The sequence below is a fragment of the Paenibacillus forsythiae T98 genome (genome assembly GCF_000520735.1).
GTDB lineage: Bacteria > Bacillota > Bacilli > Paenibacillales > Paenibacillaceae > Paenibacillus_AQ > Paenibacillus_AQ forsythiae.
In genome coordinates this window covers 1-47,069 of sequence record NZ_ASSC01000125.1, presented here as the reverse complement: position 1 = coordinate 47,069, position 47,069 = coordinate 1, and the positions used below count along the sequence as shown (strand labels likewise).

The following is a 47,069-nucleotide window of genomic DNA, read 5'->3' as shown; positions in this document are numbered from 1 at the left end:
AGCCGAAGCGAAGGGAGAGCCGCCGTTCCTTCTGCTGCTGGACGAAATCGAAGATCCGCATAACCTTGGCTCCATCCTCCGTACCGCCGACTGCACCGGGGTGCACGGCGTAGTTGTGCCCAAGCGGCGTTCCGCGCAAATCACGGCCACGGTATCGAGGACTTCCGCCGGCGCGGTTGAATATGTGCCGGTTGCGCGGGTAACCAACCTCGGACAGACGATCGACCGGCTGAAGGAGCTTGGAATTTGGGTTGTCGGGACGGATGTCGATACGGATCAGAATTTGTTCGGCTCCGACATCTTTACCGGCCCGGTGGCGGTAGTGATCGGGAACGAGAACAAGGGCATGGGCCGACTGATCCGCGAAAAATGCGATGTTCTGCTGAAGCTTCCGATGCTTGGCCGGATCAACTCGCTCAATGCTTCCGTAGCCGCGGGCGTCATTATGTACGAGGTGCTTCGGCGCCGTCGCGGGCTGGAATAGCGATGAAGGACCTGCGCGATGTGCTGCTGGTGGACGGATACAATATGATCGGCGGCTGGCCGGAGCTTGCCGCGCTCTCCCAAACCGGCATGCAGGAAGCGCGCGACCGGCTCTTGAATATGCTCGCCGATTATCAGGCTTATTCCGGCAGGCGTGTGATCGCCGTATTTGACGCCTACCGGGTGCCGGGTCTTGGACGTTCTTTTGTCCAGGGCAAAGTTCAAGTCTATTTCACGAAGGAAAAAGAAACGGCGGATGAGTGCATCGAGCGTCTGGTGGGAGAGTACAGCCACCGCCGACGGCAAATTTATGTGGCAACCAGCGATTCAACCGAGCAGCATGTCATCTTTGCGCAGGGAGCGCTGCGCGTTTCGGCCAGGGAGCTTCGACTGGAAGTGGAGGAGATGCAGCGGGAGGTCAAAAAGACCATCGAACCGCGCAATACCCGCTCCTCCCGGCATACCCTTGAGGACAAGCTGACGCCGGAAGTACGCAGCCGGCTTGAAGATTGGCGGAGACAATAATTCTTGGGATCATGTCAGAGAAGTTCCGTGAAACTGTAATTATTTGTTATTGATGATTGGTACTTGGTTAAACGATTGTTGACGGTGTAAGGTAACGTAATATATACTGTTCGTATATTTCACGAAGTAACGATGCGTCCTGCGTTGCAGCCGGGGGGATTCTTGGTGAGTGTCGACCTCAAGGAACTAATGCTTTCCGAGTATGAATTCATAAGCGACGAAGACATCGTCGAAGCTTTTCGGGGCGGAGACGGTGGCGCTTTGGAACATCTGATCAACAAATACCGCAATTTTGTGCGCGCCAAGGCCCGGTCTTATTTTCTGATCGGAGCGGACCGTGAGGACATTGTGCAGGAAGGCATGATCGGCCTTTACAAGGCGATTCGTGATTTCAAGGGCGACAAGTTGTCTTCGTTCAAGGCGTTCGCCGAGCTGTGCATTACCCGGCAGATTATTACTGCCATCAAGACGGCTACACGCCAGAAGCATATTCCGCTCAACTCTTACGTCTCTTTGGACAAGCCGATTTACGATGAGGATTCGGATCGTACCTTGATGGATGTCATTTGCGGCTCGCAGGTGCTGGACCCTGAAGAGCTGATTATCAATCAGGAGGAATTCATCGGACTTGAGGACAAGATGGCCGAAATTCTCAGTGATTTGGAGCGCAAGGTGCTGATGCTCTATCTCGACGGAAGATCCTATCAGGAGATCGCCGAGGATTTGAAGCGTCATGTGAAGTCGATTGACAACGCTTTGCAGCGGGTGAAGCGGAAACTCGAAAGATATCTGGAAGTGCGTGACAATGCGTGACAACTAGTGTTATAATATGAACCGGAAAGGCTCGTATACGAGTCTTTTTTTAATTGGCGAATTGTCGGATGGTTTAACTATAGCGGAAATATATCATACTGGATAGCAGACCGGCGGATGCAAGTGAAGGCTGGAGAATAAGGAATGCGGACACGCTTGGACAAGTTGTTTCAAAAATGCGGGGATTTTCGTTGACATTGGGCTTGACGTTGTGCTAAAGTGTTTTAGGTAGGCCCAAATTCGCGGCTTTTTTTGAATATAAACAAAGTCAAGGCTTTTGGCAGTGCCTTTGGTTATATTTTAAAAGAGATGCCATCCACGAAAAGAACGGTCAGCTGTTTTTTTCATGGGATCAATTTTTGCGTCTTTCGGTTCTGCGAATCGAGAGAACGTTTCGGGAGGTGCACAGCATGCGGGTAATTATCACTTTGGCTTGTACAAGTTGCAAACAAAGAAACTACGCGACGACCAAAAACAAGCGTAATCATCCCGACCGCATGGAGTTGAAGAAGTTTTGCAAGTTTTGCAACGCGCAAACTCCTCATCGCGAAACTAGATAGTTTGTTGGAGGTGTAGTCGGCGTGAAACGCAGTTTCAAGTCTTTGTTTTCCTTTTTCACTGAGAGCTGGACTGAACTTAAGAAGGTTCGATGGCCCAGTCGTAAAGAACTAACCAACTATACATTGATCGTTCTAGGTACAATTGTAGTTGTCGCGCTTTATTTCTGGGTTCTGGACATCGGTATTTCCTTTGTGATCGAATCGATTATTTAGAGAGGTCCTAGGTGGCTTGATATGGAAAAAAGATGGTACGTCGTTCATACCTACTCCGGGTATGAGAACAAGGTCAAAGCCAATTTGGAAAAGCGCGTTGAGTCCATGGGCATGGAAGACAAAATATTCCGGGTTCTTGTTCCGATGGAAGAAGAAGTGGTAAACAAGGACGGCAAGAAAAAGGCCGTCATGCGTAAAGTTTACCCCGGCTATGTTTTGGTCGAAATGATTCAGACGGATGATTCATGGTATGTTGTCCGCAACACGCCGGGCGTTACGGGATTCGTAGGTTCAACGGGTTCGGGTTCCAAGCCAACCGCATTGCTTCCGGAAGAGGTTGAACAAATTCTGAAGCATATGGGCATGGTTGAGCCGAAGCCGAAGATCGATTTCGAGATCAAGGAATCCGTACGCATTATGGTTGGTCCTTTTGCGAATTTTGTGGGCTCCGTGGAAGAAATTTTGGCTGACAAGAGTAAGATCAAGGTTCACGTGAACATGTTTGGAAGAGAAACCCCGCTGGAGTTGGATTTCACTCAAGTGGAGAAGATATAGCGCAAGGGTTTCTTGTGAATGGACGGCTTGCCGTTCGAAGTTAAGTAATTAAGGTCAAGGAGGTGTCACTCATGGCTAAAAAAGTTATCAAAATGGTGAAACTGCAGATTCCTGCAGGGAAAGCGAACCCTGCGCCTCCGGTAGGTCCGGCGCTTGGTCAAGCAGGTGTCAACATCATGGCATTCTGTAAGGAATTCAATGCCCGTACCGCCGACCAGGCCGGTCTGATTATCCCGGTTGAAATCACGGTATTCGAGGATCGTTCCTTTACGTTCATCACCAAAACTCCTCCGGCTGCCGTTCTGCTCCGCATCGCTGCGAAAGTAGAAAAAGGCTCCGGCGAACCGAACAAGAAAAAAGTTGCAAAGCTGAACCGCGCCGCAGTGCGTGAAATCGCCGAGCAAAAAATGCCCGACCTGAACGCGGCGTCCGTGGAAGCGGCTATGCGTATGGTTGAAGGAACTGCCCGCAGCATGGGCATCACGATCGAAGACTAATTTCGTCTTCGCAGAGGGTCTCCTGGAGACCTTACTATGTGGGAGGATATTCCGCTAATACCACAAAGGAGGAAGATTTTCATGGCTAAACACGGTAAGAAATACCTGGAAGCTGCCAAGCTGATTGACAGCGAAGCAACTTACGAGCCTTCGGAAGCCGTTGAGCTTGTGAAGAAGGCGGCAACTGCCAAATTCGACGAAACGGTTGAAGCGGCTGTGCGTCTGGGCGTAGACCCTCGTAAACAAGACCAAGCTGTTCGCGGTGTTGTTGTCCTGCCTCACGGCACAGGCAAAACCCAGCGCGTGCTTGTATTTGCGAAAGGTGACAAAGCGAAGGAAGCGGAAGCGGCCGGCGCCGATTTTGTTGGCGATCAAGATATGATCAACAAAATCCAACAAGGCTGGTTCGAGTTCGACGTCTGCGTAGCTACACCTGACATGATGAGTGAAGTCGGTAAACTGGGCCGTCTGCTCGGTGGTAAAGGCCTGATGCCTAACCCTAAAGCCGGCACGGTTACATTCGATGTTGCCAAGGCTGTTCAAGAAATCAAAGCCGGTAAAATCGAATACCGTCTGGACAAAGCGGGTCAAATTCACGCGCCAATCGGCAAAGTGTCCTTTGATGCTGCTCAACTGAACGAGAACCTTAAAGCTCTTATCGACGCGCTGAACCGTGCGAAACCGGCTGCGGCCAAAGGGGTATACCTCAAAGGCATCGCCGTATCTTCGACTATGGGACCGAGCGCTCGTGTGAGCACGGCTGCTTACAGATAATTCGGGATTGACTCTCGGAGCAATCTTTGTTAATCTATAACAGTTGTGATCAGTTAAGGTTGTCAACCTGACTTTGAATATGCTTGCCGTAGACAGTAGGTGCCGAAAGGCTTAATTTCCTACCGAGGTGTTATGATAGAAACAAAGGGAACGGTTTTGCCGTATGCCTATCGTTTTATCAAGCCTTCGTGAATCTGCGGAGGCTTTTCTAATGCCTGCGTAGGATCGGCGGAGCTTTCGTTATAAGCGCGCCGCATAAATTATCAGGAGGTGTAATCATTGGCAAATGCTAAAGTAATTGAAGCTAAACAGGAAGCGGTTAATGTCGTTACAGGCAAACTGCAAAACAGCATCACGACTGTTGTTGCGGACTACCGCGGATTGAACGTTTCCCAAGTAACCGAACTGCGCAAGCAGCTTCGCGAAGCGGGCATTGAATTCCAGGTTCTTAAGAACACGCTGCTTCGCCGCGCAACCGCTGCGGCTGAGCTGACCGAGCTGGACGAGGTTCTGACAGGCCCTACCGCTGTTGCCTTCAGTGCGAATGATGCGGTGGCTCCGGCCAAAATTTTGAACGATTTTGCCAAAAAGAACGACGCTTTGAAATTGAAAGGCGGCGTTGTGGAAGGTAAAGTCATCGGCGCGGATCAAATCAAAGCGTTGGCGGAACTTCCTTCCCGCGAAGGACTGCTGTCCATGCTGCTTAGCGTTCTTCAAGCGCCGGTGCGCAACTTCGCGCTGGCTGTCAAAGCTGTCGCTGAAAAAGAAGAGCAAAGCGCGTAACACAATCCGGAATTTCAACATAAAAATTTCAATATAATTGGAGGTTTAATCATGAGTAAAGAAACAATCTTGGAAGAAATCAAAGGCATGAGCGTACTGGAACTGAACGAACTGGTTAAAGCAATCGAAGAAGAATTCGGCGTAACTGCAGCAGCTCCTGTAGCAGTTGTTGGCGGCGGAGCAGTAGCTGCTGAAGCTGAACAATCCGAGTTCGACGTAATTCTGACAAGCGCTGGCGGTTCCAAGATCAACGTAATCAAAGTTGTTCGCGAAATCACTGGCCTGGGTCTGAAAGAAGCCAAGGATCTGGTAGACAACGCTCCGAAGCCGATCAAAGAAAAAGTAAGCAAAGAAGACGCCGACGCTGTAAAAGCGAAGCTGGAAGAAGCAGGCGCAGCTGTAGAAGTGAAGTAATTGTAAGCAGCATCCTCGGGAGCGACAGGATTCCTCCCATCCAATGCAGCCCCTTGAACATGTTCAAGGGGTTTGCTGTATGCTAAAGGAACTTGGGATAGTGTTGAGCGATTCAGGAAAGGGAGGAATGGGCATGTCCCAGCATTATTACTCGCAGCAGCCGGAAGCCCGGCATGACAGACGTGTGATTAGCGCGGTGCTCAGAGGCTTGGCTTTTCGATTTACAAGCGATGCCGGCGTGTTCTCCAAAGGAGATGTGGATTATGGCAGCCGGGCGTTGATTGAAGCCATGGAGATTCCGGACGGGTCCGCCGTGCTTGACGTGGGCTGCGGGTATGGGCCGATTGGTCTTGCAGCGGCGCGTCTGGCTCCGGAAGGATTCGTGACGATGCTGGATATTAACAGCCGGGCCATTGAACTGGCTCGCGAAAATGCGAAGCTGAATGGAATCTCAAATGTGAATATTATGGAGAGCGATGTGCTGGCTGCGGTAGCTGGACAGACCTTTGACATTGTTCTGACCAATCCTCCCATTCGTGCGGGAAAAGCGGTAGTCCACCGTATTTTTGAGGAAGCCTATGAACATTTGAATGAAAACGGGGCGCTCTGGGTCGTTATCCAGAAGAAGCAGGGGGCGCCTTCGGCTGCCGCCAAGTTGGAGAGTCTGTTCGGAGAAGTGCGGGAGATCGGGAAAGACAAAGGATACCGTATTTTAAAAGCTGAAAAAATTACAAAATAAAAAGGCTGACCATTATTGACACGTAATGCTGATAGTGTTATTATTGTATAATGTCAGTATTAAGATAGGCTTCATGTCTTTAGTTTGCTGAAATGTCAAGCGTCAACATTGTCAACGGCAGGCGCATGCCGGGTGGCAAGTCTGCGCGCAAAAGCCTGTAAACAGCCGTTTTCCTTATAAGGGGAGGGGTGGTGAGGGCCGGAACGCATAAACGCACGCTGGTCAACGTATAATATGTACGTTTTGGGCAAATCTACTGATTATGGAGTAATACCGCCCGTGAATAAATGCGCTCTTTTTTCGAAGATTTCGATAAGGGCTTTTCTTTATTTAGGGGATGAATCTCTGTTGTATGGTTCCATTATACGGTTACAAACAGGGGTTCGCAATCAATTTTTAAGTGAGTAGACATGAGGGGTGAGTAAAGTTGGCAGGACATCTTGTTCAGTATGGTCGACGCACTCGGCGAAGCTATGCGAGAATTAACGAGGTACTCGAGGTCCCGAACCTGATTGAGATCCAACAAAAATCATATGATTGGTTTTTGGAGGAAGGACTGCGTGAAATGTTCCAGGACATCTCGCCGATCCAGGATTTCACAGGCAATTTGGTGCTGGAGTTCATTGATTACAGCTTGGGCGAACCGAAATATACGGTGGACGACGCCAAAGAGCGTGACGTGACGTATGCGGCGCCTCTTCGGGTGAAGGTACGGCTCATCAACAAGGAGACCGGCGAGGTCAAGGAACAGGAAGTGTTCATGGGGGATTTCCCGCTGATGACGGAGACCGGTACGTTTATTATTAACGGTGCGGAACGGGTTATTGTCAGCCAGTTGGTTCGCTCTCCTAGCGTCTACTTTAGCACTAAAGTGGATAAGAACGGCAAAAAAACTTACACAGCCACAGTGATTCCGAACCGTGGAGCCTGGCTGGAGCTGGAGACCGACGCGAAGGACATCATGTATGTCCGGATCGACCGCACCCGCAAAATTCCGGTTACCGTGCTGCTGCGCGCTCTCGGATTCGGCAGCGATGCCGAAATTCTGGATCTGCTTGGCAATGATGAATATATTCGCAATACCCTGGATAAGGACAACACCGATTCCACGGAAAAAGCGCTTATCGAAATTTACGAACGCCTTCGTCCGGGCGAACCGCCGACGCTTGACAACGCTAAGAGCTTGCTCGTAGCGCGTTTCTTCGATCCGAAGCGTTACGACCTGGCGAATGTAGGCCGCTACAAAATCAACAAGAAGCTGCACATCAAGAACCGTCTGTTCAACCAGCGTCTGGCTCAGCCATTGGTGGACGAATCGACCGGGGAAATCCTGGCCGAAACGGGTCAGATGGTCGACCGCCGTCTGCTGGACGAATTGCTGCCTTATTTCGAGAAGAATATGGCTGCCAAGACCTACCGTGTAAGCGGCGGCGTTCTGGACAGTGAAGACATTCCTCTTCAAACGGTGGAGGTATTCTCTCCGATCGAAGAAGGACGGGTAATCAAGCTGATCGCCAACGGCAATATCGACAAATCGGTCAAGCATATCACCCAGGCTGATATTATTTCCTCGATCAGCTACTTTATTAATCTTCTGCACGGCATCGGCAACACCGACGATATCGACCACTTGGGCAACCGCCGCCTGCGTTCCGTGGGCGAGCTTCTGCAGAACCAATTCCGTATCGGTCTTTCCCGAATGGAACGGGTGGTGCGGGAGAGAATGTCCATTCAGGATGCGAATGCGATCACGCCGCAGGCGCTGATTAATATCCGTCCGGTTATCGCGTCGATCAAGGAGTTCTTCGGAAGCTCCCAGCTGTCGCAGTTTATGGACCAGACGAACCCGCTTGCGGAGCTGACGCACAAACGCCGTCTGTCCGCGCTCGGTCCGGGCGGCCTGACACGTGAACGCGCGGGCTTTGAGGTTCGCGACGTCCATCACAGTCACTACGGCCGGATGTGTCCGATCGAGACGCCGGAAGGTCCGAACATCGGTCTGATCAACTCCTTGTCGACGTTCGCCCGCATTAACGAATACGGCTTTATTGAAGCGCCGTACCGTTGGGTTGATCCGAAGACAGGCAAGGTCACGATGCAAATTGATTATCTTACAGCAGATGAAGAAGATAATTATGTGGTTGCGCAGGCCAACGCCGAGCTCACGGAAGATGGCTCGTTCAAGGACGAGATGGTTATCGTTCGTTACAACAAGCTGTCCGATAACATCACGACAATGCCGAGTAACCGTGTGGATTACATGGACGTTTCGCCGAAACAGGTTGTATCCGTAGCGACGGCGCTCATTCCGTTCCTTGAGAACGATGACTCCAACCGCGCGCTGATGGGTTCCAACATGCAGCGTCAGGCCGTTCCGCTGCTCATTCCGAAAGCGCCGCTGGTCGGCACGGGAATGGAGCATAAATCCGCTAAAGATTCGGGTGTATGTATCGTTTCCAAGTATGACGGCATCATCGAGCGCTCTTCGGCCAACGAAATCTGGCTTCGGCGTGTGGAGACTGTCGACGGCAAAGAAGTTAAAGGCGACATCGTTAAATATAAATTACACAAATTTATGCGTTCGAACCAAGGTACCTGCATTAACCAGCGCCCTCTTGCCAAGAGAGGCGATATCGTCAAGAAAGGTGATATCCTGGCGGACGGTCCTTCCACGGAAATGGGCGAACTGGCTCTTGGCCGCAACGTAGTCGTTGCGTTCATGACCTGGGAAGGCTACAACTACGAGGATGCCATCCTGCTGAGCGAGAAGCTGGTGAAGGAGGATGTGTACACTTCGATTCATATCGAGGAGTATGAATCCGAAGCGCGGGACACCAAGCTTGGTCCGGAAGAAATTACGCGCGACATTCCGAATGTGGGCGAAGAAGCCCTTCGCAATCTGGATGAACGCGGCATTATCCGGATCGGCGCGGAAATCAGCGCCGGCGATATCCTCGTTGGGAAAGTTACGCCTAAAGGCGTGACGGAGCTGACGGCGGAAGAACGCCTGTTGCACGCGATCTTCGGCGAGAAAGCCCGGGAAGTGCGCGATACTTCCCTGCGCGTGCCTCACGGAAGCGACGGCATCATCGTCGATGTCAAGGTGTTTACGCGGGAGAACGGCGACGAGCTGCCTCCTGGCGTTAATCAGTTGGTTCGTGTCTATATCGCCCAGAAGCGTAAAATCTCCGAGGGCGACAAAATGGCCGGACGTCACGGCAACAAGGGTGTCGTAGCCCGGATTCTGCCTGAGGAAGATATGCCGTTCCTGCCGGACGGAACACCGGTTCAGGTCGTACTGAACCCGCTGGGCGTTCCTTCGCGGATGAACATCGGGCAGGTGCTTGAGGTTCACCTCGGGTTCGCCGCCATGCGTCTCGGTATTCATGTTGCAACGCCGGTATTCGACGGCGCGCGAGAGTATGACGTGTTCGACACGATGGAAGAAGCCGGCATGCAGCGCAACGGTAAGACCATCCTGTATGACGGACGGACGGGCGAGCGTTTTGAACGCGAAGTTACGGTTGGCGTCATGCACATGATTAAGCTGGCGCATATGGTCGACGATAAAATCCATGCCCGTTCCACCGGACCATACTCGCTCGTTACGCAGCAGCCGCTCGGCGGTAAAGCCCAGTTCGGCGGACAGCGCTTCGGCGAGATGGAAGTGTGGGCGCTTGAAGCCTACGGCGCCGCCTATACGCTGCAAGAGATTCTGACGGTTAAATCCGATGACGTTGTCGGACGGGTGAAGACCTATGAATCCATTGTCAAAGGCGAGAATGTGCCGGAGCCTGGCGTTCCTGAGTCTTTCAAGGTATTGATCAAAGAGCTGCAGTCTCTCGGTATGGACGTCAAAATCCTGAGCGGCGATGAGCAGGAGATCGAAATGAAAGAGCTGGACGACGAGGATGAGACTTCAAGCGACAAGCTGAGCCTCAATCTGGAAGGTACGGAAGTCGGAGTAGATTAAATATGCCCTCAAAGCAAGTGAAGCGGTTCAAAGAATGAATTGCAAATGTTTTGTTTGCAGAGCCGGCGAACAGTTGAGGATAATCAAAGCGGCAGCGCCATCCTTTCCGGGGTGGCCTTCCGTTGTATGACCGCAGCTTCTCCTGTTGCAAGGAGTCGGGAGAGGATTGGCGGCACCAAATCAGGATCAGGTTAAGGAGGGTTGCTCCTTGTTGGACGTAAACAATTTTGAATTCATGAAAATCGGGCTGGCTTCCCCGGAGAAGATTCGTTCTTGGTCCCGCGGAGAGGTTAAGAAACCGGAAACCATCAACTATCGCACACTCAAGCCGGAGAAAGAGGGTCTTTTCTGCGAACGGATCTTCGGACCGCAAAAAGACTGGGAGTGTCATTGCGGCAAATACAAACGCGTCCGTTATAAAGGCGTAGTCTGCGACCGCTGTGGTGTTGAAGTTACACGCGCCAAAGTTCGCCGCGAGCGCATGGGTCACATTGAGCTTGCCGCTCCGGTTTCCCATATCTGGTATTTCAAAGGCATTCCGAGCCGCATGGGTCTCGCGCTTGACATGTCTCCGAGATCGCTGGAAGAGATTATCTATTTCGCATCTTATGTCGTGACTGATCCCGGCGATACGCCTCTGGAGAAGAAGCAGCTGCTGTCCGAGAAGGAATACCGCAGCTACCGCGAGAAATACGGTTACGGCTTCCAGGCGAGCATGGGCGCGGAAGCGGTCAAGAAGCTGCTTCAGGATCTGGATATCGAAAAAGAGCTGGAGTTCCTTAAGGAAGAGCTGCGCACGGCTCAAGGCCAGCGCCGCAACCGTGCGATCAAGCGTCTTGAAGTTATCGAAGCATTCCGCAACTCCGGCAACAAGCCCGACTGGATGATCATGGACGTTCTGCCGGTTATTCCGCCGGAACTGCGTCCGATGGTGCAGTTGGACGGCGGACGTTTTGCAACGTCTGATCTCAACGACCTGTACCGCCGCGTCATCAACCGCAACAACCGTCTGAAGAGACTGCTTGATCTTGGCGCTCCGGACATCATCGTGCAGAACGAAAAACGGATGCTTCAGGAAGCCGTCGACGCTCTGATCGACAACGGCCGTCGCGGCCGTCCGGTCACAGGTCCGGGCAACCGTCCGCTGAAATCGCTCAGCCATATGCTGAAAGGCAAGCAGGGACGTTTCCGTCAGAACCTGCTCGGTAAACGGGTTGACTATTCCGGCCGGTCCGTTATCGTCGTGGGTCCTTACCTGAAAATGTACCAATGCGGTCTGCCCAAGAAAATGGCGCTTGAGCTGTTTAAGCCGTTCGTGATGAAGGAACTGGTCAACAAAGGCCTTGCCCATAACATTAAGAGCGCTAAGCGCAAGGTCGAACGCGTTAGTCCGGAAGTATGGGATGTGCTTGAAGAAGTCATCAAGGAGCATCCGGTACTGCTGAACCGTGCCCCCACGCTTCACCGTCTCGGTATCCAAGCCTTTGAACCGATTCTGGTGGAAGGCCATGCCATTCGCCTTCACCCGCTCGTATGTACCGCGTATAACGCGGACTTTGACGGTGACCAAATGGCCGTGCACGTTCCGCTCTCTGCCGAAGCGCAAGCGGAAGCCCGCATCCTGATGCTGGCGTCCGGAAATATTTTGAACCCGAAGGACGGCAAGCCGGTCGTTACCCCTTCCCAGGATATGGTCCTTGGTTCCTTCTATCTGACGATGGACAACAAGGAAGAGAAGGGCAGCGGCATGATTCTCCGTACCGTGAACGAAGCGGTCTCCGCTTACCAGCGCGGCACTGCCGGTCTTCATGCGCGCGTAGCCATTCCGGTCAAGGCGCTTAATAAGACCAGCTTCACCGAGAAGCAGCAGAGCGCTATGCTGATCACAACGGTTGGGAAAATTATCTTTAACGAGATATTCCCGGAAAGCTTCCCGTACATCAACGAGGCGACCCGCGACAATCTGCTGCAGGGCACGCCGGAGAAATACTTCATTTACGAAAAGGGCGCCAATATCCATGAACTGATCGACGCGGTTCCGATTGCGGGCGCTGTCGGCAAGGAATATCTGGGTTCGATTATCGCCCGTTGTTTTGAAATTTACCATACGACCAAAACATCGGTCATTCTGGATAAAATCAAGCAGCTTGGCTTTACCTACTCTACACGCGCGGGTGTAACGATCGCTGTATCGGACGTAGTCGTTCCGGAAGAGAAGAAAGCCATTCTGAAGGAATCCGAAGAGAAGGTCGATGTCGTCGCCAAGCAGTACCGCCGCGGTCTCATCACCAATGAAGAGCGGTATGACCGCGTTATTGAAATCTGGTCCAAGACGAAGGACGATCTGACGAACGTGCTTATGAAGTCGATGGATCGCTTCAACTCCATCATGCTGATGGTAGACTCCAAAGCCCGGGGCAACAAATCGCAGATCACCCAGCTTGGCGGCATGCGCGGACTGATGGCCACGCCGTCCGGACGCATCTTTGAATTGCCGATCAAGGCGAACTTCCGTGAAGGCCTTACCGTCCTTGAGTACTTTATCTCTACCCACGGAGCGCGGAAAGGTCTTGCGGATACGGCGCTTCGTACCGCCGACTCCGGTTACCTGACACGCCGTCTCGTCGACGTGGCCCAGGACGTAATCGTCCGCGAGGAAGATTGCGGCACAGACAAAGGCTTTACGGTCAGCCGGATTCAGGACGGCAAAGAGGTTATCGAGGATCTGTACGACCGTATCGAAGGACGGTACAGCTTTGAGACTGTTCGCCATCCGGAGACAGGGGCGATCATCGTAAACCGTAATGATCTGATCGATTCCGACAAAGCGGAAGAGATCGTCAGAGCCGGCGTAGCCAAGCTGCAGATCCGCTCTGTACTGAGCTGCCGCGCCCGTCACGGCGTCTGCAAGAAGTGCTATGGACGCAACCTGGCGACAGGCAAGCACGTTGAGATCGGCGAAGCCGTCGGCATTATCGCCGCGCAGTCTATCGGTGAACCAGGGACGCAGCTTACCATGCGTACGTTCCATACCGGGGGTGTTGCGGGCGATGATATCACGCAAGGTCTTCCGCGTATCCAGGAGCTGTTCGAAGCGCGCAACCCTAAAGGTCAAGCGACGATCAGTGAAATTGACGGCGTCGTGAAGGAAATTCGCGAAGCGAAGGACCGCCGCGAAATCGAGGTTCAGGGCGAAGCGGAATCTAAAGTCTACTCCATCACTTACGGATCGCGCCTGCGCGTGAGCGAAGGGGATGAAGTGGAGGCCGGCGACGAGTTAACCGACGGTTCAATCGACCCGAAAGAGATGCTGCGCATCAAGGGTATTCGCGGCGTGCAGAACTATATCCTTCAGGAAGTACAGCGCGTATACCGGAATCAGGGCGTAGAGATCAACGACAAGCACGTTGAGGTCATGATCAGACAGATGCTGCGCAAAATCCGCATCATTGATGCCGGTGACACGAGCCTGCTGCCGGGCTCCTTTGCGGATATCCATGAATACGAAGCGGCGAACAAGGAAGTAATCCTGTCCGGCAAAGAACCGGCGGTTGCGAAGCCGGTGTTGCTCGGTATTACGAAGGCATCGCTGGAAACGGACTCCTTCCTTTCCGCGGCATCGTTCCAGGAGACGACGCGCGTGCTGACCGACGCCGCTATCAAAGGCAAGGTCGACCAGCTGCTCGGCCTCAAGGAGAACGTTATTATCGGTAAGCTGATTCCTGCCGGAACAGGTATGAACCGTTACCGCAATGTCAAATTGGTTAATCCGGAAGAAGAGCAAAGCGAAGAGGAAGCTTTGGAAACTGTTCCGGCTGAATAAAGCATGAAGCTCTGTCAGACTGTCCGCGCCGGCGCTTACTTTCGTTAGCCCGGCGCGGAAGCCTGCAGTGATTTTTTTTGAGATTTTCTTGACACCGTTTGATGGCAGTGATAATATGTTAAAGGTGCGTGAGTATCCTTGTTATCTTTGTTCATTGGAGGGTTTTGTAATGACTGATGATAGAGGACTACGGGACGCTCAGATCAAGATCGGCACCAAGCAAACCGTCAAAGCGGTGGAGATGGGCCAGGCCGCAGAAGTCTATGTGGCGGAAGACGGAGATCCCAGGCTTACTTCAAGAATCGTTAGTCTTTGCAATAAGCATGGCGTCAAGTTGACTTACGTCGATACGATGCAGCAATTGGGTAAGGCATGCGGAATCGAAGTGGGCGCTGCAATGGCAGCCGTCTTAAAATAATAGCGTGAAGAACTGTTTTTGTGTCGTGAGAGTAACTCCGGTAGCAAAGACTTTTCATTTGTTCTTTTATGAGCCGCCTGGGTCTGTGGGCTTAAGGGAATGGTTTGTAAGAGATCATTATTAGAGGAAGGGGGTGGCACGACAATGCCAACTATCAATCAATTGGTTCGTAAAGGCCGTCAAGCCAAGATCGAAAAATCGAAATCGCCTGCACTGCAAAAAGGATTCAATGCCCTGAAGCGTGAGGCTACGGATTTGAGCGCTCCGCAAAAACGCGGTGTGTGCACTCGCGTAGGTACGATGACTCCGAAGAAACCGAACTCTGCACTTCGTAAATATGCCCGTGTTCGCTTGACGAACCGCGTAGAGGTGACAGCTTACATTCCGGGTATCGGACATAACCTGCAAGAGCACAGCGTGGTGCTGATTCGCGGAGGCCGGGTTAAAGACCTTCCGGGTGTTCGTTACCACATCGTTCGCGGCGCGCTGGATACAGCAGGCGTGAATAACCGGATGCAATCCCGCTCCAAATACGGCGCGAAACGTCCAAAAGTTAAGAAATAATAAGTGAACCAATAAGAACAATCTAACGAAAGGGGGATATCCATGCCACGCAAAGGTCCAGTTTCCAAAAGAGACGTACTGCCGGATCCGGTGTATAACAGCAAACTGGTTACTCGCTTGATTAACCGTGTAATGCTGGATGGTAAAAGAGGTGTCGCTCAAAGCATTCTGTACAACGCGTTCAAGTTGATTGAAGAACGTACGGGGAAAGACCCGATGGAAGTGTTTGAAGCGGCCATCAAGAACATCATGCCGGTTCTCGAAGTTAAAGCCCGCCGTGTCGGCGGCGCGAACTATCAAGTGCCGATCGAAGTTAAACCGGAAAGACGTACTTCCCTGGGATTACGTTGGCTCGTAAACTACTCCCGTAACCGCGGTGAGAAGACGATGGAAGAGCGTTTGGCGGCTGAGATTATCGATGCTTCCAACAACACAGGCGCTTCCGTTAAAAAACGTGAAGACACACACAAAATGGCTGAAGCGAATAAAGCGTTCGCTCACTACCGCTGGTAGGATCAAAGTCAATCAAATAACTTCAATTTTGAAGGGAGATCCATTTCATGGCAAGAGAGTTCTCCTTGAAAAATACACGTAATATCGGGATCATGGCGCATATTGACGCCGGTAAGACGACTACCACGGAACGGATTCTTTTCTATACAGGCCGTACGCACAAAATCGGTGAAGTTCACGAAGGTGCGGCAACGATGGACTGGATGGAGCAAGAGCAGGAGCGCGGAATTACGATTACTTCCGCCGCTACCACTGCTGCGTGGAAGGGTCACCGGGTCAACATCATCGATACCCCGGGACACGTTGACTTCACCGTTGAAGTTGAACGTTCCCTCCGTGTATTGGACGGGGCAGTAGGCGTTTTCAGTGCGAAAGAGGGCGTTGAGCCTCAGTCTGAAACCGTTTGGAGACAAGCTGACCGCTATGGCGTTCCCCGGATCGCTTATGTGAATAAAATGGATATCATTGGCGCGGATTACCTTAACGTAGTTAAGGATATGCGTGAGCGTCTGCAAGCAAATGCGGTAGCCATTCAGCTGCCGATCGGTGCCGAGAACGACTTCATCGGTATCATCGACCTGGTTGAGCAAAAAGCCCATATGTACAAAGACGATCTTGGCCGTGATATTGAAGTGACGGATATTCCGTCCGAATTCCTGGATCAAGTCGAAGAGCTGCGCGGAGAGCTTATTGAGAAAGTTGCGGAACTCGACGAAGATCTGACCATGAAGTACCTGGAAGGCGAAGAGATTACCATTGACGAAATCAAGGCTGCACTGCGCAAGGGCGTAGTTGAAGTTAAGATTTTCCCGGTAATCTGCGGCTCTTCTTACCGTAATAAAGGGGTTCAGCTGATGCTGGACGCTGTTATCGATTACCTGCCGGCTCCGATCGACGTTCCGTCGATCAAAGGTCATCTTGAAGATGGCACGGAAGCCGAACGTCACTCTTCGGACGAAGAGCCGTTCTCCGCGCTGGCATTTAAAATCATGACTGACCCTTATGTTGGGAAGCTGACGTTCTTCCGCGTATATTCCGGTATTCTGGAGTCCGGTTCTTACGTTCTGAATGCCACAAAAGGCAAACGTGAGCGTATCGGACGCATCCTGCAAATGCACGCGAACAGCCGCCAGGAAATCTCTATTGTATATTCCGGCGACATCGCGGCTGCCGTAGGTTTGAAAGACACCGGTACAGGTGATACACTGTGTGATGAGAAGAATCCGGTTATTCTCGAGTCGATGAACTTCCCGGATCCGGTTATCGAAATCGCAGTTGAACCTAAGACGAAGGCCGACCAAGATAAAATGGGCGTTGCCCTCGGCAAGCTGACCGAAGAAGACCCAACGCTGCGCGCGCACACCGACGAAGAAACGGGACAAACGATTCTTGCCGGTATGGGCGAGCTTCACTTGGATATCATTATCGACCGTATGCGTCGTGAATTCAAAGTGGAAACCAATGTTGGTAAACCGCAGGTTGCTTACCGTGAGACATTCAGAGCTCCGGCTCGCGTCGAAGGCAAGTTCGTTCGTCAGTCCGGCGGTCGTGGTCAGTACGGTCACGTATGGGTTGAATTCGAGCCTCTCGAGGCAGGTACCGGAAGCCAGTTCGAAAGTAAGGTTGTCGGCGGTTCCGTACCGAGAGAATACATTGCCCCTGCGCTTGCAGGTATTGAAGAGCAAATGAAGAATGGCGTTATTGCCGGCTTCCCGCTCGTTGATGTCAAGGCAACCATCGTTGATGGTTCTTACCATGATGTCGACTCCAACGAAATGGCGTTCAAGATCGCCGGTTCGATGGCGCTTAAAGCAGCCAAAGACAAGTGTAAGCCTGTCCTGCTTGAGCCAATCATGAAAGTGGAAGTAACAGTGCCTGAGGAATATATGGGCGACGTTATGGGTATGCTGAACTCCCGCCGCGGACGGATCGAAGGTATGGATTCCCGCGCCGGAGCCCAAATTATCCGTGCAAAAGTGCCTCTTTCCGAAATGTTCGGTTATTCCACTACCCTGCGTTCCGGTACACAAGGCCGCGGCGTATTCTCGATGGAGCTTTCTCACTACGAAGAAGTTCCTAAATCCATTGCGGACGAGATCGTGGCTAAGAACAAAGGCGCAGAGTAATCCATGTTTAACTTGCCGTCCGGTTGTTTCCCGTCAGTCCTCTTAGAAGCAGCTTAAGATCGGGCGGCTCCAATAATAAGAACCCATATTAAGGAGGAACTGTTCAAATGGCAAAGGCTAAGTTTGAACGTACTAAACCGCACGTTAACATCGGTACTATCGGTCACGTCGACCATGGTAAAACGACTCTGACTGCTGCAATCACGACTGTATTGTCCAAAAAATACGGCGGTGCTGCTGTAGCATTCGACCAAATCGACAAAGCTCCGGAAGAGCGCGAACGTGGTATCACCATCTCCACAGCTCACGTTGAATATGAAACTCCTAACCGTCACTACGCACACGTAGACTGCCCTGGACACGCCGACTATGTTAAAAACATGATCACCGGCGCAGCGCAAATGGACGGCGCAATCCTGGTTGTATCCGCAGCTGACGGCCCAATGCCGCAAACTCGCGAGCACATCCTGCTGTCCCGCCAAGTAGGCGTTCCTTACATCGTCGTATTCCTGAACAAATGCGACATGGTTGAAGACGAAGAGCTTCTGGAACTGGTTGAAATGGAAGTTCGCGACCTGCTGAACGAATACGAATTCCCGGGCGACGACACTCCGATCACCCGCGGTTCCGCTCGTGAAGCTCTGCAAAACCCTGACGGCGAATGGGCTGCCAAGATCGTTGAAATGTTCGAAACGATTGACACTTACATTCCGCTGCCAGAGCGCGACACTGACAAGCCTTTCCTTATGCCTGTCGAGGACGTATTCTCCATCACTGGCCGCGGTACCGTGGCAACTGGCCGCGTAGAACGCGGAACGGTTAAAGTGGGCGACGAAATTGAAATCGTTGGTATCCAAGAAGAAACGAAGAAATCCGTCGTTACCGGCGTTGAAATGTTCCGCAAATTGCTTGACTCCGCTCAAGCTGGCGACAACATCGGCGCTCTGCTTCGTGGTGTTGACCGTAACCAAATCGAGCGTGGACAAGTATTGGCTAAGCCAGCTTCCGTTAAGCCGCACACTGAGTTCACTGCTCAAATCTACGTCCTGACTAAAGAAGAGGGTGGCCGTCACAAGCCCTTTTTCACAGGATACCGTCCTCAGTTCTACTTCCGTACAACTGACGTAACAGGTATCATCAACCTGCCTGAAGGCACTGAAATGGTAATGCCTGGCGACAACATCACAGTAACTGTTCAACTGATCTCCCCGATCGCTATCGAAGAAGGAACGAAGTTCTCCATTCGTGAAGGCGGCCGTACAGTTGGTGCCGGTACTGTAGCAACGATCCAAAAATAAGTTCGGATTCTTACTCTCATGAGAGCAAGATGAGGACTACACAGCAAGGGACTCTTCTTATGAAGGGTCCCTTCTTTTTTTACATAGAGATTTTGAATGCAATCAGACAATGTGGAACCGGGCGTTTCCCCTTATTGATGCGCGAATGAAGAAATAAAATAATTTTTAAATAATGTATTTTGTGTATTCAGCAATTCAAATGAAATGCCGAAGATATGATTACAACCATATTTCAACTAAATTCGACTTTAAACGACACAACGCTGCAAAATAGCAAGCCGCAATCAAACAATCTATCCGTAATATCAGATTATATGGGGGTATCAGTATGGGGAAATGTCCGTTTGCTTTTTTACATGGTTTATCTTGGCACAAGAAAAGAGTGGCGCCCCATGAATCTCTGTTCTTCCCGCGCGCCGCTGAGCAAGCTGCCGATCCGGATTCGCATCATTCCATACAAGGCGAGGAAGAACTGAATGAGCAGATGAGAATGATAGACCTGACGGATGATGACCTGGAGCTGCTGCGCAGAATGAAACCCGTAATGGAACGGAATATTGACGAGATTACAGACCGTTTTTATAATTCATTGATTAATGTGGTTAAGCTTGAACAGATTATCGTCAAACACAGCAGTATCGACAGGCTGAAGCAGACTCTGCGAGAACATATTGTCGAAATTTTTGATGGCAATGTGGACAATCGGTACATATCGAAACGGCTCGTTATCGCCAACATTCATAAGAAGGTTGGATTGGAACCGAAATGGTACTTATCCGCTTTTCAGAATCTGCAAAATGTATTTATCCGAGTTATCTATAATGAAGCTTTCAATGATACGGAGCGGCTTACAATGGTGCAAACGGTGACCAAGCTTCTGAATCTGGAGCAGCAGCTAGTTCTGGAAGCCTACGAAAAAGAGAATATTAGAGAAAAAGAAGAACAATACGAAACGGTGAAAAATGAGCTGAAGCAGAAAATAGCTGAATTCAGCGGGGAACTGGTCGATCTTAGTATCGATACGAATGCGGCGATTGAGCAGCTTGTTACAAGCAGCAATGAAGTTAATAATTCATTCCAACGCACCGCTTTTTCAGCTATTGAATCTCAAGAGAAGGCCAAAGACGGACGCGAGCTGCTGAGCAGGCTGAACGGACAGATAGGACATATTTTTGAGAGAACAAATGAGATGGAACAATCGGTTAGAGAGCTTAGTCATTTTTCAAAGCAAATTCACACGATTGTAGGCGCGGTTCAGGAGATTGCGGATCAGACTAAAATATTATCGCTTAACGCAACTATAGAGGCGGCAAGGGCCGGCGAGCATGGCAGAGGCTTCAGTGTGGTTGCCCAAGAGGTCAACCGGTTGGCGGAAGACACCAAAAGCACAGTTGTTCACATCGGAGAACTGACGGCCAAATCCGGTGTTTTGACTACCCGGATGGTGGAAGAAATCCGAAAGGTGCAGGAGCTGACGGAAAGCGGCAAGAACCAGGCGGATGAGACCAGTCAATTGTTCTCCGATATTCTGGATACGATGCAGAGCAGCACCCGTGAGATTGTGACCGTAGAGCGGGAGATTCAAACCCTGATCCATACTATAGAAGGAATAGGGTCAACAACTGCACAGACCGCCGAATCCGCGGAGTTTTTTCAGTCGGCGACAGCCAATTTATAATGTGAATAAGCTGGTACCATAAGCGCATGAATAAAATCATGCGTTATTTTATTTTTTTGCTTGCATTAGGCGAAAAGGTTCTATATAATAATAAATGTTGTTCTGCGACGTTGCGATGATGTGAGAGGTTACTGACACACCCGGCTCCTTTGCCATGAGGCCTGTGGTCAGAAAATTTTCACGGAGTATGTCCGATAATAAATTGGGCGATAGAAGGAGGGACTAAAATGGCAAAGCAAAAAATTCGTATCCGCTTGAAAGCATACGACCACAGAATTCTTGATCAATCCGCTGAGAAGATCGTTGAAACGGCAAAACGTTCCGGTGCAGGTGTATCCGGGCCGATTCCGCTGCCAACCGAGAAGCAAGTTATTACTATTCTCCGTGCGGTGCACAAGTACAAGGATTCCCGTGAGCAGTTCGAAATGCGTACTCACAAGCGTCTGATCGACATTGTGAATCCAACGCCTCAAACTGTGGATGCCTTGATGCGCTTGGACCTGCCGTCCGGTGTAGATATCGAAATTAAATTGTAATTCTTCTATTTAGAAACAGGAAAAGAAAAGAGGTGTCAACATGAAAGGTATCTTAGGAAAAAAACTCGGTATGACTCAAGTGTTTACTCCTGAAGGTAACGTAATCGCGGTTACGGTTATCGAAGCGGGTCCTTGTGTGGTACTGCAAAAGAAAGACCTCAATACCGACGGGTATGAAGCAGTGCAGTTGGGCTTTTCCGACAAGAAAAACACCAACAAGCCTGAACAAGGTCACGCCCAGAAGGCAAATGCAACACCTAAGCGCTACGTTCGCGAAATTCGCGGTGTTGACCTCGGGGTACTCGAGGTTGGACAAGAGCTGAAGGCTGACGTCTTCGCTGAAGGCGAATTTGTTGACGTAACCGGAATCTCCAAAGGCAAAGGCTTCCAAGGCGTTATCAAACGCTGGGGACAAAGCCGCGGACCAATGGCTCACGGTTCCCGCTACCACAGAAGACCGGGTTCGATGGGTTCCATTCAAGCCAACCGCGTTCCTAAAGGCAAACGGCTGCCAGGACACATGGGTCATGACACGGTCACGATTCAAAAGCTTGAAATCATCAAAGTAGACGTAGAACGAAATGTTCTGCTGGTGAAAGGCTCCATTCCGGGACCTAAGAACAGCTTCGTGAAGGTTAAAGAAACCGTTAAGAAATAACTTTTGAAGAAAGGAGGAACATGAAATGCCAAAAGTAACACTTTTCAATATCAGCGGCAACGAAGTTGGTGAAGTTGAACTGAGCGACGCGGTTTTCGGTATCGAGCCGAACACTCACGTGCTGAATGAAGCGGTTCTTCTGCAAAGAGCTTCCCTGCGCCGTGGTACGCACAAAGTTAAAGGACGTTCGGAAGTTCGTGGCGGCGGACGCAAGCCTTGGAAACAAAAAGGCACAGGCCGCGCTCGTCAAGGTTCGATTCGTTCTCCACAATGGAAAGGCGGCGGCGTTGTCTTCGGACCGACTCCTCGCAGCTATTCCTGGAAACTGCCTAAGAAGGTTCGTCGTCTGGCGATCAAATCTGCGTTGTCCTCGAAGGTAATTGAGAACGACATTATCGTTCTTGACAGCCTGACTCTGAATGCTCCGAAGACTAAGGAATTTGTAGCCATTCTGAACAACCTGAAGGTAGATCAAAAGGCTCTGATCGTAGCCCCTAGCTATGACGATAACGTGGCTCTCTCCGCTCGCAACATCCCTGGGGTGAAGTTCCTGGCGGCTGATGGCATTAACGTTCTTGACGTGCTGACGCACGACAAACTGATCATCACCAAAGATGCAGTTTCTAAGGTAGAGGAGGTGTTCGCGTAATGAAAGATCCTCGCGATATCATCAAACGTCCGGTGATTACGGAACGCACATCCGACTACATGAGCGATTTGAAATATGCTTTTGAAGTGGACATTCGTGCCAACAAGACCGAAATCAAGCAGGCTGTAGAGGCCATCTTTAAAGTGAAAGTCGTTGCTGTGAACACATTGCGTGTGCCTGGAAAGCTGAAACGGTACGGACGCTACTCCGGATACACTCCGGAATGGAAGAAAGCCATTGTTAAGCTCAGCCCGGACAGCAAGCCGCTCGAGTTCTTTGAAGCGGTAGAATAATATCCTGTAAAGCAAGGAGGGAAACATAGTGCCAATCAAAAAGTACAAACCGACTTCCCCGGCCAGACGCGCAATGTCCGTGTCTACGTTTGAAGAAATCACAACAAATCAGCCGGAGAAATCGCTGCTGGCGCCGCTGAGCAAAAAAGCGGGCCGCAACAACCAAGGTAAAATTACGGTTCGTCACCATGGCGGCGGACACAAACGTAAATACCGTATCATCGACTTCAAGCGGACGAAAGACGGCATACCAGGCAGCGTTGCTACGATCGAGTATGACCCGAACCGCACATCCAATATTGCCCTGATTCACTACGCTGACGGAGAGAAACGTTACATCATCGCTCCGAAGGGTCTGAAGGTTGGGGATAAGATCGAATCCGGTCCTGCAGCGGACATCAAAATCGGCAACTCGCTTCCGCTGTCCAACATTCCGGTGGGTACAGTTATCCACAACATTGAGCTGAAGCCTGGCAAGGGCGGCCAATTGGTTCGCGCAGCCGGTACGGAAGCGCAGTTGCTCGGTAAAGAAGACAAGTACGTTTCCGTGCGTCTCTCTTCCGGTGAAGTTCGCAGAATCCTGAGCGTATGCCGCGCTACAATCGGTTCGGTTGGCAACGAAGACCACGAACTGATTAAGATCGGTAAAGCCGGCCGTAGCCGTTGGCTGGGCCAACGTCCTGAAGTTCGCGGTGTTGTTATGAACCCGAACGATCACCCTCATGGCGGTGGTGAAGGTCGCGCTCCGATCGGACGCAAGTCTCCGTTGTCCCCTTGGGGCAAACCGACCCTTGGCTACAAAACGCGTAAGAAAAACAAAGCTTCTGATAAATATATCATTCGTCGCCGCACGAAATAAGACGCTTCAAGGTGAGCTTGAGTCCGCGAAGCGTCAAATCGCGGCTTGAACATTTGATGAAGGGAGGATTCATACATGAGTCGCAGTTTGAAGAAGGGGCCTTTTATTGATGGCTACCTGCTGAAAAAAGTTGAAGACTTGAACGTTTCGGGCAAAAAAGTAGTCATCAAAACTTGGTCCCGCCGCTCAACCATTTTCCCTCAATTTATCGGACATACGTTTGGTGTGTATGACGGCCGTAAACACGTGCCTGTATACGTAACGGAAGATATGGTAGGTCACAAGTTGGGCGAATTCGCGCCAACGCGTACTTACAAAGGCCACGCGGGTGACGATAAGAAGACGAGAAGATAATCACAGATTCTCTGCTTAGAGAGGAGGGAAAACAATGCAAGCAAAAGCGCATGCAAGATCGGTACGGATTTCCGCTCGTAAAGCGAAGCTGGTTGTTGACTTGATTCGCGGCAAGCAAGTGGGAGAGGCAATCGCCATTCTTCGCCACACTCCGAAATCCGCTTCCCCGGTAGTTGAAAAGCTGCTGAACTCGGCGATCGCCAATGCCGAGCACAACTATTCGATGGACGTAAACAGCCTCTTTATCAGCGAGGTTTTCGTAAACCAAGGTCCAACGATGAAACGGTTCCGCCCGCGCGCAATGGGTCGCGCCAGCCGGATCAACAAACGCACCAGCCACATTACTTTGGTGGTATCTGAGAAATAAGGAGGGATAACGTGTGGGTCAAAAGGTAAATCCAGTCGGACTCCGGATCGGGATTATCCGTGACTGGGAATCCAAATGGTATGCAGGCAAAGAGTTCGGAACACTTCTTCTGGAAGACGTCAAAATTCGGGAATACCTCAAAGGCAAGCTGAAAGATTCCGCTGTTTCCCGTATTGAAATTGAAAGAGCGGCTAGCCGCGTGAACGTTACAATTCATACTGCAAAGCCGGGTATGGTTATTGGTAAGGGCGGCGCTGAAGTCGAAGTGCTTCGCAGCGCGGTGACTCAAATCGCCGGCGGCAAAAAAGTGCACATCAACATTAATGAAATCAAACACCCTGAGCTGGACGCTATTCTCGTTGCCGAGAGCATCGCACAACAGCTGGAGCGTCGCGTATCGTTCCGCCGTGCGCTTAAGCAAGCGATCCAAAGAACAATGCGTTCCGGTGCAAAAGGGATTAAAACTTCGGTCAGCGGACGTCTTGGCGGCGCCGAGATCGCTCGTACGGAAGGCTATAGCGAAGGAACAGTTCCACTTCATACGCTTCGTGCCGATATCGACTACGGAACGGCTGAAGCTCATACGACTTATGGCCGTATCGGTGTAAAAGTATGGATCTATCGTGGAGAGATTCTTCCTACGGCTAAGAAACAAGCTGCTCAGGAAGGAGGCAACTAATCATGTTGGTACCAAAACGTGTTAAGCACCGCAAACAACAACGCGGTCACATGAGGGGTCTGGCAAAAGGCGGCACCGAGCTGAACTTCGGCGAATTCGGTCTGCAAGCTCTGGAGCCATCCTGGATCACTAACCGTCAGATCGAAGCGGCTCGTATCGCGATGACCCGTTACATCAAACGGGGCGGTAAAGTATGGATTAAGATTTTCCCTGACAAGCCGATTACTCAAAAGCCTCTCGAGGTTCGGATGGGTAGCGGTAAAGGTAACGTTGAAAAATGGGTAGCCGTAGTTAAACCGGGCAAAATTATGTTCGAACTCGGAGGCGTATCTGAAGAAATCGCTCGTGAAGCGATGCGTCTTGCCTCTCACAAGCTGCCAGTTAAGACAAAGTTTGTGAAACGTGAAGAATTGGGTGGTGAAGCAAATGAAAGCTAATGAACTTCGCAACTTGACCACTGCCGAGATTGAACAAAAGATTGCTGGCTTCAAAGAAGAGCTGTTTAATCTGCGTTTTCAACTGGCAACAGGCCAACTGGACAACCCGACTCGGATTCGTGATGTGCGTAGAGAAATAGCTCGTGCTAAAACCGTTATCCATGAGAGAGTTCTTGGGATCAGCTAATTGAAACGGATGGAATGATCCGTATCAGGAAGGAGGCTAATTATGAGCGAAGAACGTAACGCGCGCAAAGTGCAAATCGGTAAAGTTGTCAGCGACAAAATGGACAAAACAATCGTAGTTGCCGTTGAAACTTATAAAAAACATGATCTGTACCACAAACGCATTAAATACACCAAGAAATTCAAAGCGCATGATGAGAACAATACTGCCCAAATCGGCGATACTGTGAAAATCATGGAAACTCGTCCGCTCTCCAAGGACAAACGCTGGAGACTGGTTGAAGTGGTGGAAAAAGCGGTTATCATCTAATGCGTCACATGACAGTTTTTCCGAAAGGAGGAAATATCAATGATTCAACCATTTACACGCTTGCATGTAGCTGACAACTCCGGTGCGAAGGAACTGATGTGTATCCGCGTATTGGGCGGTACTGGACGTCGGACAGCAGCTATCGGCGATCTGATCGTTTGCTCGGTAAAACAAGCAACACCAGGCGGCGTTGTCAAAAAAGGTGATGTAGTAAAAGCGGTGGTTGTGCGCACGAAGCGCTCCGTACGCCGCAAGGACGGATCTTACATCGCATTTGACGAGAACGCAGCGGTTGTTGTAAAAGACGACAGAAGCCCGCGCGGAACGCGTATTTTCGGACCAGTTGCTCGCGAACTTCGCGACAAGGATTACATGAAGATCGTTTCCTTGGCACCGGAAGTTATCTAATACCGCTTAGGCGGCTCATATAGCGACTTGCAAAAGGCTTAGAACCAGGAGGTGTAACAAATGCCTAGAGTGAAAAAAGTTCTGGAATCCCATAACAACAAACTGCACGTGAAAAAAGACGATGTGGTTATGGTGATCAGCGGTAAAGACAAAGGCAAGAAGGGCCGCGTCATCGCTGCGTATCCGCGTAAAAACCGCGTACTGGTAGAAGGCGTGAACATGGTGAAGAAACACCAGAAGCCTAACCAGCAAAATCCGCAAGGCGGCATCATCGAGCAGGAAGCTGCAATTCATGTGTCCAACGTTATGCACATCGACCCGAAGAGCGGCAAAGTAACCCGTATCGGCTACAAAGTGCTCGACAACGGCAAGAAAGTTCGCGTAGCGAAAAGATCTGGAGAGATCATCGACTAATACAGCGTTTAAGAAAGGAGGTTAACTCTTCATGGCAGCAAGAATGAAAGAACGTTTTCTGAACGAGATTACGCCGGCTCTGATTCAGAAATTTAACTATAAAACGGTTATGCAAGTTCCGAAAATCGAGAAGGTTGTTATCAACATGGGCGTAGGCGACGCCGTGCAAAACTCGAAGGTGCTTGATTCCGCTGTGAACGATATGCAGCTGATCGCTGGTCAAAAACCGGTAATCACGAAAGCCAAGAAGTCTATCGCCGGTTTCAAACTGCGCGAGAACATGCCGATCGGCGTTAAGGTAACCCTTCGCGGTGAACGCATGTACTACTTCCTGGATAAATTGTTCAACGTAACGCTTCCGCGCGTTCGTGACTTCCACGGTGTATCGACCAAAGCTTTTGACGGCCGCGGCAACTATACACTCGGTCTGAAAGAGCAATTGATTTTCCCTGAGATCGAATATGACAAGGTGGACAAAGTCCGCGGTATGGATATCGTAATCGTAACGACGGCAAAGACGGATGAGGAATCCCGCGAGCTGTTGACTCAGCTGGGAATGCCTTTCGCGAAGTAAGATCGGTCGTCCAATTCTCCGAAACTGTTTAGGAGGTGTCAGGCTAAAGTGGCAAAAACTTCGATGAAAGTTAAGCAACAACGCGCGCCGAAATTCAAAGTTCGTGCATACACACGCTGCGAGCGTTGCGGTCGTCCACATTCGGTACTGCAAAAGTTCAAAATTTGCAGAATTTGTTTCCGTGAATTAGCTTATAAAGGCCAGATTCCTGGCGTCAAAAAAGCAAGCTGGTAAGAAGTTTATATACGGGAAGGAGGTTTACACCAAATGACTATGTCTGATCCTATTGCAGATATGCTTACTCGTATTCGTAACGCCAACATCGTGCGTCACGAAACTGTAGAGCTGCCTGCCTCGACATTGAAAAAACAAATCGCCGATATCCTGAAGCGTGAAGGCTTCATCCGTGATGCGGAATTTGTTGAAGATAGCAAACAAGGGCTTATCCGTATTTTCCTGAAGTACGGCCCGAACCAAGAACGTGTTATTTCCGGTCTGAAAAGAATCAGTAAGCCAGGCCTGCGTGTATATACGAAGAGCAACGAAGTTCCTCGTGTACTCGGCGGACTGGGCATCGCGATTATCTCCACTTCCAAGGGAGTTATGACCGACAAGGAAGCTCGTCAAGCAAAATCCGGCGGCGAAGTTCTCGCCTACGTTTGGTAATCACGTCAGAAGATAAGGAGGTGCAACACAAATGTCTCGTATTGGTCGCAAACCAATCGCAGTACCTAGCGGTGTAGACGTGACGGTGAACAACACTGTCATCACCGTAAAAGGTCCTAAAGGTACTTTGACTCGTGAACTTCATAAGGATATGAAGGTTACAGTTGAAAATAACGAAATTCTTGTTGTTCGTCCTTCGGACAACAAACTGCATCGCTCTCTTCACGGCACAACCCGCTCCGTTGTCAACAACATGGTAAGCGGCGTGACTGAAGGATTCTCCAAATCTCTGGAACTGGTTGGGGTCGGATATCGTGCAAACAAATCCGGAGATAAAATCGTTCTGAACGTCGGCTACTCCCATCCGGTTGAAATTACTCCGGAACCGGGAATCGAGTTCGAAGTTCCTGCCAACACGAAAATTATCGTAAAAGGCATTGACAAAGAACGTGTAGGCGCTTATGCCGCAAAGATTCGCTCTGTACGCGAGCCTGAGCCGTACAAAGGCAAAGGGATTAAATATGAGGGTGAACGCATTATCCGTAAGGAAGGTAAAGCCGGTAAGAAGAAATAAGCCGGCTCGCCTTGATTCCAGGATGCTTATTGCGTCTTGACGTGAAGCTGCCTTAAGGCAAACTGAAGGGAGTGAAAAGGAAGTCATGATTACCAAAGAGGATAAAAATAAAGCTCGTGTTAAAAGACACCTGCGTGTACGCAAGAAAATCCAAGGTACTACCGAACGCCCTCGCCTGAATGTGTTCCGTTCTTCCAAACACATTTATGCTCAACTGATCGATGATGTTAAAGGCGTAACGATCGTATCCGCGTCGACGCTTGATAAAGAACTGAAAGATTCTGTTGGCAATGGCGGCAGTGTTGAAGCTGCAAGCAAAGTTGGCCAACTGGTCGCAAAGCGCGCCAAAGAAAAAGGACATACCGCTGTGGTATTTGACCGCGGAGGCTACCTGTATCATGGACGGATTCAAGCGCTTGCTGATGCGGCTCGCGAAGCTGGACTTGAATTCTAGAAACATTCTTAAAAGGAGGTTAACGACTTGCGTGTAGATCCAAATACTTTAGAGCTGACAGAAAGAGTTGTTCACATTAACCGCGTTGCTAAAGTTGTAAAAGGCGGACGCCGTTTCAGCTTCAGCGCATTGGTTGTTGTCGGCGATGGCAAAGGCTGGGTCGGTGCGGGTATCGGTAAAGCCGGCGAAGTTCCGGATGCGATCCGCAAAGGCATCGAAGACGCCAAGAAAAACTTGATCCACGTTCCACTCGTAGGAACGACGATTCCTCACCTAGTTAACGGACATTTCGGCGCTGGACGCGTTCTGCTGAAGCCGGCATCGCAAGGTACCGGTGTTATTGCTGGCGGACCTGTTCGTGCGGTACTGGAGCTGGCTGGTGTAGGCGATATTTTGACAAAATCTTTAGGTTCTTCGAACTCCATGAATATGGTCAATGCAACTTTGGAGGGATTGTCCCGTCTGAAGCGTATTGAAGAGGTCGCGAAGCTTCGCGGCAAATCTATCGAAGAGCTTCGCGGTTAAGGAGGGGAACGTCAATGGCGAAATTGCAAATCACCCTCGTTCGCAGTTTGATCGGACGTCCGGAAACACAACGTGTGACGGTTAAGACGCTCGGCCTGCGCAAGCTCAATTCGTCTGTGGTTCACAATGATAATCCTGCGATTCGCGGAATGATCAATAAAGTGAGCCATCTCGTATCCGTGACTGAAATTGAAGGCTAAGTCGCCTTTTACCCATTAATTGATATAAGGAGGTGCAAACGATGAAGTTACATGAACTCGCTCCGGCTCCTGGTTCCCGCAAAGAACGCAATCGTGTAGGTCGCGGTACTTCCAGCGGTAACGGCAAAACATCCGGCCGTGGTCATAAAGGTCAAAACTCTCGTTCCGGCGGTGGTGTTCGTCCGGGCTTCGAGGGTGGCCAGAACCCACTCTATCGTCGTCTGCCTAAGCGTGGATTCGTCAATCCTACCCGTAAAGAGTATGCGATTGTGAACCTGGAGGAACTGAACAGCTTTGCAGAAGGAACGGAAGTTACGCCTCAACTGCTGCTCGAAACAGGCGTTGTAAAGAACGCGAAGAGCGGCATCAAAATCCTCGGCAACGGTGAAATCACTGTAAAACTTACGGTTCAAGCAAACAAGTTCTCTCAATCTGCGGTAGAGAAAATCGAAGCTGCCGGCGGTAAAACCGAGGTGATCTAATGTTTAAGACGCTTAAGAATATATGGCGTGTTGAAGATTTACGCAAAAAAATTCTGTTCACCCTGTTCGTATTTATCATCTACCGCATCGGTTCGTTCGTGCCGGTTCCCGGTGTGGACAAATCGGTGTTTGAATCAACAGGCAACGAGGCTGGAAATGCCTTGATGAATCTGTTCAACACCTTCTCGGGCGGAGCGCTTAAAAACTTCTCCATCTTTGCGATCAGCATTTACCCGTACATTACGGCATCCATTATCGTGCAGCTTTTGTCGATGGATGTAGTGCCGAAATTTGCCGAATGGGCAAAGCAGGGCGAGCACGGTAAAAAACAGCTGGCGCAAATTACCCGTTACGGTACGGTAGTGTTGGCTCTGATTCAGGGGTTCGCAACCTCTATCGGATTCAACCGGATCTATAATACGAACATGATGCCAAACGCAACGATTGCGGATTATCTGCTCGTTGCCATTATTTTGACGGCAGGCACTTCATTTCTGATGTGGCTTGGTGAACAAATTACCGAGAGAGGTATCGGAAACGGGATTTCGATTCTGATCTTTGCGGGAATCGTCGCAAACATTCCGGGATATTTCACTGCAACGGCGCAATCGAGCTTCATCCAGCCGGGGCAGACTTTCCTGAATATTCTTAAAGTCGTGGTCATAGCAATCGTGGTTGTGGCGATTATTGTAGGGGTTATTTTTGTACAGCAAGGCATTCGCAAGATTCCCGTTCAATATGCCAAACGCGTAGTCGGAAACAAGATGTATGGTGGACAGAATACGCATATTCCGCTTAAAATCAATGCGGCGGGTGTAATTCCTGTTATCTTTGCCGCATCGCTGCTTCAATTCCCGATTGTTATCACCACCTTCTGGTCGACTCATGCCTGGGCACAGTGGATTTCCCAGAACCTTTCGCTATCCAAACCGCTCGGCATGGTCCTCTACGTGATCATGATCATCGGATTTACGTTCTTCTACACGTTCGTCCAGATGAATCCGCAGCAAATGGCGGATAACATGAAGAAGAACGGCGGCTATATCCCGGGCATTCGCCCAGGTAAAGCGACGGAGAAGTATCTGACCCGGGTAATGTCCCGACTGACCATGTCAGGCGCGCTGTTCCTGGCCATCATCTCTGTGCTTCCGGTATTCTTCGGCACCGTGACCGGCTTACCTCATTCGGTACAGATCGGCGGCACCTCGCTGCTCATCGTGATCGGCGTCGCGCTGGATACCATGAAGCAGATCGAGAGCCAATTGATTAAACGCCATTACAAAGGCTTCATTAACAAATAGGCGATAGGTTCCGGTGAAGCGGCTCATTTACAGACTTCCCGGCGCCTATTGTGCTGTTTCTTGCCTGGTGGCGATCCAGCTAAAGGGGAGAGACGTAAGGTGAACATCCTTTTCATGGGCCCGCCTGGGGCAGGCAAGGGGACGCAAGCTGCGGTTATCGTAAAAGAACTGGAGATACCTCATATCTCGACGGGAGACGCTTTTCGTCTTGCGATCAAACAGGGAACTCCAGTCGGCCTGAAGGCCAAATCTTTTATAGATCAAGGCTTGCTTGTACCGGATGATGTAACGATTGGAATTGTGGAAGAGCGGCTGCAGCAGTCCGATTGCGAAAAAGGTTTTTTATTGGACGGCTTTCCAAGAACTCTTTCGCAAGCGGAAGCGCTGGATGAGCTTCTTGCCCGCATGAATACTTCTCTGGACCATGTTATCAATTTGAACGTGGACCGCGGACTGCTTATGGCCCGTCTGACCGGACGGCGGATTTGCAAGGTATGCGGTGCATCGTATCATTTGATTTTCAACCCGCCGAAACAAGAAGGTATCTGCGACATCGATGGCGGCGAGTTGTATCAGCGTCCTGATGATAACGAAGAAAGTGTTGGCAAGCGTTTGGATGAGTATGACAACAAGACGGCGCCGCTGCTTCACTTTTACGGGGATAAAGGTCTGTTGCGTCAGGTAAACGGGGAAAACGAAATCGACGTCGTTTCTGCCGAAATTGTATCTTTACTGCGAGGTTAGTGTAATGATCATATGTAAGTCCGAACAGGAACTTGCCTTTATGAGAGAAGCGGGACGAATTGTTGCCGAGACTCACCGCCTTATGGAACAGGCTATCGAGCCTGGGATTACGACAGGGGAGCTCGACAGAATCGCCGAACAATACATTCGCAGTCAAGGTGCTGTGCCGTCATTCAAAGGCTACAATGGTTTTCCTGCCAGCATTTGCGCTTCAGTCAACGATCAGTTGGTGCATGGATTTCCCGGCAAACGCAAACTGGTGGAAGGCGATATCATATCGCTGGACATTGGAGCGCAGTACAAGGGATATCACGGCGATTCCGCCTGGACCTATGGGGTAGGCAGCATATCTGAAGAAGCCCAGCGGCTCCTCAATGTGACGGAAGGCTCCCTGTACGCAGGCCTTGAGCTGATTAAGCCGGATGTGCGCCTGTTTACAATCTCCCACGCTATTCAAAAATATATCGAAGAAGCCGGATTCTCGGTGGTACGCGAGTATGTTGGGCATGGTGTTGGGGCAGAACTGCATGAAGAACCGCAAATTCCGAACTACGGCATTGCAGACCGCGGTCCGCGGCTTAAAGCGGGCATGGTACTCGCCATTGAGCCGATGGTCAATGCGGGCAAACGTTATGTCCGAACGCTGGAAGATAACTGGACGGTCGTGACGGTGGACGGTTCGCTGTGCGCTCACTTTGAGCATACGGTGGCGGTTACTCCGGACGGCATGGAAATTTTCACGAAACTGAATGCGTAGGTGATCTTTGTTGAATGCCGAGAGCAGCCCGCAAGTCGGTCAATTGGTGAAAATACTCAAAGGCAAGGAAGCCGGAGAGGTTGCCGTGGTCATCGCTGTTGTAGACAGCAGGTTTGTGTATATTGCGGACGGAGGCAAGCGCAAGTTTGACGGACCGAAGAAGAAGAACATTCTTCATCTGGAGTTCACTCCGATCATCAGCAGCGAGGTTGTGAACAGTCTGAAAGAAACCGGTCGGGTAACGAATGGAAAGCTGCGCTATGCAGTGATGAACTATGTGCGTTCCGCCGGAATAAGCGCTATGAAGAAAGGAGAATAGCTGTGGCCAAAGAAGATGTCATTGAAGTGGAAGGCACCGTCATTGAACCGTTGCCGAACGCAACGTTTAAGGTTGAGCTGGAGAACGGCCATCAGATCCTTGCTCACGTGTCGGGTAAGCTGCGGATGCACTTTATCCGTATTTTGACCGGCGATAAAGTGGTCGTGCAGTTATCGCCTTATGATTTAACCAAAGGTCGTATAACTTACCGTAAATAGATGGAAACTCCGATTGAAATTCTGCTCCATGGGGAGCATGAATGCACGCTTTTTTGAAGCCAGTTTTACTACCTGTAAAACTGAGCGGGCGATCATTTCTAAGCCAGTTTTACTGCGTAAAACTTTGAGGAGGTAATAAGCATGAAGGTAAGACCTTCTGTAAAGCCCATTTGCGAGAAATGCAAAGTCATCCGCCGCAAAGGGACTGTAATGGTAATTTGCGAAAATCCGAAACACAAACAAAAACAAGGTTAAAGAAGGGGGTGTAGCGTAAAATGGCTCGTATAGCTGGAGTGGATTTGCCACGTGACAAACGCGTTGAGATCGCCTTGACTTATATTTTCGGAATCGGTAGAACGACTTCCCAGAAAATTCTTAAAGAAACAGGGATCGACGTTAACACACGTGTCCGTGATTTGACGGAAGATGAAGTCAGCAAACTGCGTGAAACGATCGACAAATCGGTCAAAGTGGAAGGTGACCTGCGTCGTGAAATTTCCTTGAATATTAAACGTCTTACCGAGATTGGCTGCTATCGCGGTGTTCGCCACCGTCGCGGCTTGCCGGTTCGCGGTCAACGTACCAAGACGAATGCCCGTACCCGGAAAGGCCCGCGTCGTACAGTAGCAAACAAGAAGAAATAATAAGGGGGGATAAGAGACAATGGCTAAACCGAAAAAAGTCGTACGTACCAAACGTCGCGACCGTAAAAATATCGAATCCGGCGTGGCGCATATCCGTTCCACGTTCAACAATACCATCGTTACCATCACGGACCCTCACGGCAACGCTATTTCCTGGGCAAGCTCCGGCGGCCAAGGATTTAGGGGTTCCCGTAAGTCGACTCCGTTCGCAGCCCAAATGGCGGCAGAAGTTGCAGCCAAGGCAGCTATGGAGCACGGCATGAAGAGTGTCGAGGTTATGGTTAAAGGACCGGGCGCGGGCCGCGAGGCAGCCATCCGTTCCCTTCAGGCCGCGGGCCTTGAAGTTAACCTCATTAAAGACGTCACTCCGGTTCCGCACAATGGATGCCGTCCGCCGAAACGTCGCCGCGTATAGTGAATCAGCGATGTAAATGTGGTATAAATCCGGCACCATCTGCTAATAATGGTTGTTTAGGCATACTACATGATACACCTGATGGGGTGACCGTTTCATATAGGAGCGACGTTTTAAGGAGGGTACACTCGTGATAGAAATCGAAAAGCCGAAGATTGAGACCGTAGAAGCCAATGATGAAGGAACCTATGGGAAATTCGTAGTAGAACCGCTGGAACGTGGATATGGCACGACTCTGGGGAACTCGCTTCGCCGGATCCTGCTGTCCTCCCTTCCGGGAGCCGCAGTGACCTCGGTCCAAATTGACGGCGTTCTGCATGAGTTCTCCACCGTTCCCGGCGTAATGGAAGACGTGACCGAAATCATTTTGAACCTCAAAGCTCTTTCCCTGAAAATTCATTCAGATGAAGAGAAAGTGTTCGAGATTGATGCTGAAGGGGAAGGCGTCGTAACCGCAGGTGACATCCGTGCGGACAGCGATGTTGAGATCCTTAACCCGGACCTTCATATTGCAACGCTGGGACCTGGCGCGAGACTTCACATGCGTATTTTTGCAGGCCGGGGTCGCGGCTATGTCCAAGCGGATCGTAACAAGCGCGAAGACCAGCCGATCGGCGTCATCCCGGTAGATTCCATCTACACTCCGATTTCCCGTGTGAATTACACCATCGACAATACACGTGTCGGTCAAGTGACCAACTACGATAAGTTGACGATGGAAATCTGGACAGATGGCAGCATCCGACCGGAAGAGGCCGTCAGCCTCGGAGCCAAAATTTTGAATGAGCATCTTGTTTTGTTCGTGGGTCTCACGGATGAAGCGAAGGATGCCGAAATTATGGTTGAAAAAGAAGAAGACAAGAAAGAAAAAGTGCTTGAGATGACAATCGAGGAGCTGGATCTTTCGGTTCGTTCCTACAACTGTCTCAAACGCGCCGGCATCAATACGGTGCAGGAGCTTACCACGAAGACGGAAGAAGATATGATGAAGGTCCGCAACCTGGGCCGCAAATCTTTGGAAGAAGTTCAGGAGAAGCTCGAAGAGCTCGGTTTGGGTCTGCGTACCGAAGAATAAGCGACAAGATTGACGAAGTAGAGGAGGGAAAAACATGGCATACCAAAAGTTGGGCCGTGATTCCAGTGCGCGTAAAGCATTGTTCCGCGACCTGGTAACGGACCTGTTCTTATATGAGCGCATCCAGACGACGGAAGCGAAAGCGAAGGAAGTTCGTACCATCGCCGAGAAACTGATCACGAAAGCGAAGAAAGGCGATCTGCATGCCCGTCGTCAAGTAGCAGCGTTCGTACGCCGCGAAACTGTTGACGGAGAGCAGGATGCAATTCAAAAGCTGTTCGCTGAAATCGCACCGCGCTATACAGAACGTCCAGGCGGATACACTCGTATCCTGAAGCTCGGACCTCGCCGCGGCGACTCGGCGCCTATGGTTTACCTTGAACTGGTAGACCGCGCCTAGTAACAAGCAGCAAGCATTTTGATTTCCCGATTGCCCTGTTGTCCATCTCTTTAGGAGAAGGATTGGGGATGATCCGTTATTGTATCAGTGGAATATGGCCCGGCTCTTCTTGCGGAGAGGCGGCGTCATGTCCCGGCTCCTACCGACGGCGTGATCTACTGGATATCTGCATAGGTGTCCGCCAGTCGTGCAGTAAACCGCGGAAATCCGCTTGTTCAATGGAAGGAGCTCCCGAAGGGGCTTCTTTTTTTTGGAAGGAGAGCCGAATGCGCAATCTATTCATGAAAGTCACCTATGACGGTACGAGCTATGACGGCTTTCAGACCCAGCCGGAAGGCAATACGGTGCAGGATATGCTGGAGCGGGCCATAACCCATCTGACCGGCGAAGTGGTGAAAATCACCGCTTCCGGCCGCACGGACGCTGGAGTGCATGCCTACGGGCAGCCCTTTAATTTCGAGACGGCCTCGCTAATACCGCTTGAACGCTGGTGTTTGGCGCTGAACGCTCGTTTGCCGGAAGATATCGTCGTTACGGAAGCGCATGAAGTGCCGCTTTCTTTTCATTCCCGCCGGGCGGCCAAGCGGAAGACCTATCGCTACACGATCAATGGCAACCGGTTCCCTGATCCGTTTCAACGGCGTCTGCAGTTCCATCATCCTGTGACTCTGAATGTTCCCGCAATGGAACAGGGGCTGCCCTTTCTGATCGGCACTCATGACTTCACTTCCTTTGCATCGAGGAAATCGACGAAGGCATCGCATGTCCGTACGATTTACGAAGCGCATATGGAGGTAGACCGCAGCATGTGCCGGCCGGATTCGTCCGACCAGGGGGTCATTCATACTTACATTACCGGCAGCGGCTTTTTGCAGCATATGGTGAGAATTATAATGGGTACGCTGATTCAAGTGGGAGAAGGCAAGCGCAGACCGGAGAGTATGGCGGATATTCTGGCGGCATGTGACAGGGCGGCGGCCGGACCGACAGCGGTGGCCAAAGGGCTGGCTCTTTGGAGCGTCAATTACGGGGACGCCGGGGATTGATGACTATTTATTGACGAAAAAAGTTAATGGACGATTGAAAAATCCCTTGCACTCAGTATGTTTATCCTGTAAAATAAAAGTTGTGTTTTCTTGATGGCTATCCCACAGCCCCGATCAAGGGAACCCCAAAAATGCTTTACCCAACAACCAAAAATGTAATTTCGATGAGAAATCAGATATACGAGATTTTCGTACGAGAACAAGGAGGAACTATTCATGCGTACCACCTACATGGCGAAGCCGAACGAAGTTGAACGCAACTGGCATATTATTGATGCCGAAGGCAAAACACTCGGCCGTCTGGCAAGTGAAGCCGCCGCTTTGATCCGCGGTAAACACAAACCACAATTTACACCTCATGTGGATACTGGCGATTTCGTCATTGTCATCAACGCAGAGAAGATTCACTTGACTGGCAAGAAACTGCAAAACAAGAAATACTATCGTCACTCTTTGCATCCAGGCGGTCTTAAAGTAACCACAGCTGAAACCTTGCTGAACAGCAAACCTGAGCGTGTAATCGAATCCGCCGTTCACGGCATGATTCCGAAGACCCGTCAAGGCAATGCAATGAAGCTGAGATTGAAAGTATATGCCGGCGCCGAGCATCCACACGCAGCACAAAAACCTGAAGTTTACGAACTTCGCGGATAAGAATAAGGGAGGACAGTTTCATGGCACAAGTACAATACTATGGGACAGGTCGTCGTAAACATTCGGTAGCACGTGTTCGCCTCGTACCGGGTGAAGGACGCATTGTCATTAACAAACGCGACATCAACGAATATTTTGGTTTGGAAACACTCAAACTGATTGTTAAACAACCTTTGACTCTGACTGAAACGCTGGGCAGCTATGACGTTCTGGTTATCGCTCATGGCGGCGGAATCTCCGGCCAAGCCGGCGCAATCCGTCACGGCATTTCCCGCGCTCTGCTGAAAGCAGATCCGGAATACCGTTCTTCCTTGAAGAAAGCCGGATTCCTGACTCGCGACCCACGTATGAAGGAACGTAAGAAATACGGCCTCAAAGCCGCTCGCCGCGCTCCTCAGTTCTCGAAACGTTAATATTCCTTGTAATCAAGGAAATTCAGCCTCTGGCCCTCCAAGCCGGGGGCTTTTATCTATTGGGAATGTCATCTTACAATGTTTTAATGCTGAAATATCATTGACATCCCATGGGAAAGTTATATACTTATTTCATATTAACTTAGTTGGAATTTAAGCTAAAGTTTTAATTTGGGATGGAGGAATACGTAATGAATTTGCTTGAAAAAGAAGAGTTGATCAAAGTGAAGGCCGAAGAATTAGAGCATGCCACGCCGGAGGAAATTATTCGCTGGGCGGTGGAAACTTTTCCAAATATAACGTTTGCCTGCAGCTTTGGAGCCGAAGACGTTGTGCTGGTCGATATGGTGCAGAAGGTAAGCCCATCTACCGATATTTTCTACTTGGATACGGATTTTCACTTCCAGGAAACCTATGAAACCAGAGATAAGATGGAAGCCAAATATAATCTGGAATTTGTGCGGGTCTCCCCGCAAATCACGCCTGAGGAGCAAGCCAAGCAGTACGGAGAAGAGCTCTGGAAGACTGAGCCGAACCAATGCTGCAATATCCGCAAAGTAGAGCCTCTGACACGGATTCTTTCCAAGTATGATGCATGGATTACCGGCATTCGCCGCGATCAGGCTCCGACCCGCGCCAATGCGAAGAAGATCGAATATGATTACAAATTTGGTCTGGTCAAATTCAACCCGATTGCGGATTGGACAACCGAAGATGTATGGAACTACATCCGCGCCAACGATATCATCTACAATCCGCTGCATGACCGCCATTTCCCAAGCATCGGCTGTGAACATTGCACACGAGCCGTTATGCCTGGCGAAGATCCGCGTGCGGGCCGGTGGTCCGGCTCTGACAAGACGGAATGTGGACTGCACAAGTAAGACCTATTAATCGTTACAACAGAGAAGGGAAGAAGATAGATGACTGCAATTCTTCCGCATGGCGGAACGTTGATCAATCGGATAGCTGAGGGCAAGGAGAGAGAACGGCTGCTTCAGGAAGCGGCAGAATTCAAGCGGATCGCTATTAATACATGGACGATTTCGGATCTGGATTTGATCGGTGTCGGCGCATTTTCACCGCTGACCGGTTTTCTGAACGAAGAGGACTATCATTCCGTAGTCAAGAATATGCGTCTTGCGAGCGGAACGGTATGGAGCATTCCCGTTACGTTGTCTCTTGGGGATGAGGAAGCCGCTGCTTTGGCGATCGGCGAGAAAGTGGCTTTGGTCGGTGAAGAGGACAGCGTAATCTACGGAGTTCTGGATGTCGAGAGCATTTACAGTGTCGATCAGCAGGTCGAAGCGCAGAATGTATTTAAGACAACCGATCCGGAGCATCCGGGCGTAAGCAAACTGCTTGCCCGTAATGCAACTTATGTCGGCGGTCCGATCACGGTTCTGAACCGTCCGCAGCCGGAGAAATTCGGAGAGTTCTACTTTGATCCGGCCAAGACCCGCGAAATTTTTGCGGAAAAAGGCTGGAGAACGGTTGTCGGCTTTCAGACCCGCAATCCCGTTCACCGCGCCCATGAATACATTCAAAAGTCTGCCATGGAGATTGTAGACGGGTTGTTCCTGAACCCGCTGGTAGGCGAGACGAAATCAGATGATGTTCCGGCGAATGTCCGCATGAAGAGTTACCTCGCTCTGCTCGAAAATTACTATCCGCAGAACCGGACGTTCCTTGGCGTATTCCCGGCAGCCATGCGCTATGCGGGTCCGCGTGAAGCCATTTTCCATGCCATGGTCCGCAAAAATTACGGCTGCACCCATTTTATCGTAGGCCGCGACCATGCCGGTGTTGGCGACTACTACGGCACGTATGAAGCGCAGGAGATTTTCTCCAACTTCACTGCCGATGAACTCGATATTACACCGCTGTTCTTCGAGCACAGCTTCTTCTGCAAGAAATGCGGCAACATGGCTTCGAGCAAGACATGCCCTCATACCAAGGAAGACCATGTGGCTCTGTCAGGCACCAAAGTGCGTGCCATGCTGCGTGAAGGCGTATGCCCGCCGCCGGAATTCTCCCGGCCGGAGGTTGCGCAAATTCTCATTGAAGGCATGAAGGAAGTCACGATCTCATAAGGCTATCGATTTAAGGTACTATTTGACCCTCTTGTCCCATATAGATGAGTAGAATCTATCGGGACGAGGGGGTTTTTGTTATGTCCGGCCGTAAAGGTAACAAAGTCTCGGTCTGGATCTCTTGGAGCGGCATGAAAAAGGGGATTGGGGGCATCGCCCTTATAGCCCTGCTGCTGGGCATTATTTCGTATGATATGCCTACCGCGAGAACGTGGAACTACTGGAGCCTGCCGCTGTCCGGCAAGGTCATTGCGATTGATGCGGGACATGGCGGTCCCGACGGGGGAGCGGTCAGCCGGGGAGGTCTGATTGAAAAAGACATCAATTTGGCCGTCTCGCTCTATTTGCGCGATTATCTGCAGCAGGCGGGGGCCGTCGTCGTCATGACGCGTGAAGCCGATTACGATCTGGCCGGATCAGATACGAGGGGCTATGCCAAGCGTAAGACAGAGGATCTTAAACAGCGGGTCCGGACGATTGAGAACGAGAACGCCGATCTTTTCATAAGCATACACATGAACAGCATGCCTTCCAACCGCTGGAGCGGCGCCCAAGTCTTCTACTATCCGAACCATTCGGATAATGAAGCTCTGGCCAGACTTGTGCAGGAAGAGATCCGGATAGCGCTTGCGAATACCGACCGAATTGCGAAAACAGTTAAGACTGTATATCTGCTCCAGGTGCTGCGGATGCCATCCATTCTGGTCGAGGTGGGATTTCTGTCCCATCCGCAAGAATCGGTTCTGCTTGGCGATGACCTGTACCAACGGAAAGTGGCGACTAGCATTTACAGAGGCATTCTACGCTATGAAGCCGGCGAACACGCGAAGGACTACTCATCCCCTCAACGGTAATGCTATAATAGACAGAAATCAGATCCGGTCAATAAACTGCCGGCTACAGAACAGGGGTGTTTTCCAATGCTGTCCAGGGAACAAATACAAGAATTACTGCAGCCAGTTACCGACCCGGAAACTGGAAAAAGCCTGGTAGAACTGCAGTTGATCCGCGATATTATGATTAAGGAAGATCGTATCTCCTTATCGCTGATATGTCCGGAAACGGATGAAACGAAGCGGATGAAGCTCGAACAGGAAGTAAGGGATCGTCTGCGGGAAGGCGGCGCAGAGAATGTTCATATCCGGTTGCGGGATATAACAGATCATGAACGGTCCAAGCTAAGGCGCGAAGCGGCCCCCGAAGAAGAGAAGCTGCAAGGGCATGCGGCCGGTCTTGAGGGCCTCGGGCTGTTAAACAAGAATTCCGGTATTCATTTCATTGCCATAGCAAGCGGAAAGGGCGGAGTCGGCAAATCGACCGTTACCGTGAACTTGGCTGCCGCGCTTGCGCGTAAGGGCAAAAGAGTCGGTTTGATTGATGCCGATATATACGGCTTCAGCGTTCCGGACATGATGGGAATTGAGGAAGCGCCCGTCGTCGAAGACGGAACGATTATTCCTGTTGAGCGATTCGGTGTAAAAGTGATGTCTATGGGCTTTTTTATCCGCGAGAATAACCCGGTGATTTGGCGCGGTCCAATGCTGGGCAAAATGCTGCGTCAATTCTTCAGCGACGTCGGTTGGGGAGAGCTTGACTACATGCTGCTGGACCTGCCTCCGGGAACGGGCGATGTGGCACTTGACGTCCATCAGATGCTGCCGCAGAGCAAAGAGGTTATCGTGACCACCCCCCATGCGACAGCGGCTTTTGTAGCGGCGAGAGCGGGCACTATGGCGCTGCAGACGGATCATGAGATTCTCGGGGTTATTGAAAATATGGCTTATTATCAATGCTCTGCCTGCGGTCAAAAGGATTACATCTTCGGTCGCGGCGGGGGAGCAAGATTGGCCGAGAGCCTGCACACGGATCTGATCGGGCAAATTCCGCTTGGAGCGCCGGACAACACTGTTTCCGATCCCGATTTCTCCCCATCCGTCTACAAAGCGGGCACGGGCACGGCGGAGTTGTTTGACGAAATTGCAGCTCGGCTTATTTTGAAATGTGAATAAATAACAAGAAGCCAGGCTCTATGATTGGAGTTCCTGGCTTTTTAATACCCCAAAGTCCGCTACGCCTCTTGCTCAAGTTTCGTGCCCGAGCGATCTTATTGCTGTTGCCCATCTCCGCCGCCGCTGTCTCCACCGCTATCTCCGCCTGAGCTTTCCTGGCCGCCTCCTCCTTTTTTCTCAACCTTTGGCTGGAGCTCTTCCTGAACTACCGTTTTAAGCAAGGCCAGCACTTCCATACGGAACAGGGGATTCTGCATCGTCTCCTGCATAACGGTCATAGTCTGCTTCCGATAATCCGGCGTTTTGGTAAGATCAAGGAACATTTTCATCATTTCGGGAGATTTCATGATTGCGGCAACCGATTTCTGATAGCTTGGGTCTTTGATCAGTTGAAGATGCAACTGCTTGCTCTGCGAACTGATGGCTTTGGCAAAATCCCCGGCAAACTGCGGGTCCGTCATAATTTTTTCGATTTCCTTCTGATACTCCGGAGCCGTAATCGTATCCTTTACAGCGAGACGAATTTGTTCATTGGTCTGAAGCGGCATCATCTTCATGCTCATTGTGCCGCTTCCGCCGCCCCCCCCGCCAGGTGAGGAGATGGCTTCCTCCACCGCCTTTTTGCCTTCCTCGCTTTTTAATATATCGACGACCATGGTCTTCATTTCCTTGTAACTGAACTGCTGGGACGAAGAGCTGCTCTGTTCGCTTCCGCAGGCCGTTAAGACCAGAATCAGGCCGAGCGCAATCCCGCTGTTCCGTAATACCGCCCGTCTCATGAATGCCGTCCTCCTTTAACTTGGGGATACTGCAATGTAGTATGCCGTGGAGCAGACTCATTTATGTTCTGGCGGCAATGGTTTTTTGTCGGCAACCTTGGTAAAATAAATCTGTCAGGAGGTGGGCGGCCTGAATATAAGGAAATGGTTTCATCTGTTCTGGACAACGCTGCTGGTTGGTTCCGGAGGAGCTGTCGCAGCAGGCATGGCGCTTCAGGGGATAAGCGGCGCCGTTCCATTCAAAGGCTTAACGGACTTCTTCCTTTATGCGCTTATTTTATTTGGCTATGGAATGCTTGTAAGCGTCTACGCTCAGCTCGGCTTCTTTGCTTACCTGATTCTCAACTACATGGGCTTCGGCGTATTTCCGCGAAAAATATGGCAATACATCCAGCTTGCGCTGGCAGTTATCGCTTTGTTTGATTTGTTTTTTCTGCGTTCGTTCGTGGGGGGAGAGCGCAGCCTCGCATCCGATTCGGCGCTTGGTCTGACTCTACTGCTTGCGGCTCTTGCCGTCGCTTATTTCAAAGTGCGGGATACCAACGCTTCGGCCTGGATTCCGACCTTCTTCTTCATGACCGGCGTCACCATTGTCGAAATGATCGGCGTGCTGAGGCTTGGCGTGGATAATGCCACGATGTTTATCGTCGTTCCGTTAATCGCTTGCAATGCATTCCAGATTTTGAGACTTCATCGCATTTTGCGGCCAGCCGCCGGATGGTCCGAGTGATTTGCCCAACTCTATTTTCGAGGGATCGGAAGCGGGGTTATTGGCGCAAGGGGCGATCGCGATTAAGTTTCGGAGGGAGGGGTATATATGAACATCGAGCGATATATGATAAAAGATACAGACGGCCAAATACTTCCCAAGCTTGATCCAGACGAAACGGGAGGCTTCAAAAAAGCGGAGGCCGAGGCGAAAATGGCTTCGCTCAAGGAACGGCTTGGCAAGCTCCAGGACATTTTTTTCGCCCAAAAGAAATATGCGCTGCTGATCGTCCTTCAAGGAATGGATTCGAGCGGTAAGGACGGCACGGTAAAGCATGTTTTTTCCGGCATCAATCCGCAGGGCTTTACCGTCACCAGCTTTAAAAAGCCGACCCTGGATGAGTCGGCCCATGATTTTTTATGGAGAGTGCATAAACAGACCCCGGCAAAAGGATATATATCCGCCTTCAACCGCTCCCATTACGAGGATGTTCTTGTGCCCCGTGTCCATGGTGACCAGGCTAAGGATGAGACCAAACGGCGCTTCCGCCATATCCGGCACTTTGAAGAGATGCTGACGGAGGAGAACACGCTCATCATCAAGCTGTTTCTGCATATATCGGAGGACAGACAGCTGGAAAAAATCCGGGAACGGCTTCAGGACCCGACCAAGCATTGGAAGTTTGATGTGAGCGATCTGGAAGAACGGAAATATTGGGACGACTACCAGAAGGCTTACGAAGATATTTTTAAAGAGACGTCTACAGATCACGCGCCATGGTACTGGATTCCGGCCAATCATCGCTGGTTCCGCAACTATTTGGCATTGAACATCGTAGTTAAGACATTGGAAAAGCTAAAGCTCTCGTATCCTGAATTGAACACGCCGACTCCGGATATTTCCGAATTGATCTCCCCGCGGCATTAAGCAAATTGAAATTCCCGCGCCATAATGATTACAGACCTGCGGCATCCTCCAACCGATCGCTAAGCCACGCTGAATCTCTTACCTCTTTGCCCTCGGTGCTTCCCTGGCTGATTAATTCGGAGACCGTCACAAATTCATAGCCTTGACTGCGCAGTGCATCAATGATATGAGGCAGCGCTTCGTGGGTTTGTTTGCAGGAGTCGCTGGCATGGAGCAGCACGATATCACCGGGATGAGCTTTGCCGGTCACGCGCTTCACGATATTTTCGACGCCGATATTTTTCCAATCCAGCGAATCGGTATCCCATTGGATGACTTTATAGCCGAGATCGTTTGCCACCTGTAGAACTCTTTTGTCAAAATCTCCGTTGGGCATGCGGATCAGCTTCGGTTCTTTCCCGGTTAATTCACTCAAAATCGTGCCTGCTGTCGTAATCTGATTTCGGATTTCCTCACTGCTCAGCGTGCTGTAATTGACATGCTTGTGGCCGTGGCTGCCGATCTCATACCCGGCATTTTTAATATTTGCCACGATGTCCTGATGCGTCTTGCTCCATGGAGAAGACAGAAAGAATGTCGCCTTGTCTACCTTCTTGTCCTCAAGCACCTTCAGGATAGGCCCCGGGCGTTTTTCACCCCAACTGATGTCAAAGGTCAAGGCAATGAGCTTTTTCTCCGTAGGCACGCTGTAAACGGCGGAAGGGGGAGATTCGGAAAAGACGGTAATATTGCCGCGCTCTACATAAACGACTCCGGCAGCAAGCAGAGCAGCGGCGCAAATATAGAAGAAACGTTTTATTTTTTTGCCGCTGAATACATAAAAGGAATTCATTAACTCAAGGCTCCTCTCCCATACGAAAGCTTGTTTGTTCTAAATGTATGCTCGTACGGGAAGGTTATGACTTGGTGTAAAACGAAACCCCTAAGGAGGTAAGACATGTTCTCCATATTTACTTTTGGCCGCGATCTTTACGAAATACGCAAAGCGCTTATCCTCTCATGTCTGATCTTCATAGTCGGCATTGCAGCCGGATGGATTGGAACGGGAAGCCTGGAACGGCTTCTAGTGCAGCAGCTTGAAGGCCTGGGCAGCATTAGCGAAAAATTGAGGGAATCTTCCAATCCGCAGTTAAGCCTTTTTGTATTTATCTTTTTGAACAATAGCATTAAAGGGGTGCTGATTATTTTCTTGGGGGCCTTGTTCGGTATTCTTCCGGCTGTCTTTCTCCTGGTCAACGGGGCCGTCATCGGTTACTTGGTGCACTCATTCGCTCTTCAGGGAAGGGATGTATTCGAGCTGATTGTCAAGGGGCTGCTGCCGCACGGGATTATTGAAATCCCCGCCATCATTATTGCCTGTGCGTTCGGCCTCCAGTTTGGCGCCAGGGCGGCGGCAAGTATGCTGAGAAGAACCCGGACCGGGGGAGATTGGCCATCTTTTATGCGTCAGACGCTGACGGCTTCCATCTGGGTCGTAATATTGCTGCTCATTGCGGCGGTTATCGAGAGTACCGTTACTTTCGCCCTCTTGTCATAAAATTGCGAATTATGGCACATACCAGTTAAACGCAACCCAAATCCAGGGTAATGAACAGTGTTAGTTAAATATCAGCATGAACAGGTAAAAAAATATAATTATGGTTATTATTCGGGGTCTTAGGTTAATCTAGTGTAAGCGGCAGCGCAACATTCGAACCGAACCCCGGTTTTAATAAAAATAAATGAAGGAGGCCAAGCATATGTTGGGTATGTTATTCAACGAAAAAGAATGCAAAGAACTGGACTATGTTTTGCGTAAAGAGCTGGACGAAATGCTGCTGGACCTCAGTGATCAACGACTGGATCAAAATATCAGGCATGCCATTGCCAACAGATACAAGACGGTCTTTCGGATGTACGCCCGTTTTGCACCCCAAAAGGAACTCTCCAAATACGCTTGGGGCGGCCGCTCTTCCCAGATCAAACATTAAATAAAAAGCAGGATGATTCATAAATAAAAGGGTTGACTAAGAAGGAAGCGCCGTGATATATTATATCTCGCGCTCCTTTTTGTTGTATTGAGGAGACGCCGGCAAGAAGAAAGAATGAAAAAGAGTTTTAAAAAAAGCTTGCCAAACAGATAGACAGTGTGATATATTATAAAGGTCGCTGCTGATGAGAAGTTGAGCGGCGGCAAAGAAGTTTGATCTTTG

General features: G+C 50.4%; 63 protein-coding genes and 1 other annotated feature. Of the genes, 61 read left to right on the top strand and 2 right to left on the bottom strand.

The genetic code is table 11. The annotated features are described in order from the left end of the window. The 57 genes from rlmB to L692_RS0104335 all read left to right on the top strand — a co-directional run. Positions 1-484 (top strand): 23S rRNA (guanosine(2251)-2'-O)-methyltransferase RlmB (gene rlmB, locus L692_RS0104605; protein ID WP_025697610.1); only part of this gene is annotated, 484 nt, incomplete at its 5' end. A 2-nt stretch (positions 485-486) separates the two neighbouring features. Beyond that, positions 487-1,008, top strand: a complete 522-nt coding sequence (locus L692_RS0104600; RefSeq protein ID WP_025697608.1) for an NYN domain-containing protein — start codon at positions 487-489, stop codon at positions 1,006-1,008. A 165-nt stretch (positions 1,009-1,173) separates the two neighbouring features. Next, positions 1,174-1,821 (top strand): RNA polymerase sporulation sigma factor SigH, encoded by a 648-nt coding sequence (sigH, locus tag L692_RS0104595; RefSeq protein WP_025697606.1) that lies wholly within the window; start codon positions 1,174-1,176, stop codon positions 1,819-1,821. 410 nt (positions 1,822-2,231) lie between these two features. Then, on the top strand, positions 2,232-2,381 hold the full coding sequence (rpmG, locus tag L692_RS31030) for a 50S ribosomal protein L33 (RefSeq protein ID WP_081755001.1): 150 nt from the start codon (positions 2,232-2,234) through the stop codon (positions 2,379-2,381). 21 nt (positions 2,382-2,402) lie between these two features. Continuing rightward, positions 2,403-2,594 (top strand): preprotein translocase subunit SecE, encoded by a 192-nt coding sequence (gene secE / locus L692_RS0104590; RefSeq protein WP_025697604.1) that lies wholly within the window; start codon positions 2,403-2,405, stop codon positions 2,592-2,594. Between the two features lie 21 nt (positions 2,595-2,615). Next, positions 2,616-3,149, top strand: coding sequence for a transcription termination/antitermination protein NusG (gene nusG / locus L692_RS0104585; protein ID WP_025336689.1), 534 nt, complete (start codon positions 2,616-2,618; stop codon positions 3,147-3,149). Positions 3,150-3,220: 71 nt separating this feature from the next. Then, complete coding sequence (gene rplK / locus L692_RS0104580) at positions 3,221-3,646, top strand: 50S ribosomal protein L11 (protein WP_025691673.1); 426 nt, start codon at positions 3,221-3,223, stop codon at positions 3,644-3,646. Between the two features lie 81 nt (positions 3,647-3,727). Then, positions 3,728-4,420, top strand: coding sequence for a 50S ribosomal protein L1 (gene rplA, locus L692_RS0104575; protein ID WP_025691672.1), 693 nt, complete (start codon positions 3,728-3,730; stop codon positions 4,418-4,420). Positions 4,421-4,488: 68 nt separating this feature from the next. Further along, positions 4,489-4,639, top strand: a sequence feature (ribosomal protein L10 leader region). A gap of 60 nt (positions 4,640-4,699) precedes the next feature. Then, the gene (gene rplJ, locus L692_RS0104570) at positions 4,700-5,203 is read left to right on the top strand and encodes a 50S ribosomal protein L10 (protein ID WP_025697601.1); all 504 of its coding nucleotides are present in this window, start codon (positions 4,700-4,702) and stop codon (positions 5,201-5,203) included. Between the two features lie 51 nt (positions 5,204-5,254). Further along, on the top strand, positions 5,255-5,617 hold the full coding sequence (gene rplL / locus L692_RS0104565) for a 50S ribosomal protein L7/L12 (RefSeq protein WP_025697600.1): 363 nt from the start codon (positions 5,255-5,257) through the stop codon (positions 5,615-5,617). 133 nt (positions 5,618-5,750) lie between these two features. Beyond that, positions 5,751-6,356: a class I SAM-dependent methyltransferase gene (locus L692_RS0104560; RefSeq protein WP_025697598.1), complete on the top strand. Its 606-nt coding sequence runs from the start codon at positions 5,751-5,753 to the stop codon at positions 6,354-6,356. Between the two features lie 427 nt (positions 6,357-6,783). Next, positions 6,784-10,329 (top strand): DNA-directed RNA polymerase subunit beta, encoded by a 3,546-nt coding sequence (gene rpoB, locus L692_RS0104555; RefSeq protein ID WP_025697596.1) that lies wholly within the window; start codon positions 6,784-6,786, stop codon positions 10,327-10,329. A gap of 208 nt (positions 10,330-10,537) precedes the next feature. Beyond that, positions 10,538-14,152, top strand: a complete 3,615-nt coding sequence (gene rpoC, locus L692_RS0104550) for a DNA-directed RNA polymerase subunit beta' (RefSeq protein WP_025697594.1) — start codon at positions 10,538-10,540, stop codon at positions 14,150-14,152. A 169-nt stretch (positions 14,153-14,321) separates the two neighbouring features. After that, positions 14,322-14,570 (top strand): ribosomal L7Ae/L30e/S12e/Gadd45 family protein, encoded by a 249-nt coding sequence (locus L692_RS0104545; RefSeq protein WP_025697592.1) that lies wholly within the window; start codon positions 14,322-14,324, stop codon positions 14,568-14,570. A 144-nt stretch (positions 14,571-14,714) separates the two neighbouring features. Beyond that, on the top strand, positions 14,715-15,134 hold the full coding sequence (gene rpsL / locus L692_RS0104540; RefSeq protein ID WP_025697590.1) for a 30S ribosomal protein S12: 420 nt from the start codon (positions 14,715-14,717) through the stop codon (positions 15,132-15,134). Between the two features lie 42 nt (positions 15,135-15,176). Beyond that, complete coding sequence (gene rpsG, locus L692_RS0104535; RefSeq protein WP_025336679.1) at positions 15,177-15,647, top strand: 30S ribosomal protein S7; 471 nt, start codon at positions 15,177-15,179, stop codon at positions 15,645-15,647. 47 nt (positions 15,648-15,694) lie between these two features. Further along, on the top strand, positions 15,695-17,773 hold the full coding sequence (gene fusA / locus L692_RS0104530) for an elongation factor G (protein WP_025697588.1): 2,079 nt from the start codon (positions 15,695-15,697) through the stop codon (positions 17,771-17,773). A gap of 107 nt (positions 17,774-17,880) precedes the next feature. Next, a complete protein-coding gene (gene tuf / locus L692_RS0104525; protein ID WP_025697586.1) occupies positions 17,881-19,071 on the top strand; it encodes an elongation factor Tu in 1,191 nt (396 codons plus the stop codon). Between the two features lie 328 nt (positions 19,072-19,399). Beyond that, complete coding sequence (locus L692_RS0104520) at positions 19,400-20,749, top strand: globin-coupled sensor protein (protein ID WP_025697584.1); 1,350 nt, start codon at positions 19,400-19,402, stop codon at positions 20,747-20,749. A gap of 227 nt (positions 20,750-20,976) precedes the next feature. Further along, entirely contained in the window at positions 20,977-21,285 is a 309-nt protein-coding gene (rpsJ, locus tag L692_RS0104515) for a 30S ribosomal protein S10 (RefSeq protein WP_006676490.1), read from the top strand. 40 nt (positions 21,286-21,325) lie between these two features. Continuing rightward, a complete protein-coding gene (gene rplC, locus L692_RS0104510) occupies positions 21,326-21,943 on the top strand; it encodes a 50S ribosomal protein L3 (protein ID WP_025697582.1) in 618 nt (205 codons plus the stop codon). 25 nt (positions 21,944-21,968) lie between these two features. Beyond that, complete coding sequence (gene rplD / locus L692_RS0104505; protein ID WP_025697580.1) at positions 21,969-22,592, top strand: 50S ribosomal protein L4; 624 nt, start codon at positions 21,969-21,971, stop codon at positions 22,590-22,592. Next, positions 22,592-22,885, top strand: coding sequence for a 50S ribosomal protein L23 (gene rplW, locus L692_RS0104500; protein ID WP_025336673.1), 294 nt, complete (start codon positions 22,592-22,594; stop codon positions 22,883-22,885). Before rplD ends, rplW begins: the two co-directional genes overlap by 1 nt. A 28-nt stretch (positions 22,886-22,913) precedes the next feature. After that, positions 22,914-23,744, top strand: a complete 831-nt coding sequence (gene rplB / locus L692_RS0104495; RefSeq protein WP_025697578.1) for a 50S ribosomal protein L2 — start codon at positions 22,914-22,916, stop codon at positions 23,742-23,744. A 75-nt stretch (positions 23,745-23,819) separates the two neighbouring features. Next, a complete protein-coding gene (gene rpsS, locus L692_RS0104490) occupies positions 23,820-24,098 on the top strand; it encodes a 30S ribosomal protein S19 (RefSeq protein ID WP_025336671.1) in 279 nt (92 codons plus the stop codon). 34 nt (positions 24,099-24,132) lie between these two features. Continuing rightward, positions 24,133-24,465 (top strand): 50S ribosomal protein L22, encoded by a 333-nt coding sequence (rplV, locus tag L692_RS0104485; RefSeq protein WP_025697576.1) that lies wholly within the window; start codon positions 24,133-24,135, stop codon positions 24,463-24,465. Between the two features lie 13 nt (positions 24,466-24,478). Beyond that, positions 24,479-25,144 (top strand): 30S ribosomal protein S3, encoded by a 666-nt coding sequence (rpsC, locus tag L692_RS0104480; protein WP_025697574.1) that lies wholly within the window; start codon positions 24,479-24,481, stop codon positions 25,142-25,144. Positions 25,145-25,146: 2 nt separating this feature from the next. Further along, positions 25,147-25,581, top strand: a complete 435-nt coding sequence (gene rplP, locus L692_RS0104475) for a 50S ribosomal protein L16 (protein ID WP_025697572.1) — start codon at positions 25,147-25,149, stop codon at positions 25,579-25,581. Next, positions 25,571-25,768, top strand: a complete 198-nt coding sequence (rpmC, locus tag L692_RS0104470) for a 50S ribosomal protein L29 (protein ID WP_025693031.1) — start codon at positions 25,571-25,573, stop codon at positions 25,766-25,768. The genes rplP and rpmC overlap by 11 nt, the downstream gene beginning before the upstream one ends. 42 nt (positions 25,769-25,810) lie before the next feature. Next, positions 25,811-26,077 (top strand): 30S ribosomal protein S17, encoded by a 267-nt coding sequence (rpsQ, locus tag L692_RS0104465; RefSeq protein WP_025336666.1) that lies wholly within the window; start codon positions 25,811-25,813, stop codon positions 26,075-26,077. Between the two features lie 39 nt (positions 26,078-26,116). Continuing rightward, positions 26,117-26,485 (top strand): 50S ribosomal protein L14, encoded by a 369-nt coding sequence (rplN, locus tag L692_RS0104460; protein WP_019908234.1) that lies wholly within the window; start codon positions 26,117-26,119, stop codon positions 26,483-26,485. 60 nt (positions 26,486-26,545) lie between these two features. Continuing rightward, positions 26,546-26,899: a 50S ribosomal protein L24 gene (gene rplX, locus L692_RS0104455; RefSeq protein ID WP_084463070.1), complete on the top strand. Its 354-nt coding sequence runs from the start codon at positions 26,546-26,548 to the stop codon at positions 26,897-26,899. A 31-nt stretch (positions 26,900-26,930) separates the two neighbouring features. Then, positions 26,931-27,473 (top strand): 50S ribosomal protein L5, encoded by a 543-nt coding sequence (gene rplE / locus L692_RS0104450; protein WP_025694126.1) that lies wholly within the window; start codon positions 26,931-26,933, stop codon positions 27,471-27,473. Between the two features lie 48 nt (positions 27,474-27,521). Then, positions 27,522-27,707, top strand: a complete 186-nt coding sequence (locus L692_RS31025; protein ID WP_010348808.1) for a type Z 30S ribosomal protein S14 — start codon at positions 27,522-27,524, stop codon at positions 27,705-27,707. A gap of 33 nt (positions 27,708-27,740) precedes the next feature. Continuing rightward, a complete protein-coding gene (gene rpsH / locus L692_RS0104445) occupies positions 27,741-28,139 on the top strand; it encodes a 30S ribosomal protein S8 (RefSeq protein WP_025697567.1) in 399 nt (132 codons plus the stop codon). 31 nt (positions 28,140-28,170) lie between these two features. Continuing rightward, positions 28,171-28,713, top strand: a complete 543-nt coding sequence (gene rplF, locus L692_RS0104440) for a 50S ribosomal protein L6 (RefSeq protein ID WP_025697566.1) — start codon at positions 28,171-28,173, stop codon at positions 28,711-28,713. Between the two features lie 85 nt (positions 28,714-28,798). Next, a complete protein-coding gene (gene rplR, locus L692_RS0104435; protein WP_025697565.1) occupies positions 28,799-29,167 on the top strand; it encodes a 50S ribosomal protein L18 in 369 nt (122 codons plus the stop codon). A 27-nt stretch (positions 29,168-29,194) separates the two neighbouring features. Next, the gene (gene rpsE, locus L692_RS0104430; protein WP_025693034.1) at positions 29,195-29,692 is read left to right on the top strand and encodes a 30S ribosomal protein S5; all 498 of its coding nucleotides are present in this window, start codon (positions 29,195-29,197) and stop codon (positions 29,690-29,692) included. 14 nt (positions 29,693-29,706) lie between these two features. Beyond that, positions 29,707-29,892, top strand: a complete 186-nt coding sequence (gene rpmD / locus L692_RS0104425) for a 50S ribosomal protein L30 (protein WP_025697563.1) — start codon at positions 29,707-29,709, stop codon at positions 29,890-29,892. Positions 29,893-29,933: 41 nt separating this feature from the next. Then, complete coding sequence (gene rplO, locus L692_RS0104420; protein WP_025693036.1) at positions 29,934-30,374, top strand: 50S ribosomal protein L15; 441 nt, start codon at positions 29,934-29,936, stop codon at positions 30,372-30,374. Further along, positions 30,374-31,675: a preprotein translocase subunit SecY gene (gene secY / locus L692_RS0104415; RefSeq protein ID WP_025697562.1), complete on the top strand. Its 1,302-nt coding sequence runs from the start codon at positions 30,374-30,376 to the stop codon at positions 31,673-31,675. Before rplO ends, secY begins: the two co-directional genes overlap by 1 nt. 99 nt (positions 31,676-31,774) lie before the next feature. Continuing rightward, positions 31,775-32,419, top strand: coding sequence for an adenylate kinase (locus tag L692_RS0104410; RefSeq protein WP_025697560.1), 645 nt, complete (start codon positions 31,775-31,777; stop codon positions 32,417-32,419). A gap of 4 nt (positions 32,420-32,423) precedes the next feature. After that, positions 32,424-33,176, top strand: coding sequence for a type I methionyl aminopeptidase (gene map / locus L692_RS0104405; protein ID WP_025697558.1), 753 nt, complete (start codon positions 32,424-32,426; stop codon positions 33,174-33,176). A 10-nt stretch (positions 33,177-33,186) separates the two neighbouring features. Beyond that, positions 33,187-33,495 carry a KOW domain-containing RNA-binding protein gene (locus tag L692_RS0104400; RefSeq protein WP_025697556.1) on the top strand — a complete coding sequence of 103 codons (309 nt, stop codon included), beginning with the start codon at positions 33,187-33,189 and terminating at the stop codon, positions 33,493-33,495. A 2-nt stretch (positions 33,496-33,497) separates the two neighbouring features. Next, complete coding sequence (gene infA, locus L692_RS0104395; protein ID WP_006212898.1) at positions 33,498-33,713, top strand: translation initiation factor IF-1; 216 nt, start codon at positions 33,498-33,500, stop codon at positions 33,711-33,713. A 141-nt stretch (positions 33,714-33,854) separates the two neighbouring features. Continuing rightward, positions 33,855-33,968, top strand: a complete 114-nt coding sequence (gene rpmJ, locus L692_RS0104390) for a 50S ribosomal protein L36 (RefSeq protein WP_003322638.1) — start codon at positions 33,855-33,857, stop codon at positions 33,966-33,968. A gap of 20 nt (positions 33,969-33,988) precedes the next feature. Next, the gene (gene rpsM, locus L692_RS0104385; RefSeq protein WP_025693041.1) at positions 33,989-34,357 is read left to right on the top strand and encodes a 30S ribosomal protein S13; all 369 of its coding nucleotides are present in this window, start codon (positions 33,989-33,991) and stop codon (positions 34,355-34,357) included. 19 nt (positions 34,358-34,376) lie between these two features. Further along, positions 34,377-34,772, top strand: a complete 396-nt coding sequence (rpsK, locus tag L692_RS0104380) for a 30S ribosomal protein S11 (RefSeq protein ID WP_025336652.1) — start codon at positions 34,377-34,379, stop codon at positions 34,770-34,772. A gap of 130 nt (positions 34,773-34,902) precedes the next feature. Further along, the gene (locus L692_RS0104375; RefSeq protein ID WP_025693043.1) at positions 34,903-35,847 is read left to right on the top strand and encodes a DNA-directed RNA polymerase subunit alpha; all 945 of its coding nucleotides are present in this window, start codon (positions 34,903-34,905) and stop codon (positions 35,845-35,847) included. 34 nt (positions 35,848-35,881) lie between these two features. Next, a complete protein-coding gene (gene rplQ / locus L692_RS0104370; RefSeq protein ID WP_025697554.1) occupies positions 35,882-36,247 on the top strand; it encodes a 50S ribosomal protein L17 in 366 nt (121 codons plus the stop codon). Between the two features lie 266 nt (positions 36,248-36,513). Next, positions 36,514-37,293 (top strand): tRNA pseudouridine(38-40) synthase TruA, encoded by a 780-nt coding sequence (gene truA / locus L692_RS0104365; protein WP_025697553.1) that lies wholly within the window; start codon positions 36,514-36,516, stop codon positions 37,291-37,293. Between the two features lie 216 nt (positions 37,294-37,509). Beyond that, entirely contained in the window at positions 37,510-37,947 is a 438-nt protein-coding gene (gene rplM, locus L692_RS0104360; RefSeq protein ID WP_025693046.1) for a 50S ribosomal protein L13, read from the top strand. Between the two features lie 20 nt (positions 37,948-37,967). Continuing rightward, the gene (gene rpsI, locus L692_RS0104355) at positions 37,968-38,360 is read left to right on the top strand and encodes a 30S ribosomal protein S9 (protein WP_025693047.1); all 393 of its coding nucleotides are present in this window, start codon (positions 37,968-37,970) and stop codon (positions 38,358-38,360) included. 191 nt (positions 38,361-38,551) lie between these two features. Next, positions 38,552-39,244 (top strand): phosphoadenylyl-sulfate reductase, encoded by a 693-nt coding sequence (locus tag L692_RS0104350; protein WP_025697551.1) that lies wholly within the window; start codon positions 38,552-38,554, stop codon positions 39,242-39,244. A 39-nt stretch (positions 39,245-39,283) separates the two neighbouring features. Continuing rightward, the gene (gene sat, locus L692_RS0104345; RefSeq protein ID WP_025697549.1) at positions 39,284-40,453 is read left to right on the top strand and encodes a sulfate adenylyltransferase; all 1,170 of its coding nucleotides are present in this window, start codon (positions 39,284-39,286) and stop codon (positions 40,451-40,453) included. A gap of 80 nt (positions 40,454-40,533) precedes the next feature. Next, positions 40,534-41,307: an N-acetylmuramoyl-L-alanine amidase CwlD gene (cwlD, locus tag L692_RS0104340; RefSeq protein WP_025697547.1), complete on the top strand. Its 774-nt coding sequence runs from the start codon at positions 40,534-40,536 to the stop codon at positions 41,305-41,307. A 66-nt stretch (positions 41,308-41,373) separates the two neighbouring features. Beyond that, positions 41,374-42,462, top strand: a complete 1,089-nt coding sequence (locus L692_RS0104335; protein ID WP_025697545.1) for an Mrp/NBP35 family ATP-binding protein — start codon at positions 41,374-41,376, stop codon at positions 42,460-42,462. Positions 42,463-42,557: 95 nt separating this feature from the next. On the opposite strand, the gene gerD is transcribed toward L692_RS0104335, so the two are convergent. After that, positions 42,558-43,241: a spore germination lipoprotein GerD gene (gene gerD / locus L692_RS0104330; protein ID WP_025697544.1), complete on the bottom strand. Its 684-nt coding sequence runs from the start codon at positions 43,239-43,241 to the stop codon at positions 42,558-42,560. A gap of 121 nt (positions 43,242-43,362) precedes the next feature. Here gerD and L692_RS0104325 point away from each other — a divergent pair, with 121 nt between their 5' ends. Together L692_RS0104325 and L692_RS0104320 are read left to right on the top strand one after the other, a co-directional pair. After that, the gene (locus tag L692_RS0104325; protein WP_312001353.1) at positions 43,363-43,971 is read left to right on the top strand and encodes a KinB-signaling pathway activation protein; all 609 of its coding nucleotides are present in this window, start codon (positions 43,363-43,365) and stop codon (positions 43,969-43,971) included. An 87-nt stretch (positions 43,972-44,058) separates the two neighbouring features. After that, positions 44,059-44,877, top strand: coding sequence for a PPK2 family polyphosphate kinase (locus L692_RS0104320; RefSeq protein ID WP_025697541.1), 819 nt, complete (start codon positions 44,059-44,061; stop codon positions 44,875-44,877). 28 nt (positions 44,878-44,905) lie between these two features. On the opposite strand, the gene pdaB is transcribed toward L692_RS0104320, so the two are convergent. Continuing rightward, positions 44,906-45,709, bottom strand: a complete 804-nt coding sequence (gene pdaB / locus L692_RS0104315; protein WP_025697540.1) for a polysaccharide deacetylase family sporulation protein PdaB — start codon at positions 45,707-45,709, stop codon at positions 44,906-44,908. A gap of 105 nt (positions 45,710-45,814) precedes the next feature. Between pdaB and L692_RS0104310 the strand changes: the two genes are divergently transcribed. Together L692_RS0104310 and L692_RS0104305 are read left to right on the top strand one after the other, a co-directional pair. Then, on the top strand, positions 45,815-46,414 hold the full coding sequence (locus tag L692_RS0104310) for a stage II sporulation protein M (protein WP_025697538.1): 600 nt from the start codon (positions 45,815-45,817) through the stop codon (positions 46,412-46,414). 202 nt (positions 46,415-46,616) lie between these two features. Next, a complete protein-coding gene (locus L692_RS0104305) occupies positions 46,617-46,847 on the top strand; it encodes a hypothetical protein (RefSeq protein ID WP_025690203.1) in 231 nt (76 codons plus the stop codon). The last annotated feature ends 222 nt before the right edge of the window (positions 46,848-47,069 follow it).

Bases quoted from the DNA above. Each gene is read 5' to 3' on its own strand.
- L692_RS0104600 (WP_025697608.1), top strand. From the start codon at position 487: ATGAAGGACCTGCGCGATGTGCTGCTGGTGGACGGATACAATATGATC.
- rpmG (WP_081755001.1), top strand. From the start codon at position 2,232: ATGCGGGTAATTATCACTTTGGCTTGTACAAGTTGCAAACAAAGAAAC.
- nusG (WP_025336689.1), top strand. From the start codon at position 2,616: ATGGAAAAAAGATGGTACGTCGTTCATACCTACTCCGGGTATGAGAAC.
- rplK (WP_025691673.1), top strand. From the start codon at position 3,221: ATGGCTAAAAAAGTTATCAAAATGGTGAAACTGCAGATTCCTGCAGGG.
- rplA (WP_025691672.1), top strand. From the start codon at position 3,728: ATGGCTAAACACGGTAAGAAATACCTGGAAGCTGCCAAGCTGATTGAC.
- rplL (WP_025697600.1), top strand. From the start codon at position 5,255: ATGAGTAAAGAAACAATCTTGGAAGAAATCAAAGGCATGAGCGTACTG.
- L692_RS0104560 (WP_025697598.1), top strand. From the start codon at position 5,751: ATGTCCCAGCATTATTACTCGCAGCAGCCGGAAGCCCGGCATGACAGA.
- L692_RS0104545 (WP_025697592.1), top strand. From the start codon at position 14,322: ATGACTGATGATAGAGGACTACGGGACGCTCAGATCAAGATCGGCACC.
- rpsL (WP_025697590.1), top strand. From the start codon at position 14,715: ATGCCAACTATCAATCAATTGGTTCGTAAAGGCCGTCAAGCCAAGATC.
- rpsG (WP_025336679.1), top strand. From the start codon at position 15,177: ATGCCACGCAAAGGTCCAGTTTCCAAAAGAGACGTACTGCCGGATCCG.
- fusA (WP_025697588.1), top strand. From the start codon at position 15,695: ATGGCAAGAGAGTTCTCCTTGAAAAATACACGTAATATCGGGATCATG.
- tuf (WP_025697586.1), top strand. From the start codon at position 17,881: ATGGCAAAGGCTAAGTTTGAACGTACTAAACCGCACGTTAACATCGGT.
- L692_RS0104520 (WP_025697584.1), top strand. From the start codon at position 19,400: ATGGGGAAATGTCCGTTTGCTTTTTTACATGGTTTATCTTGGCACAAG.
- rpsJ (WP_006676490.1), top strand. From the start codon at position 20,977: ATGGCAAAGCAAAAAATTCGTATCCGCTTGAAAGCATACGACCACAGA.
- rplC (WP_025697582.1), top strand. From the start codon at position 21,326: ATGAAAGGTATCTTAGGAAAAAAACTCGGTATGACTCAAGTGTTTACT.
- rplD (WP_025697580.1), top strand. From the start codon at position 21,969: ATGCCAAAAGTAACACTTTTCAATATCAGCGGCAACGAAGTTGGTGAA.
- rplW (WP_025336673.1), top strand. From the start codon at position 22,592: ATGAAAGATCCTCGCGATATCATCAAACGTCCGGTGATTACGGAACGC.
- rpsS (WP_025336671.1), top strand. From the start codon at position 23,820: ATGAGTCGCAGTTTGAAGAAGGGGCCTTTTATTGATGGCTACCTGCTG.
- rplV (WP_025697576.1), top strand. From the start codon at position 24,133: ATGCAAGCAAAAGCGCATGCAAGATCGGTACGGATTTCCGCTCGTAAA.
- rplP (WP_025697572.1), top strand. From the start codon at position 25,147: ATGTTGGTACCAAAACGTGTTAAGCACCGCAAACAACAACGCGGTCAC.
- rpmC (WP_025693031.1), top strand. From the start codon at position 25,571: ATGAAAGCTAATGAACTTCGCAACTTGACCACTGCCGAGATTGAACAA.
- rpsQ (WP_025336666.1), top strand. From the start codon at position 25,811: ATGAGCGAAGAACGTAACGCGCGCAAAGTGCAAATCGGTAAAGTTGTC.
- rplN (WP_019908234.1), top strand. From the start codon at position 26,117: ATGATTCAACCATTTACACGCTTGCATGTAGCTGACAACTCCGGTGCG.
- rplX (WP_084463070.1), top strand. From the start codon at position 26,546: ATGCCTAGAGTGAAAAAAGTTCTGGAATCCCATAACAACAAACTGCAC.
- rplE (WP_025694126.1), top strand. From the start codon at position 26,931: ATGGCAGCAAGAATGAAAGAACGTTTTCTGAACGAGATTACGCCGGCT.
- rpsH (WP_025697567.1), top strand. From the start codon at position 27,741: ATGACTATGTCTGATCCTATTGCAGATATGCTTACTCGTATTCGTAAC.
- rplF (WP_025697566.1), top strand. From the start codon at position 28,171: ATGTCTCGTATTGGTCGCAAACCAATCGCAGTACCTAGCGGTGTAGAC.
- rplR (WP_025697565.1), top strand. From the start codon at position 28,799: ATGATTACCAAAGAGGATAAAAATAAAGCTCGTGTTAAAAGACACCTG.
- rpmD (WP_025697563.1), top strand. From the start codon at position 29,707: ATGGCGAAATTGCAAATCACCCTCGTTCGCAGTTTGATCGGACGTCCG.
- rplO (WP_025693036.1), top strand. From the start codon at position 29,934: ATGAAGTTACATGAACTCGCTCCGGCTCCTGGTTCCCGCAAAGAACGC.
- secY (WP_025697562.1), top strand. From the start codon at position 30,374: ATGTTTAAGACGCTTAAGAATATATGGCGTGTTGAAGATTTACGCAAA.
- map (WP_025697558.1), top strand. From the start codon at position 32,424: ATGATCATATGTAAGTCCGAACAGGAACTTGCCTTTATGAGAGAAGCG.
- rpmJ (WP_003322638.1), top strand. From the start codon at position 33,855: ATGAAGGTAAGACCTTCTGTAAAGCCCATTTGCGAGAAATGCAAAGTC.
- rpsM (WP_025693041.1), top strand. From the start codon at position 33,989: ATGGCTCGTATAGCTGGAGTGGATTTGCCACGTGACAAACGCGTTGAG.
- rpsK (WP_025336652.1), top strand. From the start codon at position 34,377: ATGGCTAAACCGAAAAAAGTCGTACGTACCAAACGTCGCGACCGTAAA.
- rplQ (WP_025697554.1), top strand. From the start codon at position 35,882: ATGGCATACCAAAAGTTGGGCCGTGATTCCAGTGCGCGTAAAGCATTG.
- truA (WP_025697553.1), top strand. From the start codon at position 36,514: ATGCGCAATCTATTCATGAAAGTCACCTATGACGGTACGAGCTATGAC.
- rplM (WP_025693046.1), top strand. From the start codon at position 37,510: ATGCGTACCACCTACATGGCGAAGCCGAACGAAGTTGAACGCAACTGG.
- rpsI (WP_025693047.1), top strand. From the start codon at position 37,968: ATGGCACAAGTACAATACTATGGGACAGGTCGTCGTAAACATTCGGTA.
- L692_RS0104350 (WP_025697551.1), top strand. From the start codon at position 38,552: ATGAATTTGCTTGAAAAAGAAGAGTTGATCAAAGTGAAGGCCGAAGAA.
- sat (WP_025697549.1), top strand. From the start codon at position 39,284: ATGACTGCAATTCTTCCGCATGGCGGAACGTTGATCAATCGGATAGCT.
- cwlD (WP_025697547.1), top strand. From the start codon at position 40,534: ATGTCCGGCCGTAAAGGTAACAAAGTCTCGGTCTGGATCTCTTGGAGC.
- L692_RS0104335 (WP_025697545.1), top strand. From the start codon at position 41,374: ATGCTGTCCAGGGAACAAATACAAGAATTACTGCAGCCAGTTACCGAC.
- gerD (WP_025697544.1), bottom strand. From the start codon at position 43,241: ATGAGACGGGCGGTATTACGGAACAGCGGGATTGCGCTCGGCCTGATT.
- L692_RS0104320 (WP_025697541.1), top strand. From the start codon at position 44,059: ATGAACATCGAGCGATATATGATAAAAGATACAGACGGCCAAATACTT.
- pdaB (WP_025697540.1), bottom strand. From the start codon at position 45,709: ATGAATTCCTTTTATGTATTCAGCGGCAAAAAAATAAAACGTTTCTTC.
- L692_RS0104310 (WP_025697538.1), top strand. From the start codon at position 45,815: ATGTTCTCCATATTTACTTTTGGCCGCGATCTTTACGAAATACGCAAA.
- L692_RS0104305 (WP_025690203.1), top strand. From the start codon at position 46,617: ATGTTGGGTATGTTATTCAACGAAAAAGAATGCAAAGAACTGGACTAT.